This is a genomic window from Psychrobacter alimentarius (assembly GCF_001606025.1).
Classification (GTDB): domain Bacteria; phylum Pseudomonadota; class Gammaproteobacteria; order Pseudomonadales; family Moraxellaceae; genus Psychrobacter; species Psychrobacter alimentarius.
This window is the reverse complement of sequence record NZ_CP014945.1, coordinates 461,371-519,041: the sequence shown is the minus strand read 5'-3', so window position 1 is coordinate 519,041 and position 57,671 is coordinate 461,371. Positions and strand designations below refer to the sequence as shown.

45 protein-coding genes, 1 tRNA gene and 1 other RNA gene (1 of these 47 running past the window's edge) are annotated in these 57,671 nt (G+C 44.2%); 11 read left to right on the top strand and 36 right to left on the bottom strand.

Annotation, left to right across the window (positions count from 1 at the left end; genetic code table 11):
• Positions 1-1,274, bottom strand: the 5' portion of a protein-coding gene (locus A3K91_RS02190; protein ID WP_062843817.1) for an OmpA family protein. Its footprint begins 4 nt before the window's first position; only the first 1,274 of its 1,278 coding nucleotides appear in the window; it begins with the start codon at positions 1,272-1,274; its stop codon lies beyond the left edge, outside the window.
• A 497-nt stretch (positions 1,275-1,771) separates the two neighbouring features.
• Between A3K91_RS02190 and A3K91_RS02185 the strand changes: the two genes are divergently transcribed.
• Positions 1,772-2,491, top strand: coding sequence for a pilus assembly FimT family protein (locus tag A3K91_RS02185; protein ID WP_228139891.1), 720 nt, complete (start codon positions 1,772-1,774; stop codon positions 2,489-2,491).
• 18 nt (positions 2,492-2,509) lie between these two features.
• Here A3K91_RS02185 and pdxJ read toward each other — a convergent pair whose 3' ends face one another.
• The 19 genes from pdxJ to coaD all read right to left on the bottom strand — a co-directional run bounded on the left by pdxJ (position 2,510) and on the right by coaD (position 22,402).
• A complete protein-coding gene (pdxJ, locus tag A3K91_RS02180) occupies positions 2,510-3,289 on the bottom strand; it encodes a pyridoxine 5'-phosphate synthase (protein WP_062843816.1) in 780 nt (259 codons plus the stop codon).
• A gap of 155 nt (positions 3,290-3,444) precedes the next feature.
• Positions 3,445-4,215, bottom strand: coding sequence for a DNA repair protein RecO (gene recO / locus A3K91_RS02175; RefSeq protein ID WP_062843815.1), 771 nt, complete (start codon positions 4,213-4,215; stop codon positions 3,445-3,447).
• 70 nt (positions 4,216-4,285) lie between these two features.
• The gene (era, locus tag A3K91_RS02170) at positions 4,286-5,320 is read right to left on the bottom strand and encodes a GTPase Era (protein ID WP_099046717.1); all 1,035 of its coding nucleotides are present in this window, start codon (positions 5,318-5,320) and stop codon (positions 4,286-4,288) included.
• A gap of 264 nt (positions 5,321-5,584) precedes the next feature.
• Positions 5,585-6,382, bottom strand: a complete 798-nt coding sequence (gene rnc / locus A3K91_RS02165) for a ribonuclease III (RefSeq protein WP_062843814.1) — start codon at positions 6,380-6,382, stop codon at positions 5,585-5,587.
• A 113-nt stretch (positions 6,383-6,495) separates the two neighbouring features.
• Positions 6,496-6,888: a DUF4845 domain-containing protein gene (locus tag A3K91_RS02160; RefSeq protein WP_062843813.1), complete on the bottom strand. Its 393-nt coding sequence runs from the start codon at positions 6,886-6,888 to the stop codon at positions 6,496-6,498.
• Between the two features lie 146 nt (positions 6,889-7,034).
• Entirely contained in the window at positions 7,035-7,937 is a 903-nt protein-coding gene (lepB, locus tag A3K91_RS02155) for a signal peptidase I (protein ID WP_062843812.1), read from the bottom strand.
• A gap of 143 nt (positions 7,938-8,080) precedes the next feature.
• On the bottom strand, positions 8,081-9,880 hold the full coding sequence (gene lepA / locus A3K91_RS02150; protein ID WP_062843811.1) for a translation elongation factor 4: 1,800 nt from the start codon (positions 9,878-9,880) through the stop codon (positions 8,081-8,083).
• 212 nt (positions 9,881-10,092) lie between these two features.
• Positions 10,093-11,331 (bottom strand): capsule biosynthesis protein, encoded by a 1,239-nt coding sequence (locus tag A3K91_RS02145; protein WP_062843810.1) that lies wholly within the window; start codon positions 11,329-11,331, stop codon positions 10,093-10,095.
• 140 nt (positions 11,332-11,471) lie between these two features.
• On the bottom strand, positions 11,472-13,946 hold the full coding sequence (locus A3K91_RS02140) for a capsular polysaccharide biosynthesis protein (protein ID WP_062843809.1): 2,475 nt from the start codon (positions 13,944-13,946) through the stop codon (positions 11,472-11,474).
• A gap of 58 nt (positions 13,947-14,004) precedes the next feature.
• Positions 14,005-15,777: a polysaccharide biosynthesis/export family protein gene (locus tag A3K91_RS02135; RefSeq protein WP_062843808.1), complete on the bottom strand. Its 1,773-nt coding sequence runs from the start codon at positions 15,775-15,777 to the stop codon at positions 14,005-14,007.
• Positions 15,778-15,832: 55 nt separating this feature from the next.
• Positions 15,833-16,948, bottom strand: a complete 1,116-nt coding sequence (locus A3K91_RS02130; RefSeq protein ID WP_062843807.1) for a KpsE/RkpR family capsule polysaccharide export protein — start codon at positions 16,946-16,948, stop codon at positions 15,833-15,835.
• Positions 16,917-17,588, bottom strand: a complete 672-nt coding sequence (locus A3K91_RS02125) for an ABC transporter ATP-binding protein (RefSeq protein ID WP_062843806.1) — start codon at positions 17,586-17,588, stop codon at positions 16,917-16,919. Before A3K91_RS02125 ends, A3K91_RS02130 begins: the two co-directional genes overlap by 32 nt.
• 40 nt (positions 17,589-17,628) lie before the next feature.
• On the bottom strand, positions 17,629-18,441 hold the full coding sequence (locus A3K91_RS02120; protein ID WP_062843805.1) for an ABC transporter permease: 813 nt from the start codon (positions 18,439-18,441) through the stop codon (positions 17,629-17,631).
• A 228-nt stretch (positions 18,442-18,669) separates the two neighbouring features.
• Positions 18,670-18,746, bottom strand: a tRNA-Met gene (locus A3K91_RS02115).
• A gap of 122 nt (positions 18,747-18,868) precedes the next feature.
• Positions 18,869-19,235, bottom strand: an RNA gene (gene rnpB, locus A3K91_RS02110) — RNase P RNA component class A.
• Between the two features lie 74 nt (positions 19,236-19,309).
• Complete coding sequence (gene bioD, locus A3K91_RS02105; protein WP_084387224.1) at positions 19,310-20,062, bottom strand: dethiobiotin synthase; 753 nt, start codon at positions 20,060-20,062, stop codon at positions 19,310-19,312.
• Positions 20,059-21,369: an adenosylmethionine--8-amino-7-oxononanoate transaminase gene (gene bioA / locus A3K91_RS02100; RefSeq protein WP_062843804.1), complete on the bottom strand. Its 1,311-nt coding sequence runs from the start codon at positions 21,367-21,369 to the stop codon at positions 20,059-20,061. The genes bioD and bioA overlap by 4 nt, the downstream gene beginning before the upstream one ends.
• 54 nt (positions 21,370-21,423) lie before the next feature.
• A complete protein-coding gene (locus tag A3K91_RS02095) occupies positions 21,424-21,672 on the bottom strand; it encodes a YfhL family 4Fe-4S dicluster ferredoxin (protein ID WP_062843803.1) in 249 nt (82 codons plus the stop codon).
• Positions 21,673-21,880: 208 nt separating this feature from the next.
• Entirely contained in the window at positions 21,881-22,402 is a 522-nt protein-coding gene (gene coaD / locus A3K91_RS02090) for a pantetheine-phosphate adenylyltransferase (protein WP_062843802.1), read from the bottom strand.
• A gap of 251 nt (positions 22,403-22,653) precedes the next feature.
• On the opposite strand from coaD, the gene smpB reads away from it, so the two are divergent.
• A complete protein-coding gene (smpB, locus tag A3K91_RS02085) occupies positions 22,654-23,130 on the top strand; it encodes an SsrA-binding protein SmpB (protein WP_062843801.1) in 477 nt (158 codons plus the stop codon).
• Positions 23,131-23,393: 263 nt separating this feature from the next.
• Here smpB and rarD read toward each other — a convergent pair whose 3' ends face one another.
• Positions 23,394-24,416 (bottom strand): EamA family transporter RarD, encoded by a 1,023-nt coding sequence (gene rarD / locus A3K91_RS02080; protein ID WP_062845815.1) that lies wholly within the window; start codon positions 24,414-24,416, stop codon positions 23,394-23,396.
• Between the two features lie 381 nt (positions 24,417-24,797).
• Here rarD and A3K91_RS02075 point away from each other — a divergent pair, with 381 nt between their 5' ends.
• Both A3K91_RS02075 and A3K91_RS02070 read left to right on the top strand, forming a co-directional pair.
• Positions 24,798-25,265 carry an Lrp/AsnC family transcriptional regulator gene (locus tag A3K91_RS02075; RefSeq protein ID WP_062843800.1) on the top strand — a complete coding sequence of 156 codons (468 nt, stop codon included), beginning with the start codon at positions 24,798-24,800 and terminating at the stop codon, positions 25,263-25,265.
• Between the two features lie 314 nt (positions 25,266-25,579).
• Complete coding sequence (locus A3K91_RS02070; RefSeq protein ID WP_228139889.1) at positions 25,580-26,359, top strand: YidX family protein; 780 nt, start codon at positions 25,580-25,582, stop codon at positions 26,357-26,359.
• Positions 26,360-26,449: 90 nt separating this feature from the next.
• Here the strand turns inward: A3K91_RS02070 and A3K91_RS02065 are convergent, their stop codons facing one another.
• Both A3K91_RS02065 and A3K91_RS02060 read right to left on the bottom strand, forming a co-directional pair.
• Positions 26,450-27,067 (bottom strand): hypothetical protein, encoded by a 618-nt coding sequence (locus tag A3K91_RS02065; RefSeq protein ID WP_062843799.1) that lies wholly within the window; start codon positions 27,065-27,067, stop codon positions 26,450-26,452.
• Positions 27,068-27,077: 10 nt separating this feature from the next.
• Entirely contained in the window at positions 27,078-28,487 is a 1,410-nt protein-coding gene (locus tag A3K91_RS02060; protein WP_228139888.1) for an ammonium transporter, read from the bottom strand.
• Between the two features lie 379 nt (positions 28,488-28,866).
• On the opposite strand from A3K91_RS02060, the gene A3K91_RS02055 reads away from it, so the two are divergent.
• The 5 genes from A3K91_RS02055 to A3K91_RS02035 all read left to right on the top strand — a co-directional run bounded on the left by A3K91_RS02055 (position 28,867) and on the right by A3K91_RS02035 (position 34,512).
• Positions 28,867-31,314 (top strand): YgiQ family radical SAM protein, encoded by a 2,448-nt coding sequence (locus A3K91_RS02055; protein ID WP_062843798.1) that lies wholly within the window; start codon positions 28,867-28,869, stop codon positions 31,312-31,314.
• Between the two features lie 280 nt (positions 31,315-31,594).
• On the top strand, positions 31,595-32,008 hold the full coding sequence (locus tag A3K91_RS02050) for a hypothetical protein (RefSeq protein WP_062843797.1): 414 nt from the start codon (positions 31,595-31,597) through the stop codon (positions 32,006-32,008).
• 259 nt (positions 32,009-32,267) lie between these two features.
• Positions 32,268-32,804 carry a lipase chaperone gene (locus tag A3K91_RS02045; protein ID WP_062843796.1) on the top strand — a complete coding sequence of 179 codons (537 nt, stop codon included), beginning with the start codon at positions 32,268-32,270 and terminating at the stop codon, positions 32,802-32,804.
• 41 nt (positions 32,805-32,845) lie between these two features.
• Positions 32,846-33,547, top strand: a complete 702-nt coding sequence (locus A3K91_RS02040; RefSeq protein ID WP_062843795.1) for a hypothetical protein — start codon at positions 32,846-32,848, stop codon at positions 33,545-33,547.
• Between the two features lie 119 nt (positions 33,548-33,666).
• Complete coding sequence (locus A3K91_RS02035) at positions 33,667-34,512, top strand: hypothetical protein (protein WP_136139166.1); 846 nt, start codon at positions 33,667-33,669, stop codon at positions 34,510-34,512.
• Positions 34,513-34,619: 107 nt separating this feature from the next.
• Here the strand turns inward: A3K91_RS02035 and ligA are convergent, their stop codons facing one another.
• The 4 genes from ligA to A3K91_RS02015 form a co-directional block, all read right to left on the bottom strand.
• Positions 34,620-36,743: an NAD-dependent DNA ligase LigA gene (gene ligA, locus A3K91_RS02030; protein WP_062843793.1), complete on the bottom strand. Its 2,124-nt coding sequence runs from the start codon at positions 36,741-36,743 to the stop codon at positions 34,620-34,622.
• 161 nt (positions 36,744-36,904) lie between these two features.
• Positions 36,905-37,918 carry a cell division protein ZipA gene (locus A3K91_RS02025; protein WP_062843792.1) on the bottom strand — a complete coding sequence of 338 codons (1,014 nt, stop codon included), beginning with the start codon at positions 37,916-37,918 and terminating at the stop codon, positions 36,905-36,907.
• A 295-nt stretch (positions 37,919-38,213) separates the two neighbouring features.
• Positions 38,214-42,179 (bottom strand): AAA family ATPase, encoded by a 3,966-nt coding sequence (locus tag A3K91_RS02020; RefSeq protein ID WP_062843791.1) that lies wholly within the window; start codon positions 42,177-42,179, stop codon positions 38,214-38,216.
• Positions 42,180-42,245: 66 nt separating this feature from the next.
• Positions 42,246-43,187 carry a hypothetical protein gene (locus A3K91_RS02015; protein WP_136139167.1) on the bottom strand — a complete coding sequence of 314 codons (942 nt, stop codon included), beginning with the start codon at positions 43,185-43,187 and terminating at the stop codon, positions 42,246-42,248.
• 207 nt (positions 43,188-43,394) lie between these two features.
• On the opposite strand from A3K91_RS02015, the gene A3K91_RS02010 reads away from it, so the two are divergent.
• Both A3K91_RS02010 and A3K91_RS02005 read left to right on the top strand, forming a co-directional pair.
• Positions 43,395-44,393 carry a biotin--[acetyl-CoA-carboxylase] ligase gene (locus A3K91_RS02010; protein ID WP_062843789.1) on the top strand — a complete coding sequence of 333 codons (999 nt, stop codon included), beginning with the start codon at positions 43,395-43,397 and terminating at the stop codon, positions 44,391-44,393.
• Positions 44,394-44,466: 73 nt separating this feature from the next.
• A complete protein-coding gene (locus tag A3K91_RS02005; protein WP_062843788.1) occupies positions 44,467-45,195 on the top strand; it encodes a pantothenate kinase in 729 nt (242 codons plus the stop codon).
• An 80-nt stretch (positions 45,196-45,275) separates the two neighbouring features.
• On the opposite strand, the gene A3K91_RS02000 is transcribed toward A3K91_RS02005, so the two are convergent.
• From A3K91_RS02000 to A3K91_RS01960, 9 genes are all read right to left on the bottom strand, one after another.
• Positions 45,276-45,743, bottom strand: coding sequence for an energy transducer TonB (locus A3K91_RS02000; RefSeq protein WP_062843787.1), 468 nt, complete (start codon positions 45,741-45,743; stop codon positions 45,276-45,278).
• Positions 45,744-45,927: 184 nt separating this feature from the next.
• Positions 45,928-47,115 carry an isovaleryl-CoA dehydrogenase gene (locus A3K91_RS01995; protein WP_062843786.1) on the bottom strand — a complete coding sequence of 396 codons (1,188 nt, stop codon included), beginning with the start codon at positions 47,113-47,115 and terminating at the stop codon, positions 45,928-45,930.
• A gap of 208 nt (positions 47,116-47,323) precedes the next feature.
• Positions 47,324-48,244 (bottom strand): hydroxymethylglutaryl-CoA lyase, encoded by a 921-nt coding sequence (locus A3K91_RS01990; protein WP_062843785.1) that lies wholly within the window; start codon positions 48,242-48,244, stop codon positions 47,324-47,326.
• Positions 48,245-48,257: 13 nt separating this feature from the next.
• Positions 48,258-50,393: an acetyl/propionyl/methylcrotonyl-CoA carboxylase subunit alpha gene (locus tag A3K91_RS01985; protein WP_062843784.1), complete on the bottom strand. Its 2,136-nt coding sequence runs from the start codon at positions 50,391-50,393 to the stop codon at positions 48,258-48,260.
• A 99-nt stretch (positions 50,394-50,492) separates the two neighbouring features.
• Complete coding sequence (locus tag A3K91_RS01980; protein WP_062843783.1) at positions 50,493-51,302, bottom strand: enoyl-CoA hydratase/isomerase family protein; 810 nt, start codon at positions 51,300-51,302, stop codon at positions 50,493-50,495.
• A gap of 182 nt (positions 51,303-51,484) precedes the next feature.
• Positions 51,485-53,095: a carboxyl transferase domain-containing protein gene (locus A3K91_RS01975; RefSeq protein ID WP_062843782.1), complete on the bottom strand. Its 1,611-nt coding sequence runs from the start codon at positions 53,093-53,095 to the stop codon at positions 51,485-51,487.
• Positions 53,096-53,221: 126 nt separating this feature from the next.
• Complete coding sequence (locus tag A3K91_RS01970; protein ID WP_062843781.1) at positions 53,222-54,979, bottom strand: AMP-binding protein; 1,758 nt, start codon at positions 54,977-54,979, stop codon at positions 53,222-53,224.
• A gap of 314 nt (positions 54,980-55,293) precedes the next feature.
• Positions 55,294-56,532, bottom strand: coding sequence for an FAD-dependent oxidoreductase (locus tag A3K91_RS01965; RefSeq protein WP_062843780.1), 1,239 nt, complete (start codon positions 56,530-56,532; stop codon positions 55,294-55,296).
• Positions 56,533-56,862: 330 nt separating this feature from the next.
• Positions 56,863-57,582, bottom strand: a complete 720-nt coding sequence (locus A3K91_RS01960; protein ID WP_062845812.1) for an amino acid ABC transporter ATP-binding protein — start codon at positions 57,580-57,582, stop codon at positions 56,863-56,865.
• Between the last annotated feature and the right edge of the window lie 89 nt (positions 57,583-57,671).

Genomic DNA, 57,671 nt, shown 5'->3' with positions numbered 1-57,671 from the left:
TGAACAACCATATCTTTAGTTTGCTCAACAGTCATTGTTTTGTCACCAGTGATGATGGCATAAACACGACGGTTCATAGCGCGACCTTCTTCAGTATCGTTTGGTGCGATTGGGTTGTCATAACCATAGCCAACAGTTGATAGACGGTTTGGAGCAACACCGAATTCGTTAGTTAGCATAGATTTAACAGCAACGGCACGAGCTTCAGATAGACGTTGGTTATAACGTGCTGAAGGACCTGTTTTAGAAGCATGACCTTCAATACGTGCTGTAGAGTTAGGATACTCGCGCATCTTCTCTGCTACTTTAGCGATTTCTGGCTTGTACTGATTTTTGATAGCTGATTTGTCGTTATCAAAGAATACACGTAGTTCCATTTTCAGTTCATCAGTAATATCTACTGGTACTGGGCACCCAACTTCATCAACAACTACGTTCATTGGAGTACCTGGGCACTGATCGATACTATCAGCTACACCATCACCATCAGAATCAAGATCAGATTCAACAACAACTACTGGAGTGTTGTCAACTACTGGCTCTTCCATTGGTGGTACAGCTACTGTAGGCGCTAAGTGACCGCCAAGTACTACTTCTAGGCCAGCCAAAGCCATGCCTTCCCACCAGTTGTTGTCAAAGTTGTGAATCGCACGAGCTTCACCACGTAGGCTTAGTGCATCGTTGATACGATACATAGCACCTAGACCTAGGTTACCAATAGTGTCTTTAGAACTTGTTACTTCAGTACCAGCACTAACTGTTTCACCAGTAAGATCAGAAACATAAGTCTCTTGGTTTTCTACTTTGATTTTAGATTGACCAGCACCTACCAATACGTATGGCTTAAGTGCGCTGTCGGTGTAACCAGTAAATTCTTCAGTACCAATCAAGAAGTTACCAGAAAGCATGGTTTGCTCTACGTCAAAACGGTTAGCACCAGACTTTGCTGAATCTTCAGACGCTTCACCATTTGCGTTTGAAACACCGTACTCTACTTGGAACTGAGTAGAAGGAGTCAATTCGATACCTAGTGCAGCACCAGTGTATAAGCTACTTTCTTTAGCTACGCCACCGTTAGGATTACCAGCTAAATCAGTATTATTCTGCAGGTTTTTGCCTGTAGTAAGAACTTCACGTTGCTTATCAGACGTATCACTAAACTCTTCAGTCATGTGATAACCAAGTAACAATGGGCTAATCGTTACGCCAGCGTTAGCTGCTAGAGGTGCAGCTGTTACGGCAACCAGAGCTAGAGCAATTTTATTCAATTTCATGGACTTCCTCCAAAGGATAATTTTAGTGATGCGTTAAGCAAAACCGATTTTCAAGACGCTCTAAAGTAGACATCTTTCACGCATTTAAAGTTACAAAGCACAACCAATTAAGGAGTAGCTTAGCGATTATCAATTCAGTTTACAACTTTTTTCGTTAACCAGCTACACATTATTACACGATAATGTTGTAACTAAAACACAATAACCAGCTGAAGTTACCTAGAACTAACACACCTTACGCTTTTTATCTTTTGTATGTCAGTTCACAATAGATTGTAAAGGTAACAGCATCTATTGTCTGAGCGTATTTTAATACAGTTGATAATTTTTCTCTATTATTAAAAACCTTCATTCACTAATTGAAACATTTTTTGACAGTAGACATATATTCTGTTTATAATTAAAAAGCCAACATTATTCCATTAAAATACAATATCTACCCAATAAGCCAAACTGGGCTGTGAAATCGAATGATTTATTACAGATAACGCTATTTTATGAAACCACTTTATAAGAGACGTTTACCTTATAGAAAACTGACTGTCATTATCTCACTTCTCTTTAATAAGCTGATCTGCTCTATGATTTACTTTGTTCTGTCTCGAAAAAATCCTGTTTTTACTAAAACAACGAGACATAAGACGGAAGTCATCGTAAGTAAGAACATTGCGAACCATATTGCAAAGCAAGGTTTTACCCTTGTTGAACTCATGATTACCGTGGCTATATTAGCAATTTTAGTGACTGTGGCAGCACCTGCGGTACAAACAAAACTAGCAAGTATGGAAGCCAAGCGTATTCAAAGTCAGGTAAAGCGCTCACTCGCATTAGCCAAAGCGGAAAGTTATATCAGGAAAGAGGATGTGCTTGTGTGTCTATCTACTGAAGAAGGACACTGCCAAAGAGATGGTGGCACAATGCTTTTGGTATTTATAGATAAAAGTAACAGTAAAAATTATGATGCTCAAGTAGATGTGTTAATAAATCAGCAATCGTTAAACCTTAAATACAGTACGCTAAGCTTACGAGTAGGCAATAGGCGCCACTACACCAAATTCTGGGGCGATAGTGGCACTCCTAGAGGTCATTTTGGTCACATTAAGTATTGTCCAACGGTTGCTTATAATAAAGCAATGTATCTTATATCATTCAACCAATCAGGCATTGTCAAACAAAAACTTAATGAAAACCATCCTACTCACTGCGATGATACCTAAAACCGATCAACCCTATCATTAGTTGTCTTCGTGCATGGCGTTTTTCATCAAAACAATGGCTTGTTCAATGCCTACGAATATAGCATCAGCGATAAGCGCATGCCCGATGTTCAGCTCGTAAATACCTTCAATTTGCGCGATTGCTTTAACATTATCACGTGTCAGACCATGACCTGCATTCACCAGAAGTTTATGATCCATACTTTGAGCAAAGGCAACGGCTTGCTTGATCCGCTTTAGCTCAGCATTTTGAGCGCCCGTATCCTCTGTCAAACATACTTCAGCATAAGCGCCAGTATGTAGCTCAACAGCATCTGCCCCGCAGCTGATGGCGGCAGAGATTTGTGTGTCATCTGGATCAATGAACAAGGAAACTTTCGTACCTACGGTCTGTAAGGTACGAATATATTCTGTCAATCCAGCAACCTGCCCTGCAACATCGAGCCCCCCTTCTGTTGTCAGCTCTGCGCGTTTTTCTGGCACCAGACAGACCCAAAATGGTTTAACCTGACAAGCAATCGCTAGCATTTCAGTCGTTGCCGCCATTTCTAAATTCATTCTAGTCGTTAATTGCTCTGCTATCTCATAGACGTCTGAATCTTGAATATGACGGCGATCTTCACGCAGGTGTATGGTAATGCCGTCTGCTCCTGCTTTTTCACACAATAGAGCGGCATCCAAAGGACTTGGGTAACTCACACCTCGCGCTTGACGTAATGTAGCAACATGGTCAATGTTGACGCCCAACAAAGGTTTTTTTTGCGTGCTGTTCGATGACTCTAATGATGTATTGGTCATAAGAAATCCTTTTGATAATGATGCCCAGTTGACTTATAAGTAATTTTTACTGGTATAAATTTTTCAGCAAGCTTTATATTTAGGAGAAATTAAAAACTGCCCCACTACACTGTTCTTATTTTGAGGCATAAGCTAGGTTAGTAATGATAAAATTCTTATTGATAACGCTGCTGCTGTTGCCATAGTAAACGGCTTTGCAGCGGCTGATAGTCTAGCAAATGATCAATCAGATAACGATGTAGTTTTGACCATTGATTAAGCGTGGTTTCAGTAATGCCCAATTGCGCCATCGCTATAATATCACTGCCCATAAAAATGCTTTGGCTTGTCGAGCTCTCTAAATTTTCAGATTGCGCCGGATTTTGTAAAACAGGCATTAAACCCACATCAGGCAAAAACCGATAAGAACTATCGGCGTCAATAGGGTTTTGGACGCTATCATGAGTCAACGCCAAGGTAAAACCCAATTCATTAAATAAGCGCTGTTCGAACTGGCGCAGACACAAACGCAGCTCATTGGCACTCAAGGGCTGTCTGAGTTGCTGTAAGCTATTTTGATAATGCTGCCACAATATTGGCATTGGGTCTTCACTCGGCAACAGTCGCCATAGTATTTCATTTAAATACAATGCCGAATATTGATGTTGACCAGTGATGTTTTCGTAAGGCAATGAGCTTATAACAGTCTCTTCTTCTGTCGTTGTTTTGACCTGAGAAGGATTATTCGATGCAATACCGATTTGACTGAATGTTTTCAGATCACGTTTGCCTGTCGCAAAAAGCTGCAAAGGCATAAATAGTGGCGCGCCTTTTTTTCCCACTCCGTGGATCACACCATGTTGCTGAGAAAACAAATAATATAAGGCACGCTTTTCTTGATAAGGGCGCTGATGTAATAAATAACCGACTAACGCTTCATTACGCATTTTTGATTACCTCAGCATTGAGCCTTGCATATATTAAATTGACTGACGCAAGGCTATTATAATCGTCCTATCAGTAACCAAGACTTGTTAACGCACGCTCGTCATCAGACCAGCCACGCTTCACTTTTACCCAAAGCGTCAGCATGATTTTTTTATCAAAAAGTTGTTCCATGTCTTTACGAGCATCCATACCAACTTGCTTGATACGCTGACCTTTGTCGCCAATAATAATGGCTTTTTGACCACCACGTTCTACATAGATAGTGGCATCGATAAAAGTACAAGCCTTGCGCGGGCGACCAGTCTTTGGATCAACATGGGCCGGTTCATCTTTAAAAGCATCAATCTGTACGGTCAAATCGTAAGGCACTTCATCACCGGCACTGCGCATGATCTTTTCGCGAATAATTTCACTGGCCAAAAATCGTTCTGAGCGGTCAGTAATTTGCTCTGTGTCGTAAATAGGATCAGCGACTGGCAAATGAGACACAATCACTTCTTGCAGACGATCTAAGTTTTGATTTTTCAGCGCTGAGACTGGTACGATATCAGCGAAATCAAAGCTGTCATTAAAGGTCTCAATAAGCGGCAACACACTGCCTTTGTCTTTTAACGTATCTGATTTATTGATCACCAGTACCACGGTCAAGTCTGTATCACCAAGCTTTTGCAACGTCAATAGATCATCGTCACGCCATTGGTCCGAGTCAACCACAAATAGCACCAAATCAACGTCTACTAACGCAGAGACAGCCGCTTTATTCATGCGTTCATTGATAGCACGCACTTCATTACGATGAATACCTGGTGTATCAACAAACACGGCTTGCATCTCATGATTGGATAAGATGCCATGAATACGGTGACGGGTGGTTTGCGGTTTACGTGAAGTAATAGACAATTTCTGACCCAACAAATGATTCATCAGGGTCGATTTACCAACGTTTGGACGTCCAACGATGGCAACATAACCAGCCTTAAAATTGTCAGCGATGCGCGTATGACTGCTTGGTGCAAAGAACTCTTCAATCGCCAAATCATTCTCTGATGCGAAATCTTCGTTCAAGGTATCAGCACTGTCTTGGTCTACTTGCTTTGGCGTCATATGTGTATCTTCGGTCATATCGTTGGCACTATCTTCATTGTTCGGTGGCAAATCAGTATGATTGTGCATAGTTAATCCTATAGGGTTTATAACCAGCAGAAAGCAGTATGGTTAGGTCAGCTCTAAAAAGCGAAACCAGTATCAGCTGGAAAATAGATAAGGTTTTAGAACAAGCAATCTCTAAGATATGCAGAGTAAGTACTTGTTAAAATAATTTTTAAAAAAGGTATCATAATTTTAGATTTATAGTAAATCTCATAAAAATTACGAACGCTTCTTGGCTGAATTTGGTAATTTATGTAACTGATTGATCATAAGCTCTGCCGCTTTTTGTTCAGCGATACGGCGGCTTTCACCAGACTCTGTAATATCAGTACAATTTTGGATATTGACATGACAACGCACGACAAAAATTTGGTTTGGCGCGTTACCTCGAGTTTCCATCAGCTCATAAGTTGGCAAATCAAACTGCTTAGACTGTAGCCATTCTTGCAGCCGACTCTTGGCATCTTTTAACGCCTTTTGATCGTTCACACTATCAATCAAATCACCATACCAAGAAAGAACACAATTACGCGTGATGTCCATATCTTGACTGTCTAAATAAATAGCACCAATCAAAGATTCTACTGCATCAGCCAGTATCGAAGCACGGTTACGACCACCACCCTTACGCTCACCGACACCCAATATCAGATGATTAGAAAGCTCTAAATTTTGGGCAATAATCACCAATGACTCTTGACGTACCAAAGTCGCACGCATACGTGTCAGACGCCCTTCATTCTGACCAGGATAACGGTGATATAAAGCTTCTCCTACGATCATTCCTAAAAGTGCATCGCCCAAAAACTCTAAACGCTCGTAGTTTTTTTTGCTATCAAACGATCGATGCGTCAATGCAAGTTTGGGGAGACTCAAATCGTTAAAGACATAACCCAACTTACGCGTTAATACCGCTAACCGTTGAATAAATTCTGAGCTAACAACAAGCGTATCGACAGACGTGCTATTTTTTTGGGGAATAGGAACCGCTTGGGAATGTTGCGAAGTTGGTTTCATGCGTGGCTTATGGTTATCCCTTCTGTGTTACTGATTGAGTAAATAATGGTATGTAGTGATTGATTCTATAAAGGAAATTTAAGTCTTATTGAGAAAGTTAAAAAATGATTAAGCTATTTGGTAGTTGCCATATCAATATCGCCTTCGAAGCGATTGAGGATATCAACATTACCGAAAAAATTATTGGTCACGGCATACTGCTTACGAATAGCCAGTTGCCCTACTTTCTTATCAGTAAAGATGATGACATCTTCAGCCTTGGTGTCATAATCAGCATTGATAGATAGCTGTTTATCAACACGTTCAATGAACTGCTTGGTGGTCTCGTTGTTATTGTTTGCTTCTCTAAGCTGGGAGCTTAATGTTTTTGTCAATTGATAATCACCAATTTGAGCGGGTATGATTGCAACCATCAGTTTGATCGCAACGCCTAAAAGGATAATAGTCAAAACAATGCTTGTCACACTTGCACCGCGCTGCGTCGCCAATCCAGATAACTGTTGCATTACCCTAGCCCTCTACTGGTCAATAACAATTGATACTAGCGTTTGTTTAAAAAATCTGAATACTAAAAGTAGCTATTCATTAAATAGTCATAATATTAGCATAAAACTATTATTGGTAAATCAAACAATAGAGACTCTTGCACTCATTAATTGATAGAACCATTGCGTTCAAAGGTAGGTAAGTTTAACCCTGGTGGCTTATGCATCCAGATATAAACAGCTTTACCAGCCAGATTCTCGTCAGGTACAAAGCCCCAGAACCTGCCATCAGCGCTTCGATCACGGTTATCACCCATAACAAAATAGTGGCCTTCTGGCACACTGATACGCCATTCAGTGCCTTCTGAATTAATGACTTCTGGTGATTGCTGTTGTAAAAAAGGTGCGTACTGAGCGCTATTCATACCATTCAGATAACGTACCAGATGTGTATTTTCGCCCTGTGTTTCTTGAAAGTACTGCGCCACATCTTCTTCCTGTTGACCCATGGTAGCTGCACTCTCTTCTGTCAGCACTTGTCCTGGACCTGCTTGCCCTGGCAAATACAGCTGTGACGTCAACTCAGCATTTGCCGCAAAATCTATGGGTTTGGTTTCAACGGGTACATCATTAATAGATAAAGTGCCTTGGTTATAGCTGACTGTATCGCCCGGTAAGCCAATAACGCGCTTGATATAATAAATACTAGGATTTTCAGGATAGCGAAATACAGCCACATCACCATGTTCGGGTTCACCCGTATCTAACACTTTATTATAAGTTAGCGGCAGCCGCACGCCGTAAGCATACTTATTGACAGCAATGAAATCACCTGTATATAACGTTGGTACCATAGAAGACGAAGGAATATTAAAAGGCTCAATCAAAAACGAGCGTACTATCAATACCACTGCCAATACAGGAAAGAAATCATAAGCCCAGCGTACCAATAAGCTTTCTTTGCCATGCCCACGCGTCTTACGCTGTTTCAGCGCCAATTTGTCCAACAGCCAAATAATACCTAAGCCTATCGTCAACGGCACTAAAATTAAATTAAAATCAAAATCCATACCAAATTGCCTATTAATGAACAGCTTGCTCTGCTGCTTTAACGATAAGACCCACTATATTTAACATACTACTATGCAAAAAACCCATATGTAAAAAAACCGAATAATAGGAATTTTTGCGATTAGCTACCGGCTGTTAATCCTTAACTGTCTGCTTTCAATACGGCTAAGAACGCTTCTTGTGGGATTTCTACATTACCCACTTGCTTCATACGTTTCTTACCTGCTTTTTGCTTAGACAACAGTTTTTTCTTACGTGAGACATCACCACCATAACACTTGGCCAGTACGTCTTTACGCATCGCTTTTACCGTACTGCGACCAATGATCTGACTACCAATCGCCGCTTGAATCGCCACATCAAACATCTGACGTGGAATCAACTCTTTCATCTTAATGACTAACTGGTTGCCACGAAAACGTGCTTGATCCTGATGAACAATCATTGCCAATGCATCAACCTTATCACCATTGATGAGTACATCGACTTTGACCAATCTATCAACTTGATAACGCTCAAAGTTATAATCCAATGAGGCAAAACCACGCGAAACAGATTTTAGACGGTCAAAGAAATCCATGACTACTTCACCCATCGGAATATCAAAAACCAGCTGAACCTGCTTGCCCATAAAACGCATATCAACTTGTACACCGCGGCGCTCGATACACAACGTCATGACATTACCCAAGTAATCTTGTGGCACTAAAATCTGACAACGCGCAATTGGTTCACGGAATTCTTCGATGTTGTTCGGCTCAGGCAATCTTGACGGGTTATCAATATGAATTACCTCGCCGTTTTTCTTTTCAATCTCATAGATAACTGACGGTGCAGTAGTAATCAAATCCAAATCATACTCGCGCTCTAGGCGCTCTTGGATAATTTCCATGTGCAGCATGCCTAAGAAGCCACAGCGGAAACCAAAACCCAATGCATCAGATGTATCAGGTTCAAAAAATAGTGACGCATCGTTGATCTGTAGTTTTTGTAACGCTTCACGGAATTTTTCAAAGTCATTGGAATCTACTGGGAACATGCCAGCATATACTTGCGGGGTAATCTGTTTGAAACCTGGAATACGCTCAACATCAGGCGTTTTAGAATGCGTAATCGTATCCCCAACTGGTGCCCCAGCAATGTCTTTGATACCCGCGATAATAAAACCAACTTCACCCGCTTCTAAAACCCCTGTATCTAAAGGCTTTGGTGTAAAGACACCGATAGAGCTAACTGGATGCGCCTCTTTGGTCGATTTGATATAAATTTTATCGCCTTTTCTGACGGTTCCTTGACGTACACGCACTAAAGAGACCACACCCAAATAGCTGTCAAACCAAGAATCAATGATCAGTGCTTGCAGCGGTGCTTCGCGGTCACCTGTTGGTGCTGGAATAAATTCAACCAAGGCTTCTAATAACTTATCTACGCCCAAACCAGATTTGGCCGATACTCGTGGGGCATCCACAGCATCAATACCAATGATGTCTTCAATCTCTTGAATGACGCGCTCAGGTTCAACTTGCGGCAAATCAATTTTATTGAGCACTGCCATGACTTCTAAGCCCTGATCAACTGCCGTATAGCAGTTGGCCACAGACTGCGCTTCCACCCCTTGTGCGGCATCAACCACCAGCAAGGCACCTTCGCAAGCCGCTAGTGAGCGTGATACTTCATAAGAAAAGTCGACGTGTCCTGGCGTATCAATGAAGTTGAGCTGATAACGCTCACCATTTGGATGATCATAGAACAAAGTGACCGACTGCGCTTTGATAGTGATGCCGCGCTCACGCTCAATATCCATGGAGTCGAGCACCTGCGCCTGCATCTCGCGATCTTGCAAGGCACCGCACATTTGAATAAAACGATCGGCAAGCGTCGACTTACCATGATCAATGTGGGCAATGATTGAGAAGTTACGAATATTGGCTAATGCAGTCACAAAGCGCCTACTAAATTAAGGGTGATAGAAAAATAAAACCAACGGGTATTCTAGCAGTTTTCCACTGCAAAGTAAGGCGATTTTATTATGAGAGATGCGATTAACAGGTGAAGTGACAAGCGAGAAACAGTAAAGACAGAAAGTACGACACTTATCAAAGCTTGATTCATTACTCATGCAATGATTGCTAGCCACAATTGATGATAAATCAACTAGTGGGGTGTCTTCGTTTCAGAGAGCTCTATAGCGTTATTTTCAGCTTGCTGTAAGTATTTATACATCCATGGCGATCGACCATAAAAGGCACCATTAAGTTGTGTTTGCTCGATCAAATACTCACGAAATCGCAGATAAAACTCATTATCCGGACTCTCAGGTCGTTTCCAGAAATCTTTGAGCGCCTTTTGATCTATGAGCTTGGGCGTATCATAAATTGCGCGGCCCATAACCTTAGTCGGTTTTTTGTGATATACCGATTGTAGGCCTGTCGTACTATTAATAGTCACCATGCCAATACTATGCTTCATGAGCGTTGGCAAGTGCATGTCACACCCGTAAAAAACACGATTGGCTACTTGATAGCGCTCTGATAAGCTAGACACCAACTCACGATAGTCGCGATGCCCACGATCTAGTGGATGATGCTTGAAGACCAGCAGCTGTTGTTGATCAGCATGCTTTGCAAAACTCGCAATAGATTCATCGATAAATTGCACCACATCACGATAATCACTGTGATGAGTAATCTGAGAGTCATTGTGCACTTGTAAACTGATGAGAAAATAATTGTCGCTCTCTTGCGTGGTCAGCATACTTTGCAGTTTTTTATCTGGGAAATACCCTCTCAATTTACGCCAAGGAGCCTTTAGCCAAGCGATTGCCTCTTGCCAGGCGGTCATACCACGATAATGTGAATAATGCGGATAACGGCTTTTGTATATCCAAGCAACGATGTAGTAAACAATCGCAGCAATGCTCAAACGATAAAAACGATTGTGAGTATAAAGAGGATGGTCATTGGCTTTTTTGAGTGCCTTGATGTCAGCGGTATTCAAACGCGAGTAACCATTAATCCCGTATTCTTGCAAGGTAATGTAATCAGGACGCAAGTACCCTTCTTCAAATACAAAAAACGAGATACCTAATTGCTCACTTACACAGCCTGCTTGCGTATGGTGCGGACGACAATCCCCAAAACACACCACGGCATCAATGTCATGCTTTTCAATAAAAGCTTGTAGCCAAGCAGAAAATTGCGCCAACGTATCTGTATATTCATACGTATTGGGATGATGATAAAAGAACGCGTCACCAGCATTAAAGTTAATTTTGCTGACTTTAATATCTTGAGTCTGTAAAAATGTCGAAAAACGGTTAAAAAACCCGCCCATCTTTCCCTGTAACAGCAAGACATGTCGATGAGTAAGTAAGTGAGACATCGAAGCTGCCATAGGAATCAATTACCATTAACTGAAGGATAAAAAAGGGTGTGGCTCTGCATTGCGAGCACGCACAAAAGTGCCAAGTGGTTGATTATACCGAAAAAACCCCTGCTTGTCGCAATGGATTTCTAGGACACAGATAGATAAGATTAACGAGACATTTTACGTAGGCGCTGCTGCCAGCGATGACGTTGCTGCATAAAACGTGTGGTGGCGAGACGTTTGATCTCTGTATGATTAACAGCAGCAGATAAAGTTGATATCATCGATGTCGATGAAGACACTGAACGTATTCTTTTACTGGTTTTTTCAACTTGCAAGGTTTCATTAGAAGTGTCTGCAAGCGGATACAAATAATCAATCACTTGTTCTACTTGCGCAAGACCATAGCCATTGGGCAGACGGTATAATGGATAGCGAATCAAAGCACAATACAGTAACTGCTCAAGCGTCAACATAGTGTCTCGTGTGCGTCTTTGTAGGTACATGTCTTTTGGCGTTAGATGCGCATCAATATCTGTTGTTAGTCCCCACCCTGCATAAAAAGGCAAGCCATAGCAGGTCACGTTTAGACCGCGCAGCAAGGCTTCAAAACCAGTCAATGAGCTGATAGTATGAATCTCATCGACGCATTCCAAACAATCAGGCATGGCAGTATCATACGCAACTGCTTGCACCTGACGCAAACAAGATTCTGTGACCTTACCTACTCGTAGTCCTGCTTCCACATCAGGATGCGGTTTATAAATTAAGTATGCATCAGGATTATCCCTGCAAACCCGCTCAATCAAGCCACTATTGGTCTTTATAGCTGACCCACAATACTGCACTGACAAATCATCTTCTACTTGACCAATAATCAAAATACGGCTTTTTCCAGATAGCTTGGCTTCTTGCATCCAAGAACTGGATAAATTATTGGTACTAGCCCCAACATTGTATTTACTCACTCGCTGAGTCAATAATTTGTTTTGTAGTGTTTGGACGCGTGTTTTTTGCTTAGGGCTTAATGCTTTACATTGGCGCAGTAAGGTTTCTAAATCTGATGGCTGGGTCGCATCATAATAGATGCCTTGTTTATCAATCACCACTGATAAGGGTGCCAACAACGTCGCGCCCAAGCCATTTGAGCGGATAAATCCGTCTTCCATGCAGTAAATAGTAGGCGGACTGGTAAGCTTATTTTGTAGTTTTTCTTGTAATTGCTGACGTTTGGCTAAGCCCCAAACAAGCAGCGGCTGGTCATAGTTGACCCGAAGATGATCTGGATGCAATATATTTTTCAGACGTGGTTTGGGTTTAACAAACAATGTTGTACGCGGTAAGCCAACAAAAGCTTTGACAAAAGGAAGCTTCCAACGACTAAACTCATATATGGTTAAATGACTGTCAAGACACGCTTGCCAGTGACGATTGGTGACCAGCCACTCAATCGCGATCTCGATGTCACAAGCCTGTCTCGTCGCTGGATCAACGTATCGACTATAATCTATATAAGCGCTATAAAATAAGGTTTCTAATGTCGCATCAACTTTATTAGCAGATAGTAAAGGGAGTAAAGCTGAGTATGGTAGTTTTTTCTTACCTAGTAACGTCTTTGCAATACCCTGACGACGCTGCTGGACGGTTTTTAGCAGACGTTTTGGTGCGCCCTTATCATCAGTCAGACCCCAACCGCTATACCAATTGACGCCAAAACAATGCACTGTTTTGCCAAGCATCAATGCTTCAAAGCCCATATGAGAGCTGACCGTATAGACGTGATCTACCTGCGCTAATAATGACATTGGATTGAGTGCTTGACTTAAGACTCGAACGTTTTTGGGCAGCTTTAAATTGGTCAGATAGCCAGTTTTTGCGGCAGGATGGGCTTTTATCCAAATATGTGCATGCGGATGATTGCGACAAGCAGATTTTAACATGCGCCTAAACTGGCCTTTATTTGCACCAGCCCCTTGAACAGAAGCATCGCCTGCCACTTGATCAATGAGTAAGACATGGGATTTGGAAGCACTTTTTACCGTAGTGGGATTTTGTTCATCAATCAACTCATCTAATGATGGACAGTCCATGACTGCATTGTATTTACTCAGTCTCTCATTACATATACGAGACATCAACTGTTGAGAATGGTTATCATCTTGTACACGTTGCTCAGATTTGACATCGCTTTTAATACGAGTAATGATAAGTTGCTCTAGATGTGAGGTTTTCGTCAAATCAAAATAAATACCCACATCATCGACAACCACACTCAATCCATGACGACTGCTGATACCTGAATCTAACGAGCGCAAAAAACCATCTTCAATACTCAAAGTAGCCAGATTGTGCTTAACAGCAGTCTTATTGGCTCGTTGATAGCTTTTTTTATGACCCCAACCGATAAAAGCATTGGGTTGTCTCATTGGAGCATACAGTATTTTTTGCTGTAAACTTGACCACGGATACCATCGCTGGATATCCGCTTGCAGTACTTGAGATAGCAATTGATTATTACGACTCATGCCCTTGCCAATGACTGCTAGGCGCTTAGGTATCAAATGCTTAGGCGATGACAAAAACTGTGCATTATCAGAGGTAGCTACCTCTACTTTACTTTCATCTGCTACCATTTTTGTCATTATTAGTCCCTGTCTTACTTACTAATACTGCGTCAATCTACATTATCGCTAGTAATTGTTATAGATCTAACACCACTTTAGCTGCAATAGCCAATTGATAGACAATCTGTGATAGACCACGAGTGATTTCTACGCGCTTGGTTTTGACTTTTGGCAATACCATAATCTCATCACCCTGCTGGATACGGTAAGCAGTATTGACCACTTCACTAGCACCGTTTTGATGAATAATTAAGATCTCTTTGGTATCAGCATTATCAGAGAAACCACCAGAATTGGCAATGTAGTCCCCAACGGTATAATCTGGGTTAAAGGTAAGCGCGCCCTGTGCTCGCACTTGTCCATTCACCGTAATGATTGATGTTTGCGCTGGTATCTCGATGATATCGCCTTGTTGCAGGATAATATCCTGCCATGAATTTGGCACGACCACAATGCGACCATCAGTTTCTACATTGCGAGCTTTGGCCACAAATTGTTTGACCAAGTTAGCATCATCCTGACGAAGCGCTGCTTCTTCACGGGTTGTAGACTGCGTAGCAAGCGTTAGCTCTTCTAAACGATCAAGCGACTCATTAATCATACGTTTTTGTTGCTCAGCAACAGATTGACGATAAATGGTCAATTGTGTCAGCTTGGCGAGCGGGCTCGGCTGTAATTGTGGAATGATATCTTTGAGGCGAGCACCATATGGCACCACCATTGCGCCATTACCTGTATGAGCACCTTGCACCTGTACAGCGATTGTGCCAGCGTAACGATCTGAGGTCACAACCATTTGATCGCCATTATAAACAGGAACGTTTTGTGCATCGGCAAGAGAATAATATTCTGCGGTTTGCGCACGCCCTGCACTACGAGTAATACTGACATTGGTTGCATTGGCTGCTGGGTTAGCAACTTGTAGCACATCACCGATGGTCAAATCGTTCACGTCAAACTCAAACGTATACTCATTTTGAACTTGTCCACTTACTGCAAACGTTTTCTTCTGCGGCGCTACTGTAATCACATCGCCATCACGGAATGAAAAGGCCTGCAATTTACCTGCAAGTAGGAAATCATATAGGTTGACTTGTTGTAGCATCTGACCATTGCGTTTGATTTGAATATCAATATAACTACCGCGCGTTGGGTCAACACCGCCAGCTCTATCCAAATAAGATAAGACTGAATCTGCTGCAAGCCCACCATAATAGCCTGGCTGTTTGACAAATCCTGTGACAAACACTTTTACAGGTTGCGCTTGCTCAAGAGAAGCATAAACGCCTACGTTTGAACGATAAACACGGCTGACAGCGTTTTTGACCACATTTTGCAAGCTACCATTCTGTACACCAGAGATACGCACGGGTCCAACGTTTGGTAAGAAAATATTACCTTGTGGATCAACGGTCATGGTCGCTGCATATTGATAAGCGCCCCACATGCGCACTTGCACATTATCACCAGGGTTAATCACATAGCTATCGTTGAACGTGGAGCCTGACGTGGTTGAGAATGCACCGCGAAATAGCTGCTCACCAAACATCATATCTTGCGTATTAATATCTTGGTAAGGACGTGTGGTATTGATGACTGACTGACTTGGTAAGCTTGCTGCATTAACTGCTTCTTGTGTGGTCGCTTGACCGGGTACACCGCCTGCAAATGCTTGTGTTGAAACATTAATATTGTTGCGATTTTGGTCCTGACTCATATTATTGTTGCTAGTACCAAAGCCAGAGCCTGATATCTGATCAGCATAACTGGTGGCTGCCATGACTGGCATACTCATCGCTGCCATTGCCAAACTTATCATTGTCACGATAGCACGTGGTTTCATATTCATGCGTCATATTCCTTTGCTGATCTCTCGATCATTACTGATATCTATTTTATCCAAACTAGCTGCGATGATCACGAACAACTGCCATCACTAAGCGCACAAATCCATAAAGCATCAAGAGTAAAGCGAGCGATGTCCAAATTATATAAGCACGACGTGGATAGGTTGCTTCTTCAGCTTCATACGGCGTTGAGATAACAATCAAGTTTTTCATTTTCTTAAATGCTTCTAAGCGCGCTTTTTCAAGTGATGACAACGATAACTTATATAACTCAGTTGCAAAATTAACATCGGCTTTGATGGTCTCGAACTGTATTGCCTGACGGTTCAATTTAGTCGTATTCGGCGATGTCAGTTTGGTTTGTTCTTGAGCAATTTGTTCTTCAACTGCTTTGATTTGACTTCTCAATGACACAACTTGCGGTGCATCTGGATTCAAATAGCTCAATAGCTGTCGCTCTTCCGTACGTAACGAGCTAAGCTGCGCTTGCAAGCTGCCTATTAGTTGATTAACAATCTGAGCATTCGATTCTGGATCATAAATCTCATTTTCGTTCTGATACTTTAATAATTGCTCTTTGGCATCATTAAGTCGCTCTTGCGATTCATCCAACTGAGTTTCTGCAAACACCAGCTGATCACGCGCAACTTCCTGAGAGATACGGTTTACGAACTGTTCAGACTCATTTAAAATCGTTTTGTTAAGCTCAAAAGCATACCTTGAATCAAAGGCTTCTGTTGACACTGAAAGCACGTAACTTTTTTCATCAAGATTGATATGTACGCGCTTTTTGAAATACGCAAGTAACTCCTCTTGCGTGGCATCAGGAGCAATCTCATAGATTGGATCTGAACCATCTACATAATAAGCCTCGCGAAACTTGAACTTACTATCAAGTTGCTTCACCATGTCATTGGACAGAATGTACTCTGTCAAATAAGTCGCATCTTCTTTACTGGTACTGTTTACACCCAGTAAAGCCGACAGCCCCCCACCAGATGGCACACTGGTATCGCTTACCTGCTTTACCACCACATCAGCGGTAGAAATAAAACGTGGGTGTGCCAGCGTCATGACATAAAATATCACAAGTACCCAAGGTAGGATTACCAAGCCGATAAACAGCGAGAAGTTGATTATCTTATTTTTTTGCTTTGTGGATATGCTTTTCATAAACTTCAATCGCTTCTGTTGTATCGTCAAAGACATGTGCTGTTTGATCCATTAATACAATACCAATGTCACAGTTACGCTTAATATCACCAATGTTGTGCGACACGATTAAAAACCCTGCTTGCGTCCGACGCGCAGCTAAAATCTCTTCACTGCGCTTACGAAAAGCAGCATCTCCAACAGCGCCTGCTTCATCGAGCATATAATAATCAAAATCAAAGGCCAAACTTAAACCAAAAGTTAGGCGTGCTCTCATTCCTGACGAATAACTTTTGACGGGCATATCAAAGTAATTACCAATATCTGCAAACTCTTGGACAAATCGAATTTTTTCTTCGATATATGGCCCGCTTGAATATAAACGGCAAACAAAACGGACATTTTGGCGACCTGTTAAACTACCCTGAAAACCACCGGCCACGCCAACCGGCCATGAGATGGTTGAGTTAGTAATAATCTCGCCATGATCGGGCTTATCTAGTCCACAAATAATACGCAGTAAAGTAGATTTACCTGCACCATTTCTTCCCAATAATCCAACACTTTGCTTGTCACCGATTGTTAGATTTAGGTTTTTGAATAGATAGTGTCGACCTTGTTTGGTCATAAAAGACTTAGAAACATTTTTAACTTCAATCATAGGCTTGCCCTAAGTTAAAACTGGTACCACGTTTGATGATTTATTTAGAACGTATTAGATCTCTTTCTACTGCTTTATACATAAGTAATCCTAAAAAGTTTACAGCCACCGTCCATTTCAGAAAATATCCTATATCAATATTATGAATAGGATAAGTGGGTGATAGTGCATTTCGCATTAGCTCAATATTATGAATATAAGGAATATACAATAGATAACTTATGTAAGGTTCAGGAATAATATGAATAGAATAAACTACTCCAGAAGCAAAATATAAAATAGTAAAAATTAAACTAATAATTTTACTGATTTCACCACCATAGTAGCCTACAACCATCATGATCATTGAAAGGCCAAAACCAAATAAAAATAGTGTAATCCAACAAAATATCACGACATGTAGTTGCGCAAAACTGATAGGAATACCAATGAAAGCAAGTACAGTTAGTAAGAATATAAAAGTAAAAAAGTAGATTACTAATTCTAAAAATGAGCGAGCAATAATGACATCAATATGACGTACAGCACGATACATCAAGAGACCTTGATTTGCCTCTACTGCTCCTAACGCCCTCGTTGCAATGGTGCTCATCATTCGAAATGATACTAAGCCTGCTACTAAGAATAACTTATAGTCCATTCCTGGTAGAACTCGAGCCATTATAGTACCGAAAATTATTAAATAAATACCGACTTGGAATAAAATTTCTAGCGGCGCCCATAAATAACCCAATCGATAACCGCCAAAGCGCGTTTGCAGCTCGCGCATGAGCAAAGCGTGGAATGCTGCACCCATGACTTTTAAGCCACTGCGATGCTTGATAGGACGATATGGGGGTAGTTGAACAGACATGACGTTACAGGACTTTACCGAAAACAGTCCCTATGATAAGTAAGCGGGACATAAGTTACAACAATTAATCTGTTTCTAAACAGATAAACCTATGATTTAGCAAGAAAGCAGTAGGGAACTCGTATCAATTTTATTGAGTTTACGCCTATTATTCCTGTCTTCTGTATATTTATTTAAGCCAAAAAAAAACCAATCACAAAGGATTGGTTTTTTTAATACTACTAAATATGGTGGCGATGAAGAGACTTGAACTCTTGACCTCACGATTATGAGTCATGCGCTCTAACCAGCTGAGCTACATCGCCGTTTTAGGCTGCACATTATGCCCAAGCTATTGACTCTCGTCAACCCCTAAAGAGCATTTTTTGCAAAAAATTGAATTTTCATTCAAGTTAACTGCAATGGTTACTACCACAAACAATAAAAAAGGTTTGGTAAACCGATAAGCCGGGTTCTGTCGTGGACAATCATTCCTCTAGGCGTATCATCGCTGATACGCTCAAGCAACCTACCCGCATCGAACGCGGGCCGCGCCATGCCGATGCCTATTTGGTCTTGCTACGCGTGGAGTTTACCATGCCGTGAAATGTTGCCACCCACGCGGTGCGCTCTTACCGCACCCTTTCACCCTTACCGATGATATCTAGGATACCAAAGGCGGTCTACTCTCTGCTGCACTGGTCGTCAAGTTACCCTGCCCAGCCGTTAGCTGGCACGCTGCCCTATGTAGCCCGGACTTTCCTCCCCTGCGCCATCTGTTGCCAGTGTGCAGCGGCGATTGCCTAGTCTACCAAGCGCGCTAGTATAGCAAACTTATGACCATCTGCGAGCGTCTTTTGGATTTATTTTCAGTGGCAGCACAAATGGGTCAAATAAAACCTTCTGGTAAAGATAAACACGCCTTTTCCGGCAGTTCTTTTGGCAATGTTTCGATATTACCACTTATAGTATCCTTTAGACACGGTATCTGTAGCCAATGCGCTTGGGGATGATGCTTGGCTAAATGTTTTTGCAGAAAATCAATCGTGCTATTGGCAATCTCAAAATCCGTTTGCTCAGCATCATCATGGATATGATTATAAATCACACTATTTACAGACAAACCGCGTGCTGTGATGGCCTCTAAACTGAGTAATGTATGATTGATACTGCCCAAACGACCCGACGTAACCAACACGATAGGATAGCCTTGCTCAGCAATATAATCCAAAGTGAGTAGGCGATCTGTAATCGGCACAAGCAAACCACCTGCGCCTTCGAGCAATACCACATCGTAATCAGCTTGCAATGCTTTGGTGGCTTCAGTAATCACCTCAATATTGAGTGGCTGGCTAGCTAATGCTGCGGACAGGTGCGGTGATGCAGGTTTTTCGTAGCGATAAGGACAAGTGGTAAAATCCAAATCACATGGCTGTAACGGCATACTCATTAATCGGCGATGCATGACAATATCATCGGCGATGCTCATCTCACCGCTGCATTCATCGACTGCGACGCCCGTTTGTACCAGTTTTTGGGTGATGACATTTACCCTTTGTTGCATGAGCGCCTTAGCAAGCAGGCCTGTGACGTAGGTTTTGCCAATGTCGGTATCGATACCGGAGACAAATAACACACTCATGGTTGACCTCGGTTTTCTAAATACGTACGGACCACTTTTAATAGTGCCTGACACAAGGTGATAAGCTCTTCATCAGTGATAATATAAGGCGGCATGATGTATACCAGCTTGCCAAAGGGTCTGACCCAAATATCATGCTCAATCAGCAGCGATTGAAAAATGGGCATATCAACGGCTTCATGCAGCTCAATCACAGCGACTGCACCCAAACAACGTACCTCGGCCACACCCGCTAGCTGCTCGGCTGGGGATAATTGCTGCTCCATGATGGCTTGCATATTTGCCGTGCGTGCTTCGATGTCATAGGACAATATCAAGTCAATCGACGCACACGCAACGGTACAAGCGAGCGGATTGCCCATAAAGGTTGGGCCATGCATCAGCGCTGGATAATCACTATGGTGAATGGTATCTGCAACCTTGCGCGTGCATAAAGTCGCTGCAAAGGTCATATAACCGCCCGTCAGTGCCTTACCAAGCGTCATAATATCAGGAGTGATATCAGCATGCTCACAAGCAAACAGCTTACCGCTACGACCAAACCCAGTGGCGATTTCGTCCGCAATCAGCAATACGTCATGTTCATCACATAACTCACGCAGTAGCTGTAAATACTCAGGACTATAAAAACGCATGCCGCCTGCGCCCTGAATAATCGGCTCAATGATAAAACCCGCCAGCTGCGCGCCGTGCTCGACAAAGAACTGAGATAAGGCCGTACGATCCTCCGTCGTTAGAGCACGCTCAAATCCGAGTGGCGGCGCTGGAACAAAGTGCTGCATTGGCAACTGTTTGCCATACAAGCTGTGCATACCATTCACGGGGTCGCAAACGCTCATGGCATGCCACGTATCACCGTAATAGCCCGAATGGGTTGAGGCAAACTGCTGCTTGGTTGGGCGCTTGGCCGCCACTTGATACTGCAACGCCATTTTTAGGGCGACCTCAACCGCGATACTGCCACTATCGGCATAAAATATCGCGTCAAGTCCCGCAGGAACGATATCGAGCAATTTTTTACCCAAGTCGATGGCGGGCTGATGGGTCAAACCGCCAAACATCACATGCGCCATTTTACCTAACTGTTGCACAATCGCCTCATTGAGCGCGGGATGATTGTACCCGTGCACACTCGCCCACCACGATGACATACCGTCTATCAGGCGCGTCCCATCTTGGGTGACAATATAAATCCCATCGGCATGGTCAATCACAATATTGCGGTAAGTCGGTGGCAGGCTGGCGTATGGATGCCAAAGGTGCTTTTGATCAAAATCGCTTGTTGACTGAAATACATCTGTCGTCATGGTTTTGTCCCTAAAACGTGTTACGTCTACTCTTACCTATGCTTGTTCCATCATTTACTGACCTGTAATACGTTTGTATTTGGCCAACAAATCATTTTCGGTTTCGACATGGTTTGGGTCATGAGGAATACAGTCAACAGGGCAAATCACCACGCATTGCGGCTCATCAAAATGACCCACACATTCGGTACACAAATCAGGGTTAATGACATAAATATCTTCCCCTTCTGAAATCGCCTCATTCGGGCAGGCAGGCTCGCAGACATCACAATTGATGCATTCATCAGTGATTAATAGCGCCATAAACTGCTCCTTTTTAATTTGCTCAAATCGTTTGTCATATAGTTGATGCTAAATACAGTCGGTACAAGAGAGGATAACGCGTGACTGGTATGAATTTTTCGTCACCTCTGTCTTAGCAGCACGCGAGGAAAATGTATACCAGTCGCACTGTCTCGATTTTAAAGTAAATCGACTATACCTACTTAGTAATCCAATTTAGTAATCCAATCTATCTAAGATTCAATTTTTCAATAAAGGCTTGCGAGACACAGGGTGGGACAAATTTATTCACATCACCGCCAAGCTTGGCAATTTCACGAATCATGGTCGATGAGATAAAGGAGTAATTTTGAGAGGGCGTCAAAAAAACGGCTTCAAAGTTTTCATCAAGCTCGCGGTTCATATTGGCCAGCTGAAACTCATACTCAAAATCTGACATGGCACGCAAACCCCGTAAGACGGCGGTGGCGTTTTTTTCGCGCATGAAATCGACAAGCAGTCCTTCAAAGCCAATCACCGACACCTGCGGCAAGTCCGTAAATACGGTTTTGACCAAAGATACCCGCTCCTCAAAATTAAACAGCGGTTTTTTATGATGACCTGAGGCGACAGCAATCACCACCTCATCGAACAGTTTGGTGGCGCGCGTGACCAAGTCCACATGACCGTTGGTAATGGGGTCAAAAGTACCCGGATACAAGATTTTGGTGTGTAGCTTTGATGAATTGGCAGAAGACGTAGGAATGCTCATAGCGTGACTAATAAGTTCGGTAATATTAGGGCATATGCTAGCAAATTTTGCTCAAACTTAATACTTATCTGCTACATTTGTCCTAACAGCTGACTTACCTTTTCATCAGCGGCTTTGCTACAATACTTGGTTCGACTCATCTGTCTTATCTATCAAACAAAAGACAAGCTTGATGATAGGATTAGCATGAGGAATTAGTAGGATTAGTTATATAAGAGCGCTGTATTTTTACCTGCTCTTATGGAGAAATTATGTCAAAAAAATCAAAAAAACCGGACAATCAGATTTGTGCCAATAAAAAGGCGCGTCATGAGTACTTTATTGAAGAGGCCTTTGAAGCTGGTCTGGCGCTACAAGGCTGGGAAGTAAAAGCGATTCGCGCGGGGAAAATGACCATCACGGAAGCTTATGTGATCTTTCGCAACAACGAAGCTTTCTTATTTGGTGCGCATATTCAGCCGTTGTTATCCAGCTCAACGCACGTCAGCCCTGACAGTATGCGTACCCGTAAACTGCTGCTCAATCGCCGTGAAATTGAAAAGTTATTTGGTGCGGTCAATCAAAAAGGCTATGCCTGCGTACCCTTGTCTTGCTACTGGAAAAACTCACTGGTGAAATGCCAAATTGGCTTAGCATTGGGTAAAAAACAGCACGACAAACGCAAAACTCTTAAAGACCGTGATTGGGAACGTGATAAGCAGCGCGGCTTTAAGCAGCATCTAGGGTAAAAGGTTATTGATTACAGTTCAAAAAATTAAACCCCGCTATAATCAACATATCTCAAAAGCGATACGGTACTGCTGATATTAATTTTTGCAGCCTCTGTCTGCGCAGGCACAGCAAGCAAGAAAATTGATATTAGCAGTACATAATATATTGATATCATTTTTCACCGAAAAATAACAAAAAGAACGATTCAACTTAATAGTGAATCGTTCTTTTTTATTTGGCAAATTTGTTTTATAGCTATTCTTTAATTAATAACCATATTTTAAACTGCTTCCACCATTTTTGTTAGTTGTATGTCTCTATGAGCTTGGCGGAACTGACGCACACCGTGGACAATCAAACAAGCAATGCCAAGCCAAATCAATCCATAACTATAAATCATGGCCGATTCAAAAGGATTGCCCAATATCGTTATAGCCAAAATAAACAGCAATGCCGGCTCTAAATAGCTCATCATGCCATAAACATTGACTGGTAGCATTTGGCTGGCATCAATGTTGGTTTTCATTGCCAACACACTAAGCAGTCCCAATCCTGCCAGCATCGCAATAAAAAAACCTGAACCTGTCACCAACGTCAAACTACTTGGCTCAAAGAAAAATAAATACGCCAAAGCAAAGGGAGCAAAAATGGTCAAATCAACCAACAATCCAGTGATCGCACCGATACCTTGCATACGGCGCAAGATATAATAAATAGGATACGTACCGCACACCCACAGCGTTGCCCAAGACACACTTTGTGTACGCACAATCTCACTGCCCACGCCCAATACCGCCAGTGCCACTGCCAGCCATTGTAGACGGCTCAACTTTTCGCCAAACAAAATACAGCCAAATATCACCATCATTAATGGGAATAAAAAATACCCCATCGCTGTTTGGACGCCTTGACCATTCACGGGTGCCCATACAAACAACCAAAGCTGACTGAGAAATATCGGCGTTGGTAACAGTAGCCAAGCCCATTGCTTTACGGTGCGTAATGCTTTTAGCTTATTGATGTGTAGACCAAAGCTGCCACTCACCCATAAATACCCAATCAACACCGCCCACATCGCAAGCATTCGCCAGATGAATACTTGCGTGCCTGATAACGGCGCTAGAAAGCTGCTATAAGCATAAAGTACGCCAAACAATACATTGGATAGCACGGCCAATATCACACCCATTATCAAGATACGTTGTTGAATGCTACCTGCTGTCCAAATGGTCGGCAAAGGCACACGCGAAACAGCGGTTGCTACTGTATTGGCAAATACATTCGATAGCATTGAGGTAGACATATAAACACCATAAATTTGAGTATAGTCATTTTCGCATAAAAGAGATGCGTTCAAAGCAGCGTCATTTTGGGATACATTTTTCTTGCTTGCTGTGTTCTTCATACTTCAGAGGCTTTGCAATATTTATCCCAGAAGTACTGTCTTCTTTTAGCAAAAATCAACCATAGAGGTAAAAAAGCTGACTGCTATTTTTATAGAGCAGCATCGGTTGTTAACGTCTATTGTACTGATGCTCTAGGATAAAATTTCTCTATCTATCATCATTAATGAGCAAAATTATTGTATTTTTGCTGATATCTGAATTATTTATCACTTTTTGATTTATAGTGACAACTTATAATGACATGAAACCGATAACAATACAGTACTGAGAGAAATAGGATGAGCGAAAATTTGGACGCGATCGACAAAGCGATTTTGAATTTGCTACAAGATGATGCGACGCTACCCTTAAAAACAGTGGCAGAACGGGTTCACGTGTCTATTGCCACAGCCCAACGCCGCATCCAATTACTGATCAGCAATGGTGTCATTACCAAGCAAGTCGCTATTGTCGATCCTAACAAGGTAGGCTACGGGCTGACGGCCGTTGTGATGATAGAGATGGCGCGCTCCAATAACTCTATGCAGCATCGGTTTGAGCGCTTGATGCATGCACAGTCGCAAGTCATGAGCTGCTATGAAGTGTCTGGTGATGCCGATTTTATGCTGATGGTAAACGCCAAAAACATGAACGACTACCATCAATTTACGCGCGGCCTACTAACCTATGAAAATAACGTGCGTCATTTTACCAGTCAGTTTGTGATGAATTTTACTAAGAGTGGTACAAAAATTTTGCTCGATTAAAAAGACGCCTGTGATCATCAAAGATAATCGCTCAATGTGGTCAATGATGAGTGGATAAACCTTAATCAAACAGAGTAAGATGTAAACGAAAGTTTGATCATAAATAAAACGACATACAATCGATTCACTGTAAAAACAAGACAGCGCGACTGAGATACATTTTTTGTAGCCTCTGTATTCGCAGCACTCAAGGAAAATGTGTCGCAGTCGCCTCTAGCCTGCAGTGTATCGATATTATGTCGAACGAGTTATAAATTCATCATCAATCAGCATCATTCACCAGATAGCATCGGTATCGATAAGGAAATCCTACTATGAGCCAGTACAAAGACCCTGCCTTTAATGAGCCGCAAAAAGCAGATAGCCACAAACATAAAAAGACGTTGCAAGTACAGTTGAATGTAAAAACAGTCGTTATAGGCGCAGCGCTCACTACATTACTCGCCAGCTCAGGCTGTGCCACCAGCTCATTGCTAGAGAGCAATAGCCGAGTTAGTACTCAAACGACAAAAACCATTTTGTCTGAAGATCAGATTGTGGCTTTTGGTCGCCCTGCTCAAGCCCTACCAAAAACGCCCAATGCAACCATGGTCATCGTTGGTGAAAAAAACAGCTATGTGTTGACCCAAGGCGGTACGGAGATGGTCAGCTTATTGAGCAATTTGACACCAAAGAACATTCAAGTTGATAACGACATGAGTTTTTATGTTCCCAATAATAATGGCTACTTTCAAGGAGAAATGAAGCTGTCTTACGCCAAATTAAAAGATGAGTTCAAGCGTTCAGATTATCAATTCTTTTTACAAAATAATGGCCGTGATTGTACCTCTGCCAGTGATCAACGTATTGATGCACAGCGCTTTTGTTTTAGCATTCCTGTCAAAGGGGCTATTTATCCGCAGGTCAGTAATTTAAGCATGATTCAGTCAAATTATCGCGCTTTGAGCAAACCTTATACGGTCAGCTTTTATACACAAATGCAGCAAGACCAAATCAACCGCAGTGGCACCAATGCTGCGCAGAAACTGATCTTACTGCCTTTTGCGCTTGCCTTTGACGTAGTGACTTTCCCCTTTCAATTGTTAGACAATTAACAGTATTTTTGTCCGATTCAGGGATTGTTTGAATGTGTGGCACGTTATGAATACGCTTTATACGTGATCGTAACGTGCACAATTAACATATCAAAACAGCTTTTCGACGACGGCTTTTGGATAGCTTTGTTTGGCCGTCTCAGCGGCTCGAAACAAAATGTCATCTGCTTCGACGGGGCCTGCAATGTCACACAGACACACATAGACAAGCTGCACCACATTATTCAACAAGTATTCATCATCAGGCACAAGTGGGCGACTACCCTCTAAAAACTGACTCATATTGATAACATGCCCCTTAAAGGTGCGTTCTTGCGAGACAGCTTGGTGCACATCTTGAAACAGACTGCGACTTTCTGATGCGGTCAATTGCTTGCTCAGCGTTTCCATCACGGTATAAAACACCTCCACCACTTCAGACGTAGGTATTTTTTCAGTTACGTCCTTGCTATGGCTGTCCGCTGTTTGCAGATTGTCTGCCTGCATCGTATCCCAAAAACCTTTACGAATATCAGACTTGTACACTTGTAACTCAGGATAGCGCCTCGTCGCGTCCAATACGCATTGCTGCATCATTTTTACAGAGACTGTCGAATACTGTTGCCACTGACGAGTGAGCAGACGCACTTCTTCAGGGTTCAGGTATTCTGCCAATACATCTGCCATCGCGGACACGGTTTGGTCTACTGATTGAGTATCCATATTCATCCGTTTGCTCCTATAAATGCCGCTCGGTTAGATTTTTGGTATCAAACATTTGCTTTTGAAATTCAGGATAACCCAGCTCAGCATGCTCAGTATAATCAAGGCCGCGCTGCTCATGTAAACGGCTTGCCTTTAGTCCAAAGCTTAAATCAATCAGCTTATACATCACGAGACCCAATCCCAATCCCCAAGCGAGCGCCACACCAACGCCCAACGCTTGTACGCCCAATCGTGATAGGTTGAATAAATCTCCTGTATAAAACAATCCCGCCGCCAACGTTCCCCATGCACCGCCAAAGCCATGCACGGCAACCGCCGAAACCACATCATCTATTTTGAGCTTCAATAGGGCTTGCGTTGATAAGACATAGACGACGGAGGCCACCGCCCCAATGATAATGGCAAAGATAGGCGAGGTTGTGGCACAGCCTGCGGTAATCGACACCAAACCAATCAAGCTTGCGTTGACACTGTCACTGAGCAAAATCGCTTTATTGAGCGTTCTTGATATCAACATATAACTTACGACCGCGCTCACTGCCGCGATGAAGGTATTGACTGCGATCAGACCAATATTGCCTGTGATAGACAACGTCGAGCCCGCATTAAACCCAAACCAACCAAACCATAAGATAAAACCGCCAAGCGCCAACAAAGTCATGTTGTGGCCTGCAATCAATCTGGGCGATCCATCCGGTGCGAAGCGGCCAAGCCTTGGGCCAATGATCAAGATACCCGCCAATGCTAGCCAGCCACCGACAGAGTGCACCACGGTAGATCCAGCAAAATCAATAAACCCAAGCTCAGCCAACCAACCTGACCCGCCAAAATAGCCGCCCCATACCCAACTGGCAAATACTGGATAAATAAATAAGCAGATAAGACACGCAGCGACCGCATAACCAATAAACGATACTCGCTCTGCCATCGCGCCACTCGCAATCGTCACCGCTGTCGCTGCAAACATCATCTGAAAAAACATTACCGCCCAGTCCATATTGGACAAATCGACTGGCATGAAATGATCAGTACCAACAAACCCTGAATGATTGTTGCCCATCATTAATCCAAAACCCACCAAATAAAATGCTAGCCCACCGATACACATATCGGTGTAGTTTTTCATCATGACGTTGACCGCATTCTTTGCGCGTACTGATCCGCTCTCAAGCAAGGCAAAACCTGCCTGCATGAAGAACACCAATACCCCGCCCCAAATAATCCAAGCAATGTTTTGGTACTCAAGCAGCTGTGCCACTGTCAAGGTCTCTGTTGCCGCAGCATGGGCACGACTTATCGTTCCCAACAGCAGTACACTGAACAGTGGCAAAAGGCGCGACCATGATTTTGGTAAAATCTTGGCTTTATTTAGCCCAACAGGATTTAGTGCAACAGCATCTAGCCCAGCAAATGATGGTTTCATCTTCTCTCCAAACATTTATCTATCCCAAAAAATTTTATTGATGCACTGTTTTTATGCATGAATGCACACCAATAAGCCCTACTATTGCTGGAGCAAAACCTATGCCAAATCCTATTTGCTTATATTCAAAAATACGCTTGCTTTTATGAAAACAGACAGTTGTTAGTCAATTTACTAACCTGACTTTATTATTACGTGCATTGGCTAATAACTTGCTTTATGTATGCAGTTTCTCTCACGCTATCAATAACTTATCCCTACCTGAGTCGAATTCATGTTAAAATGAGCGTTTTTAAATTAGCCATCCATTCCAGCATTAACATATTCGTTAATAGCGGCTATATTTTTAGTACATTTTTTCTAATCAACAGGTCCGCCCATGTCTGCCGATACCATTGCCCGCACCGCCTTTAAACAAGGCACCAAACCACTTTATGATTACGACAAACATTGGGCGAGCTGCTACGAGCCTGCGCCTTATCTGCCCATGAGCCGAAAAGAGATGGACGATTTGGGCTGGGATGCCTGTGATGTCATTATCATCTCAGGGGACGCTTATGTTGATCATCCAAGCTTCGGTATGGCGATCATCGGTCGCCTGCTAGAATCGCAAGGCTTTCGCGTTGGCATCATTGCTCAGCCCGATTGGAAAAGTAAAGACGCCTTTATGGAACTTGGCAAACCTGTCTATGCTTATGGCGTGACCGCAGGCAACATGGACAGCATGATCAACCGCTATACCGCTGATCGCAAGATTCGTAGCGATGACGCGTACTCTCCAGGTAATGTGGCCAACAAACGCCCTGATCGTGCGGCGATCGTCTATAGTCAACGCTGCCGTGAAGCCTATCCTGATGTGCCGATCATTTTAGGCGGCATTGAGGGCAGTTTGCGCCGTATCGCGCATTATGATTATTGGTCGGATAAAGTCCGCCGCAGTATTTTGATGGATGCGCGTGCCGATGTTTTGCTTTATGGTAATGCTGAGCGTGCCATCGTCGATGTGGTGCACGGTCTCTCAAAAGGGTATAGCTTTGAGCAAATGAGTAAGTTGCGTGGTACGTCTTATCTATTGACCCCAACGCGTCGTCATTGGCAAGCAGGCATGACCGAAGTTGCCAGTAACGATGTCGATACTGTTGGCCGTGTTGATCCGATTATCAACCCGTATGTGATGACCGAAGACGTTGATAGCTGTTCAATTGAGCAAAACAAGCCATCTGACTCTCCTGTTGGACAAGCGATGCCGTCGTCCATGTCCTCGCAATATCAGGGCTTTGTCGCAGAACCTGTCAGCAATAAGATTATCAACGCTGAGCAAGTAGACGAAGAGACACAAGTGGTGCAACTGCGCGGTTTTGATAAGCCTATGACGGCGCGTAAGCATAAGCTCAAAATGCCACCACGCGAGCAAACGGTCATTCGCCTGCCTGATTATGAGCATGTCAAATCTGACCCTGTTCTCTATGCGCATGCCAACCGCATCCTACATCTTGAGACCAATCCGGGTAACGCGCGTGCGCTGGTGCAGCGTCATAGCAGCGGCGCAGGTAACTCTCACACCTCTATCGATGTCTGGCTCAATCCGCCGCCGATTCCGCTCTCAACCGAAGAGATGGATTACGTGTTTGATTTGCCATATGCGCGCTTGCCGCACCCAAGCTATGGCGATGCACGCATCCCTGCTTATGACATGATTAAGTTCTCGGTCAATATCATGCGCGGCTGTTTCGGTGGTTGTACCTTCTGCTCGATCACTGAGCACGAAGGGCGTATTATTCAGAATCGCTCAGAAGAATCGATCTTGCGCGAAGTAGAAGCCATTCGCGATACCGCACCTAACTATACTGGCGTGATATCTGACCTTGGCGGGCCAACAGCCAATATGTATCGTCTGAGCTGTAAAGACGAGACCATTGAAAAGAACTGCCGTAAGCCTTCTTGCGTCTATCCTGATGTCTGCGAAAACTTGCTGACCGATCACAGTAATTTGACTAAGCTATATCGCAAAGCACGTGATATCAAAGGCGTGAAAAAAATCCTTATCGCATCTGGTCTGCGTTATGACTTGGCGGTTAAAGACCCTGAGTATGTCAAAGAGCTGGTCAGTCATCACGTTGGCGGCTATCTCAAGATTGCGCCTGAGCATTCTGAAGAAGGCGTGCTGTCAAAAATGATGAAGCCGGGCATGGGCAGTTATGACCAATTTAAAGCCATGTTTGAGCAGTACAGCCAAGAAGCTGGCAAAGAACAATATCTGATTCCTTACTTCATCGCCGCCCATCCGGGCACCCGTGATGAAGACATGATGAACCTTGCCCTTTGGCTAAAAAGTCATGGCTACCGCGCTGACCAAGTACAGGCGTTTTATCCCAGTCCAATGGCGACAGCGACTACCATGTACCACACCCACAAAGACCCATTACGTAAAATCAGTCGTGATGAAGGCGACATGGATATCGTCAAGTCTGGCAAACAACGCAAATTGCACAAAGCGTTCTTGCGTTATCATGATCCAAAAAACTGGGTAATGCTGCGTAAGGCATTGCAAGACATGGGTCGTAGTGATTTGATTGGTAAAAACCGTGGCTGCTTGATTCCGCCATTCAATGCAAGCTTAGAAGGTCGCGATGCGGCGCAAGACAGCTACCAGTCTGCGCGCAAAAAGAACAGTCGTCTTGGCAATGACTCAGTGAAGCGTAGTCATACTTCTTCAAACAACCCAAATGCTGGCAAAAACACTACCAGCAAGAACACCAAAAAACGGGTGAGTAAAGGCAACTTCCAAACCCAGCATACGGGTTTACCACCACGCAAAACCAAATAGTTCAATTGGCTTTATAAAAAGCGCGTATCGACCATAAAGTTGATACGCGCTTTTTTATGCCAGTAAATTTTTCTTCTAAAGATTGATAACTCACCTGTGGCGTTATTCCAAATTTATCCGAAAGAAGTGTTACATTAGTCAATGATCGAGTAACGAAGCAAACATGTAACAAACAATTTCTAACATTCTCCAAGAACGCTTTTGGTTACCATAAGCGCTATATGCTTAACGCATTGTTAAATAGAAATGTACGATAATTCTGATATTTTTGGAGAACCCGATGAATACTTTAACTAAAATTGTAACTGCCTTACCTGCCCTTGCCTTACTAAGTGCATGTGCCACCACGGCTCCAACGACGCCGAATGCATCAGACACACCTGTGAAAGACAGCATGCCGGATGCCGCTTACGACCGTATGGCAGCAGCCCCTTATACCTGTACTGATAACAGCAAAATCATGGCAAAACAGTCTATTAATAAAAACCAAGCCATGGTCAATGCCACCTTGCCAAAAGTAAAATGGACAGAGCAAAAGATCGTCTTAAACGGCGGTGTACAAGGCGATACAGCAAGCTATGTGAATGACTCAAACCCAGAAGCAACCTATGCATGGCACATGAAAGGCGACAAAGGCATCTTCGCTATTAAATGGGCTAACGGCAAAGAGTATCAAGTAAACTGCCAAATCTAATAATATAGAATATTTGAAAATTGGCTTTTAAAAAGCAGTCACCAAAAACAGTCATCATTGGATGGCTGTTTTTTTATACGCGTTTGTTAAGGTCATCATGACAAAAATCATGATAGGACATCCGCAGCCTCATAAATAGTTTCATTAAAGTGAATCGTTTGGCGCTTTTATCTAGAGAAGCGCTGGGAAACCTGTCAAAATAGCGATTATAGACCCCACCACTACTGTGGTTGTCATCAATAATAAAGAGGATACGTCGATGGCTAAGCGCCTCACAAGTATGATCATCATCGCAGCGGCCAGTATGTGGATGCTGACAGGCTGCGACCAAGGTGCTGAAACCGCCAGTCAATCCTCCGAGGCCTCAGGAACCACCGCAGAGACGTCAGCGTCTACTGCCCATACTATCGATTGGTCGCTAATCGCCAGTGGCGAAACGCCTGCCAATCTCGCAAGCTATCAGTATCCGTTTGCGCTCGATAGCCAAAACGTTCTTGATTATGCCGATTACTTCAATGTAGATGCAGGTACCGCTCAGCATAATCTGACCATCAGTATGGCAAGCAATGAGGCACTGTCTAAAGTGTTGGATCAGTTGAGTGAACAGTATGTCTCACATGAGCTGACCGATGATGACGAGATGAAGCTGATCATTCATACCACGCCCGATGTCGCTGCCAGTAGCTATGATTATGTATTGTCAGACAAATTCGCTAAAGGGCTGGTATTACCGATCGAAATCAAACCTGACGGCAAGAAAGGTGATGTGAAGGCGCATGGAGAGGTGGCGGAGTAAAACTGAGTATACTCAACTCTTTTATGAAAATGAGATAAAAAATGATATTTGGAAATCCAGGAATTACGTGTGATGGCACATATAGCAATTTTGCTATTGTCATTGAGCATCTAACAGCTGACTTTTATAGTCTTAATCTATGTATCGATATACAGATGATTCCACCACATCTAGCTTACAACATGAAAAGCATGTTTGCAGCTCCTCTTACTGATAGAGATATTTTTGAGATCCAGTCACCTGCATTATTTCATCTAAGTGATAAAGAATTGATGATTGCCTTAGCAAAACAATACTTTTCTGAGTGGAAAGTGGAAGAGCGAATAAGATTAGGTCTTCAACCGATGTTGTACACACCAGCTAAGATCGAAGAATACGAAGAGAGCGTATACGATGATAGCTATTTTGATTTTGAAAATTTTGTTGATTATCTCTGGGATATAGAGCCCCATGAATATGGAGACAAGGGGTGGTATCCGTTTATTATAAATCATAAAAACGAAACCAAACTGGTCATCCTTCACATAAGTCGCAATCCTAAAAATTTAGACGATTATCCTGAAGATTTAAAAGAGTATGAAAGGTTTTTCAATGCCGATAAGTCACCTAAACAACCCAAATATTTTGATGAACACTATTGGTCAGTAAAAGTAATAAAGATGAAGACAGCAGAAATGCTTTCGGTCGTAGATGAAGCCTATGATTATTTATTTAGTACAGTTAAAACTTCTGGTTTGGATTAGACACTTACAAATATACAATTAAGAGTAGCTTTGATAATATTTTAATGAGATCCAATGAGGCGAGAAAAATGCCTCTAATATTTTTTATGTTGACTTTATTTATTACAATAGGAATACATATGGAAAGTAATAATGAGAAAATAGCTCTTATATCTGAGTTTAAGGAAGAATCTTTAGAGTTATTAGATATTAGATTCCTACCTCCTAAAATATTAGTTCCTAGAGATTTAGATAACTATAAGTTTCTTTCACGAGATGTAGAAGAAGTAAATATTAAAGATTCAAAAATACAATTTTTGACTCCAAGTATGGTTGCCATGCAGGTTAATATCGCTAACGAATCAATTAGGAATATTAAAAAACTGAAAGATAGAATAAAGATAATACCTTCCGAACAGAAAAAAGAAGATAGAGATCATGGTGAAAAAATTATAGGTCACACTTTGGAAGTATATGAATTTATCGAGCAAGCTCAAAAATCTATTATATTCAGCTTTACTGCTTTAGAGACTTTTATAAACTTATCTATACCAAAAGATTTTGTTTGGGAAAAAATCACTACAAGAAAAAAAGAGATTTATAATAAAGAACAAATTGAAAGATATATTTCATGGAAAGAAAAAATAAATCTAGTTGTTAATGACATATATAAAATGCCAGAAATCAAGCAAACAAAATTTTGGTCGAGCCTGATGGAGCTACTAGAAATAAGAAACAGGTTGATTCATATCAAAAGCTCAGACGATACTGAGGTTTTGAGTGATATTTTAAATAAAGATATAATTAGAATATGTTTTTCCTGTCAAGAATATATAAACTATATATCTGAAAATGTCACTGAGAATGAACATATAAAAACTTTAGATATTGAAAAATTTCCTATTATTTCAGATAGTAGAAAAGTTCGTTTAATTCAGAAGGCAGGCGATGTACGGCCTGTCTATATTCCAGAAGATTTTAGGTAATAGACTTAAAAAAGGTAGTTACAGTTATTAATATCTATAACTACCTCAAAAGAAACACCTTTAAAACCCATATTTTTATATTATAACTAAGATTCTTTCTTTAAACCCTACTCCGCAACCATCGCCAAAAACTCATCTTCACCCACCACTTTGACACCCAGCTTTTCCGCTTTTGCCATTTTCGAACCAGCCTTCTCCCCTGCCAGCAGTGCCGTGGTTTTTGCGGATATGCTGCCCGAGACTTTTGCGCCCAGCGCTTGCAGTTTGGCCTTGGCTTCATCACGTGCCATGCTACTAAGCGCACCTGTGATGACCCACGTTTGCCCATCGAATGGCAAACCCGTCGTCGCCTTTTGCTCGACCTTATCCCAATGCACACCTGCTTCTCGTAAGGCGGTGATGACTTCGATATTGTGCGGCGCGCGGAAGAATTTATACGTCAGCTCAGCGGTGATTTCGCCCACATCGGGGGTTTTTACTAAAGTTTCAATATCGGCGGCCATCAGGCTATCTAAGTCCCCAAATTGCTGAGCAAAGTTCTGTGCGGTGCCTTCACCAACGCCGCGAATGCCAAGCGCATAGATAAAGCGAGCCAGTGTCGTATGCTTGCTGGCTTCGATGGCATTGATGATGTTTTGAACCGATTTTTCACCCAGTTTTTCAAAGGTGACCATCTCATCCTGATGCTCATGGAGCTCATAAATATCAGCGACCGTCTTGACCAAGCCATGCTCAAAAAAGCTAATGAGCCAGCTTGCGCCCAAGCCATCGATATCCATCGCTCGCCGCGAGACAAAGTGAATCAGCGCCTCGGTCTGCTGCGCGGGACAAAACAGACCGCCGGTACAACGTGCCAGCGCTTCGTCTTCAGGCAAGACGACAGGCGAGTCGCAGACCGGACAAGTCGATGGCAAAGTGACAGGTTCGGAGTTTTCTGGGCGCTGATCGATCCAAACGCGGGTGACTTTGGGGATGACGTCGCCTGCACGGTGGACGCTGACCATATCGCCTGCGCGTACGTCAAGGCGCTGAATCTCACCAAAATTATGCAAGGTGACATTGCTGACGGTGACGCCGCCGACTTTGACAGGCTCGAGCTTACCGACGGGGGTGATTTGTCCTGTCCGTCCAACTTGCCATTCGATGGCATGCAAGCGTGTCATCACCGTTTCGGCAGGGAATTTATAAGCCGTTGCCCAGCGCGGCTCACGCGATAAAAACCCAAGTTGCTGCTGTAATGCAAGGCTGTTAACCTTGATCACCATGCCATCGATCTCAAACGGCAAATCACTACGCCCTTCTATCACCGACTCATAATAGGCTTGCGCTTCTCTTGGATTTTTTATTACCTCCACCGCACTGACGCTAAAGCCAAGGGTTTTTAGCCATGCAAGCGCGTCTGATTGGGTCTCGATATTTTCAGGCAAGCCTTGATTGACCGAATACACATAAAACGCCAATGGACGACTGGCTGCTACGCTTGAGTCTAGCTGACGTAAGCTTCCAGCGGCCGCATTGCGTGGATTGGCAAAGGTTTTGCCTTCGCTCTCTTCGGCAAGTCGATTGAGACGCTCAAAGCCTGCCTTTGGCATCAGCACTTCACCGCGTACTTCTAACAATTCAATGTCGGCAGCATCAGCCAACCAAAGCGGCAGATTGCGAATGGTCTTGGCATTTTGGGTGATGTCTTCACCCGTTTGCCCATCACCGCGCGTGACCGCTTGGACAAACTTGCCGTGTTCATATTTCAATGAGACTGCCAGACCATCTAGCTTTAGCTCCATCTCATACTCAGGGTTTTGCTGTGAGACGCTAAGACGGTCGTTGACGCGGCGCATGAAATCGCGCAAATCATCGTATTCAAAGACGTTGCCCAGCGATAGCATCGGAATATCATGCGTCACTTGAGTAAAGGCGGATAAAGGTACATCGCCAACTTGATTGATCGGACTGTCAGGTTGCACCAAATCTGGATACTCTTCTTCTAATTCGAGCAACGTGCGGCGCACTTGATCGTATTCGCTGTCTTCTAAGGTAGGATTGTCGAGCACGTAATACGCGTAATTATTCGTCATAATAGTCTCGATCAGCGTGCGCATCCGCGAGACAATTTCTGTGCTATTAACCACACTGCCATCGGTCGAACTGGCTATATCAGATGTTGCAGGTGCTTTTCTTTCCACTTGAGCAGATAGGTTTTTAGAATTATTTGGTAAGGTAGAGTCGGTCATAGTCGGCGTCTTTTTTGCGATTCAAGATGTCGATATGATAACAAGTTTGCAGGATGCTCGGATAATATTTTAAAGAAATGAAAACCCATTAAAAAAGGCAAATAACGTCAGTCGCTATTTGCCTTTTTAAAACTTATAACCACTTTTAGATGCTGGTTCGCTTAACCCTCATAGTCACGAACTTGGTTACGTAGCTGCTGCTTATATTCTGGCGTGATTGGTTCGTTTTCTTCATCTAGCATGATGGCATCCAAATCGCTTGCCATCATATAAGCAATGCTCATCATACTATCAAAGCTACGCAGAGCTTGCGGATGTGGCAACGATAAAAACACCACCACACCGTTATAGTTGTTGGTCGCAACACTATGCGGATCAAAAGGCGCAATACCATCATCCGTGATACCCATCATACTGAACCACAACATGCCAGTACCGTCTTTTTGCTCATAACGATGGAACATGTTCATCGCGCCATAGCGTAGACCGTATTTATCAATCAAGGCCAATAGATCACGACCACGAATGAAAGAAACAGGACGATCACGATACTGATGCGGCAAAATCGTGATATTGATGTTGTCTTTGGCATTAATCAAGGGGCCGTTTTGTGCTTCATCGACTGGCTCTGACAGATGCTGATCAAGGATAGGACTGTTGTTATCGAAGCTTGGCTCGTCTGCTGTATCAATCGCTGGCATCAGACTGTCAGTCGCCGACATCAAGCTTGAAAACGCATCAGGCTCTTGTTCGATATTCATTTGCTCAGCTGTTTCTGCAAACTCTGCATTGTCGGTACGCTGCTCTTCATCTTGCCAGCGAGCATAATCGGTATTTTCTACCATATCGTTATCATGACTCACGTCACCGCGTCCAGCTGTTAGCTGCGCATCAACGTTGGTATGTGAATGAGTCAACGGCTCTTCTTCGACCACTGCATTTAAATAACTGCGGTCAGGGCCAATGCTCGTCTCGCCAGCGACCGCATCATCCAAATCTGGCTGGTCGATAAGATTGCGCTCATGACGCGGTATGATAGGAATACCGTTTTTATCATAATCGACCGCTGCAACTTCAGCTTCTTTGCGACGCTTGAAGCTACGAATGACCATAAATAGCCCTGCAAGCACGATAAATGCAGCAATGGCAATCAATATAAACTGAATAGCGGTCATGAGAAATACATCCTAATATATGACAAAAGGGAATACATAAGAGGGGATAAATGGCAATAGTCTAGCATGGCTAATTCATATCGTCACCATATAGTCATCGTTTATCGTCAGCCCGATACACTTGTGTGACGTTGTTATCCGAGCTTTAATATATCGTTGGCAGCACTGTATAGTGAGTTCAGTATAAAATTGATACAGCGGGACTGGAATGAGTTTTTTGCAGACTCTGTCTGCGTAGGCAAAGCAAGCAAGAAAAATTCATACCAGTTCCGCGTCGAACTATAATGGTTCTGTTCTATTCAGAAATATAGCGTTCGGCCTCATCAAGCGACACGCTGACCAAAGTTGAAATACCCGCACTTGGCATGGTGACGCCTTTTAATTCATGGGCAATCTGCATCGTCAGCTTATTGTGACTGATAAAGATAAATTGCAAATCATCGGCCAGCTCATGAATCAAACTGGTAAAGCGGGCGACGTTGGCATCATCAAGTGGCGCATCGACTTCATCGAGCACGCAGAATGGTGCAGGATGCTGCTTAAAAATCGCAAAAATCAAACTCAGGGCTGTCAGGGTTTTTTCACCGCCCGATAGCACCGCCAAAAGACTGTTGCGCTTGCCTTTTGGCTGAGCCATGAGTGTCAGCCCTGCTCGCCACTGCTCTGCTTTGTGTTTGTCAGCAGGGATGTTGGCTGGCATGTCGTCGGTATTTAACGTCAAGCTGGCTTGCCCGCCGCCGAAAACTTTGGCAAACAAATTGGCCAGCTCTTGATTGACCGCATCGAGCGTTTGCATAAACAGCGTCTTAGTCGTCTCATCAATCGAGGCAATCGCTTGCGTCAAAGTCTCCATACTTGATGCAATATCTGTGGTCTGTTGCTCAAGTGGTTCTAAGCGCTCGTTGACCTCTGCCAGCTCTGCCACAGCCGCCAGATTGACTGCGCCAATTTTACCTAATTGCTGTTCAAGCTTGGTTCGTTCTTTTTCAAGCTCCGTAATCTTATCTGGACGTACACGGCGATCATGCGCGATGAAATCTGCCAGTAAATTTGAAACACTCATTCGTTGTTGCGGCTGCAAGTTTGACGCCGCTTTATACTGATGACTTACCTCATAAAATGCTGTGAGAGCGTCCTGCGTTTGGTGACTGATATCTTCTAAACGCGCTGCACTCAACGCCAATTCGGTGGCGTGCTGTGCAAGTGCGCTTTGCTGATTTTGCAGTGTATCTTGCGCCGTCTCTAACTGCGTTTGTTGCTGAGCATACTCTGTCTTAAGCGCTGCCAGTGCCGTTTCGCGCTCTACCAATATGGCTTGCTGCTCATCACGCGCAGTCTGTGTGGTTTGCAATGCCGCTTGTAAGGCGGGCAATTTATGTTGCTGCTGCTCATAACTTGATTTTAGCGCGTGTTCACTTTGTAGCGACTTATCATATTGCTCGGTCGCCCGCACCAGACTGCTGGCGCTATGCTCCAAACGCATCTCGCTTTGCTGAATACGTAGCTGCAACGCTTGCCACGCATCATCATCTGCTTGCCGCGCGCGCGCAAGCTCACTGCGCTCAGCTTGTAATTGCTGACTGGTTACTCGTGCCTCTGCTATCTTGGGCGTCAGCGCTGCAATCTCACCTTCAATATGCTGCTGCTCATGATTGAGTGTTTGCTGCTCTTGCACCAACTCTTGCTGCTCTTGTTCGAGAGCCACTTTGTCGCTAATGAGACGCTTGCTGTCCGCTTGTAGGCGCTCAAGACTGGCTTGCTGAGTGGTGAGCTGCTGCTGATATTGATGTTTATCACGGGTTAGCTCAGCTGATTGTGCACGCGCTTCTTCTACATGGATGCTCAAAGCATCTTGATCACGCTGGTTTTTGGCAATGGCTTTTGTTTGATCTTCTATCGTTACTTCAAGCTCATTAAGCAATTCTTCTAACGCTTGCAAACGGGTACGCTGCTGCAAACGCTGGGTTAAGAACTGACTATTACTTCCCTCTTGCGTGCCAGCAAATTTGCTAAGATTGATGGTTCCTTGACGGCTGACTATCCATCTATCAGCAGTGAGCAAAATAGCGGACGCTGGCAGCGCTTTTAAAACGTCAGCAAGTGCGTCAGAAGCTTGATCATCATCTGACTCAATCGATGCGGTATACAAATAACAGTGCTGAAACAGCGCCAAGGTGGGCTGCACAATCAATTGAGATAAAGTCCATACCTTGTCAGACAGTGCTTCTGGTAATGTCTTGGACAAGGGACTGCTCAACGTGTCTACTTGACGTGCGCTATCTTCACTTTGCTTAGCAGTCTCTAGCCATAAGCTATGACCCGTTTCCAATGCTGACTTACTTTTTGTAGCAGCATTCTGGTTTTGTGCCACTTGATACGTCAGCAAGTCGGTCGCATGAGGCTTGAGCGCCTGCCATAAACTATCCGCTTGTTGAGAATCATCGTTATCATGATTAACACTTGAGTGATGAGTCTTATGAGTGATAAGCACATGACTGTCTAACCACAGTGCCAAGACATCATCAAGCAGCGATGCATACACTTGCCCTGTGGCGCTCAGCTCAATTTGCTCACGTACTGTGGTTATGCCTAGTTCGGCATAACGACTAGCAACACAATTAGCAACCTTGGTCATTGAATCCGTCGTTGCAACAGCCTTTTGCTGAGCGCTTGGCACTGGTTTTGGATGCAGTATCTGATGCAGCGTATCGTACTCACCTGCCAACAATGCATGACGTTTTTCATGCTCACTCAATTCACGCTGCTGTGCGATTAGGCGTTGTTGTATGTTGTGCGCTTGTGGCTGCAATTCAGACAGACGCTCATCCACGCTGTCTTGCTGCCGCTCGATCTGCTGCAATCGTTTATTGAGCTCACTAACTTGCGTCTCTAACGCCTGACTTAAGACTTGGGTATCTGACGGCTTTTGGGCATTTGCATTATCGGACGGCGAGACAGACTGTTGCAGTTGTTGCCATAACTGCTGCCAATTTGACTGGCGACGTTGCCATTTATCATAACTTTGCTGATAGCGTTTTTGTGATTGGGCGTTAATCGCTTGCTGCTGCTCAAGCGCACGCGCATTGTCTTGCAAGCGATTTAATTGGTTTTGCGCTTCATGCCAGGCGCGCTGCAATGGTTGCTCATTGCGCTTATGCGTGTCGCGGTTTTCTGTCAGTTGGCTAAGCTGAGGACGCAAAGCTGCTACTGTCGTTTGCTGCTTAGTTTGCTCAGCGTTTAATCTGTCCATCTCACTCAACGCCTGCTCGCGCTGCTGATCCAAGCTGGTCAACTGCTGCTTGATAGCTGTCAGCTGTGAGGTTGCATCGCTTAGTTGATGCTCGGCCTTTTGATGAGCGAGCTGCTGCTCATAGTGTGCACTTTGTGCATCGTCCTTTAGCCATTGTTCTTGGTTGATGTGCGCAGTAAGCTTGTCTTGTTTGGCTTTTAGCGCCTCATAGCTGGCTTGTAAGGTGGCAACGTCGGCAGCGCTACGCTCATGAGCGATTTTTTGCTGCTGCTGGTTATGTTTGGCTTGATAGAGCTGCTGAATGGAGAGCTGCTGCTTAATATCGGCAAGCGTCAACGCAATCTCTTCATAGCGCTGAGCATTGGCGGCTTGCTTAGACAGTGTTTTTTGTTGGCGTACCAGCTCGCTTTGCATATCGTGCAGTCGGGCTAAGTTTTCTTGCGTTCTCTCTAACTTTTTTTGTGTCTCTTCGCGGCGTGCTTGATAGCGCGACACCCCTGCCGCCTCTTCAATAAACTCGCGTAGCTGCATGGGACTGGACTCAACAATACGCCCAATCATGCCTTGCTCAATGACCGCATAACTGCGCGCGCCAAGTCCAGTACCCAAGAACACATCAACCACGTCACGGCGGCGACAGCGCGTCCCGTTGATGAAATAATCTGAGCGTCCCTCCAAGTTTACCTGACGACGGACGGACAGCTCTTGATAGAGATTGAACTCATGACGAATACCATTTTGCTCATCTTGCGTGTGTTCAAAGGTCAGCTCAACGCTGGCCACACTTTTGGCGGCTTTGTCTTGCGTACCTGCAAAGATGACATCACTCATCGCGCCGCCACGTAGCTGCTTGGCAGAGGTTTCACCCAGCACCCAGCGAATGGCATCAATCACGTTGGATTTGCCGCAGCCGTTTGGCCCGACAATGGCGGTGATACCATGACGGAAAGTGAAAGTCGTTGGGTTGGCAAAAGACTTAAAGCCTGCCAGTTTTAGGGATTTTAAACGCATGAAGGATCAATAAACTTAGCGAAAACAGGCGGCTATTCTACCTGAAATTGTCATGAGTTTTTAGGGTTAACGTGATAAGTGCATAAACGATTTTGATTGCAGGCTTTGATTGAATCCTTGCAGCAGTTTTTGTTCGACTTGGCAGAGACTGTTTTCTGCTAAATAGCGATTGTTAAACTCAATCAACGACTGCCACGTGATACTGGCCACTTCTAAACAATCAACGATATCTAGCAGCTCTTGTCTTAATAAATACTGATACTTTTTGGGTCTTTTGTGGCATAGCGCAAGCTCTCGGTCTACCAAGCGTTGCTTATTGCTCTCTAACGCACTACCACCAATAAATAACAATAAAAACTTGGCGCCTTTATCGATAAAACCTTTTTCGAGCAAGTGTTCGTACATCAAGCAATACTTTAAGAGTTGATCGGGATTTTTTCTGCCATTGAATTTTAATTCATTGGCGACCAGCATATTCGATTGATGATTGTAGGCCAAATTATCCATATACATGGCTTTTAGCTCGGTACTCGCTTCAAAAATCCCGCTGTTACCATGTATTGACCACGAACCACCTTGATCAAAGCGCATAAATTGTCCGTAAAACTGATCGAAATAGTTGTCGCTACACAGACTTAAAAAAATATCGAGCTCTTTATTCAGATACTCTTCAGAAAAAAACGTGATTCGGCGTACGGCTTCGCGAGCACTGCAAATACCCATCGTTTGCTTTGAATACGTCTCTAATTGCTCAGACTCACTCATTTTATGATTCAGTTTTTTACTGACGATGCTCTCTATTTCTTCCACCTCTTTATCTTTTAGCTCTGGGGCGGTCGCCCATTCAATGATTTGGCGTACATATTGTTTTTTGCTCACACCAAGAATCCGCTGCGGCTCCCACACCAAAAACTCTACCATGTTAGATAGCCCTATCGTCCACGGCATCGACTCTTTTAAATGGCTCATTGAACCAAAAACACGGCGATATTTTTCTGTCGCTTTCATACCAATAATGATTCCAGTTTAATTTTGAAGTTTTTTACCAAGATTTTTTTACCACAACCACTGGCGCGCACTCAAGATGATTTATATTTGCCAAATGGTAACCTGACCTTTATGCTATCTACTTTATACTGTTCACTCATGACAATTTGACAACCGCTCAGTATACCAAAGTTTCCTCATACTACCGCCATCACATCGACCAAATTTATGCCATTATCTGCCCCTCAATCTGACTGTTTATCTGATTCCACATCACTCACGCTTGACCATTTGCCAGAGCTTAACCACCGACATCTCGTAACCAGCGGCTCGACCAACAGCGAGCTTATCGATGCCCTGCAAACTGGTGCATTAGACACGACCAAAATGCACTTATTGACCGCAGAAACGCAAAGCTCAGGTCGTGGTCAGCACGGACGCTCATGGCAATCACCGCATGGCAATGTCTATCTGTCTTTATATCATCCGATGCCCATGCCAATCAGTGGTTTGCTGTCCTTAATTATTGGGGTTGAGTTGGCAAAAATGCCCGTTATTCAGGCACTAAATGAGCAATTGCGCGCACAAGGCATGGCAACCATTGGCGTAAAATGGGCCAATGATTTGGGCTTTTATCAACTTTCTGACAAATCTCAGAACCAATCTCGACAGCAAGGTCAATCCACTCTGGATGATTCTAAACCCACCGGACAAACACTCCCTTTTAATAAGCTAGCAGGTATTTTAATAGAGCCAGTCACGCAATCTGGCAAATTGGTGGGCGTCGTGATGGGTATCGGTCTAAATGTAAAAACTGCGCCCAAACTGACAGTACAAACCAGCGAAGGTATGAGTTATCAGGCCATTAGCTTGCAAGATATCTGCAAGCGCTTACCACTAGACGCGATGACGCTACCGAGTTTGCGTGTGCTTTATCAGCAGATGAGCAAGGCATTGATGGCAGCGATGACACGCTTTGAACATTTGGCATTAGAGAAACCCACTGGGCACACCTATTATTTAGACAGTTTTTTGGAGCAATTTAGTTCGATGGATGCGCTGGCTGGTCTGCGCTTACGCGTTACTCAAGACCATAATAATGAAGCACAAACAATGACTGGCTCCGCTTGCGGTATCGATACACATGGGTGTTTGCAATTGCGTCAAGATGACGGTAAGATTTCTGCGCTTTTTACCGGACGCATCGACGTTATTCATCAGGTTTAAACCACCTATTTAATGAGCACTCACGTGAGTCACGTATCTATTGATCATGGCGTCACTATATAAAGGGATTTTTATGCTCTGGCTTGATCTTGGGAACACTCGTCTTAAATATTGGCTCACTGACGATATCGGGCAGATAGTGGCGCATGATGCCAAACAGCATCTGCAAGCTCCTGCCGAATTATTGATGGGTCTGACCGATCGCTTTGAGCGCTATGCCCCTGATTTTATTGGCATCTCCTCTGTGCTGGGTGACGATCTGAATATGAAGGTGTCAGATACGTTAGGCCGTCTCAATACGCCGTTTGAATTTGTCCACGTCGATGCAGCACACCCACTGATGAAAAGTGCCTATAACGATAAGCAGCTGGGCTGTGATCGCTGGCTACAAATGCTGGGCGCCGTCGATAAGAAAAAACGCCAATGTATCATCGGTTGTGGCACCGCAGTGACGATTGATTTGATTGATCATGCGGAGCATTTGGGCGGTTATATCTTCCCCAGTATTTACCTACAACGTGAGTCGTTGTTTTCAGGCACCAAGCAAATCACCATCTCTAATGGGACGTTTGATAGCGTCGGTCAAGGGATAACCACACAGGATGCCGTTCATCGCGGAATACTCTTATCCATTGTTGGTGCCATCAATGAGATCAGCCATCGTCATCCAAACTTTGAGCTGATTATGACCGGCGGTGATGCATCTATCATTGCCCAGCACATCAATCGGCCAGTACGATTGCGTGATGACTTGTTGTTAAATGGGTTGGCGCGTTATTTTGATCATACCAAGCAGTCTTAGTATTCAATAGACACTTTTAGATTGAAAATAAAAAAAGCAGTACGTGTGAGGCGTACTGCTTTTTTATTATTGTTTAAGCTTTAGTAATACTCAAAAATTATCGGAACAGCGACGCTACCTGCTACTGTTTTGCTATCTTTTCTAAATGGTTTTAAAAGACTGCGGCGTAATTCTCTCATAAACTCACTATCAATTTTATCGGAGCCACTACTCTTCAATACGGTAATGTTTTCGATTTTGCCTTCTTTGTTTACCTTTAATAAGAACTCCATTTCAACACGTTTGCTTTTGCAAGGTTCCTCTGGATTACAATGACCTCCTAAGTTGCGAATGTGACGACTATCAAACCTTGGTTGATGTACCCACTTCGCATCAGAAGTTGCAAACTGAATGACGGGTTGCGATGGTGACATGTCTTCTAACTCAGCATTTGCGCTGTGTGTCGCAAATATACTCAGTACAAGCAGTACCCTTGTCAGCGTAGAAATAGTAGTTAATCGAAGGTTAGTTTTTAAGGGTGTTTTGAGCGAGGTAGTAGTCGGCATCATAAGCAGTGTCTTATAAACATGGCAGATAAAAAAGGCTAAGAGGCAGTTTTATTAATCGATTATTGTTAATCAAAAAATAAAACCGCACCTTAGCACAATTGTTTATTATTAACCAGCCATTACCTTAAAGTAGTATGGTTAGCCAAATTTAGAAAGTCACCTATTAGAATCTTATATCTTTATACTACTTGGTCTCATTAAACAGCTCACGACCGACCAGCATACGGCGAATTTCGCTGGTACCCGCGCCAATCTCGTACAGCTTGGCATCACGCCAAAAACGTCCAAGCGGATACTCGTTGGTATAGCCATTACCGCCAAATATCTGAATGCCCTCGCCCGCCATCCATGTGGCTTTTTCGGCGCACCATAAGATCACGCTAGCACAATCTTTGCGCACTTCTCGACTGTGACCAGCACCACGCGCATCCAGCATATCAAGGTTTTTACCTACCGTATATAAGAAGCTGCGACCTGCTTGCAGGATGGTATACATGTCAGCGACTTTGCCTTGGATAAGTTGGAACTCTCCAATCGCTTGACCAAATTGCTTACGGTCGTGGATATAAGGAACGACATTATCCATCACCGCTTGCATGATGCCGATAGGACCTGCGGCCAATACGGCACGCTCATAATCTAGCCCGCTCATGAGTACCTTGACGCCTTCATTGAGCCCACCCAAAACGTTTTCACTTGGGACTTCAACGTTGTTAAAGGTCATCTCACCTGTATGGCTACCGCGCATGCCGAGCTTGTCTAGCTTTTGCGCGGTACCAAAGCCTTCCATGCCTTTTTCGACGATTAAAGCGGTCATGCCTTTGGCACCAAGCTCAGGATTGGTCTTGGCATAGACCACCATCACATCGGCATCAGGGCCGTTGGTGATCCACATTTTGCTGCCGTTCAATATGTAGCTGCCGTCTTTTTCTTCGGCTTTGAGCTTCATACTGACGACATCGGAGCCTGCGCCCGTTTCACTCATCGCCAGCGCCCCGATGAACTCACCACTGATGAGCTTTGGTAAATATTTTTGTTTTTGTGACTCAGAGCCATTACGTTTGATCTGATTGATACACAAGTTAGAATGCGCGCCATAGCTTAAGGCGACAGAGGCGGACGCACGGCTGATTTCTTCCATTGCTACCATGTGGGCGACATAACCCATATTAGAGCCGCCATACTCTTCAGGAACGGTGATGCCATGTAGACCTAAATCGCCCATTTTTTGCCACAGATCCATTGGAAACTCATCACTACTATCAATCTCACTGGCACGCGGCGCAATTTCATTGGCGGCAAACTGCTGGACGACGTCACGTAATGCATCAATATCTTCGCCAAGCTGAAAATTCAATCCGGGTAAACTCATAACCATTCCTTGTTTTTTGATATTTTATTTTTGATAAAGTTGATTCTGTTCAAGATGAAAATTGCATCTATTTCAAGCAAACGTTATTAGTAAGGCTGGGATGAATTTTTCGACGCCTCTGTCTGCAACGGCTCAGCAAGCGAGAAGAATTCATCCCAGCTACCAAAAAAATGATAGCGTTTGCCTTTTATTTAGTGTCACTTATTTGCTAAGACTGACGCTTATTGATTAAAGCATGGGCGACGTTTGAGCCATTGGCGCGACCTAAGAACGCACTGATACGCTCGCCCGCGATCACCAATTTTTCCAAATCAATTCCCGTACTGATACCCATACCATGCAGCATATACACCACATCTTCGGTCGCAACGTTACCTGTGGCACCTTTGGCATATGGACAGCCGCCCAGTCCAGCGACGGAGGTATCAAACTCACTGACGCCCATTTGTAACGCTGCTAAGGTATTACTGAGTGCCTGACCGTAAGTATCATGAAAGTGCCCAGACAACATCGCAATATCAGCATACTCTAACGCTGCTTGTAACACTCGCTGCACCTTGAGCGGTGTACCAACACCAATCGTATCAGCAATACCGATTTGCTCTGAACCAATCTCCACTAAGCGTTTAGTCACATACGCCACTTGGCTCGGATCAATCTCGCCTTCATAAGGACAACCGACCGTACAAGAGATGACGCCGCGTACTTTGATACCTTGAGCTTTTGCCGCCGCAGCAACGGGCGCAAAACGTTCAATGCTTTCATCGATACTACAGTTGATGTTTTTTTGGCTAAAGGTTTCACTGGCGGAGCCAAAAATAACGATTTCATCAGGACGATGTACGATGGCATTGTCAAAACCGCGCATGTTAGGCACCAGTACTGAATAACATATATCTGACTGTCTGCTAGGCGCCAGCGCTTCTAACAGCGCGCCATTGTCGCCCATTTGTGGCACCCACTTTGGCGACACAAAACTGGTCGCTTCAAGCTTTTTGATACCAGCGTCAATTAAGTCAGTAATCAATGCTTGTTTGACGGCTGTCGGTACGATCATGGATTCGTTTTGTAAGCCATCACGTGGGCTGACATCGACGATTGAAACATGATCTGGGTACGAGATATTCATTTTTTCATCCTTTTTACTGACTGTCGCTACTATCACTACCACTGTCGATGCGCAACAACTCATCACCATCGGCGACCAAATCGCCCGCTACAAATAACAGCTCTGCCACCACGCCATCTGTCGGTGCAGTGATTGTATGTTCGATTTTCATGGCTTCGATGACGGCAAGCGGTTCGCCTTTTTTAACCGCATCTCCAACCGCGACTTTAAAAGCCACCACTTGTCCCGGCATCGGTGATTTTAAGCTGCCAACGGCTGCCGTCTCCTCACCCACATGCGCCATGATATCAATCAGTGTGATCTCATCACGGCCACCATCTGTAAATACATAGACCGTCTCATTATTCACCCAGCTCTGCGCACTGATACGAGCACCCTCTAACCACAAGGTATGAGTGTGAACATCATGACTGTCATAGCTCACTTGCCCTTTGTAGATAGGGTTTTCTGACACCCCTGTACTTATGGTTTGAGTATCTATATTGCTGTCGATATTGGTTTTCTCAATGGTAAGATCGAAACTACTGAGCGCTTTTGTGCCTTTTTTGCTATCTGCGCAGTCCGCATTATGCCAGTTGCTGATACGAGCAAGGTATGACTGTTCATCGTAGATTAGGCTAAATGAGCGGCTATAATCGCTATAAGCACGAAAGCCTGTCGCTTTACTAAATGGATCGTTGTTTGTCTTTTGCATTGCAGCTTCACTGGCAAGCTGCTGCGCAATCGCCGTCACCACCAACGTCGATAAACTTATAGGATGCTGGTTAAAAAGCTTATCCTGCTCACGCTCAATCAGTGCGGTATCCAGATTGGCTTTGCTGAACGAATCAGTATTTAAAATATGGCGTAAAAATGCCACGTTGTTTGGCAGGCCAACGATACGCGTCTGCGCCAATGCGCGATCAAGCTTAGCCAGCGCTTGCGCACGTGTGGGTGCATGAACAATCAGCTTGGCAATCATAGAGTCGTAGAACGGACTGATAACATCACCCTCGCGTACCCCATCATCGATACGCACGTCAGCGCCGCTTTTATTAAAGGCAAAGGTGCTGTGATCAGGTTTTTGATACGTAAACAAGGTACCCGTCGCTGGCAAAAAGTTATTGTCAGGGTTTTCAGCGCAAATACGTGCTTCAATCGCATGACCGTTGATCGCCAGCTCGTCTTGTTTTTTGGGTAAAGGCTGACCTGATGCGACCAATAATTGCCACTCAACCAAATCGACCCCCGTAATGGCTTCGCTGACAGGATGCTCCACTTGCAAGCGCGTATTCATCTCCATAAAGTAAAAATTCATAGCACCCGCGCGCTGCTCAACAATGAATTCAACCGTGCCTGCGCCCACATAGTCAACCGCACGTGCCGCTTCAATTGCCGCTGTCCCCATCGCTTCACGCATTGCCGCATCAACCCCAGGGGCTGGCGCTTCTTCTAGCACTTTTTGATGGCGACGCTGCACGGAGCAATCACGCTCAAACAGATGCACATAATTGCCATGCGTATCACCAAACACTTGGATTTCGATATGACGTGGTTTTAGGGCATACTTTTCGATCAATACTTGATCATTACCAAAGCTGGTAATGGCTTCACGGCGACAAGAATCTAGCAAATCAATAAAATCATGGCTTTGCTCAACGATGCGCATGCCTTTACCGCCGCCACCAGCGCTTGCTTTAATCAAGACAGGATAACCAATACTGTCCGCTTGCGCTCGCAAAAACGTGGCATCTTGATTATCACCATGATAGCCCGGTATCAAAGGCACACCAGCAGCTTCCATCAAACGCTTGGATTCAGATTTACCGCCCATCGCACGGATGGCATCGGCAGATGGCCCGATAAAGACCAAGCCAGCATTTTGGCAAGCTTGAGCAAAGTCGGCATTTTCGCTTAAAAATCCATAACCAGGATGAATGGCCTCAGCGCCCGTTTCCTTAGCAATCGCAATGATGGCATCGCCTTTAAGATAGCTGTCTTTGGGTGCTGAACCGCCTAGATAAACCGCTTCATCACACACCGCCACGTGCTTGGCTGTACGGTCCGCATCAGAATAAACAGCGACGGTTTGAATACCCAGACGTTTGGCAGTGGCAGCCACTCGGCAAGCAATTTCACCACGATTGGCGATTAGAATTTTAGAAAACATAACGATCCCTGTGTCTTGTCATTTTTATTGATTATAGGTACTAAGCGTAGCGGCGCATGGTCACATCTATCTGTTTTAAACTTTTTGTTGTCCAGTTTGTTATTCAGGTACTGTCAGCCAATCAGGCTTACGCTTTTGCAAAAACGCTTGTACGCCTTCCTTACCTTGTGTTGATGCGCGGATATCAGCAATTCCTTTGACAGTATCCGCAATCAAGTCATCCGTGATAGGGGCGCCTGCTATGTCATGCAATAGGTTTTTGCAGGTTTTGACCGCATCGGGGCTGTTTTTGACTATTTTGGCACACAGCGTCGCCACTTCATCTTTTAGCCATTCTTCACTCACACGCTCATGGATAAAACCAAGCTGACGCGCTTTTTTGGCATCGAATACTTCGGCACTTAGGAAATAACGCTGAGCGGCTCTAGCGCCCATCGCTCTGATAACATAAGGGCTGATGGTGGCAGGCGCGAGTCCCAAACGCACTTCACTGAGACAAAAATTGGCAATCTTAACCGCGATGGCGATATCACAGACGGCGACCAAGCCCATGCCACCGGCATAAACATCACCTTGAATGGCTGCAATCGTAGGTTTAGGACACTGATAAATGGTCTTGAGCATTTGCGCCAATTTGTCCGCATCTGCTAAGTTCTCTTCATGGCTATAATCTGCCATCGCCCGCATCCAATTAAGGTCGGCACCCGCACAAAACACCTTGCCAGCCGCCGCTAATACAATGACTCGCACCTCATCATTAGCACCCAAATGAGTAAACACCTCAGTCAACTCGCTAATCATGTCATCATTAAAGGCGTTACGTATTTCAGGACGATTTAACGTCACAGTAGCCACGTGCTGCTCGATAGTAACTAGTAAACTTTTATAATTATTTGTCTCTTTTTGCATAACTCTCTCTTTTTTTTACGCTGTTATTGTATTTTGATAAAATCCTAGGGCTAAGGGATTCTGTTGCTCAGCCCTATCTGTCGACCACACGCCACTATAAGCGTAAATTTTGACTTCTTGATGACGGATAAGCTTAATCACTGACATTGCCCATCATGATTTTTAAGCAAGCCTTTACACAGCTACATTCTAAAAACACCAAAAGTCGTCTCTTCTATCGGGGCGTTATACGCCGCGCTTAGTCCTAACGCCAGTACATGACGGGTGTCAGCAGGGTCAATCACGCCGTCATCCCAAAGACGCGCGGTGGCATAATAGGGATGACCTTGTTTTTCATACATCTCACGAATCGGCGCTTTAAAGGCAGCTTCGTCCTCGTCACTCCATGCCTCGCCTTTACGATCGAAGTTATCACGTTTGACCGTTGCCAACACCGACGCTGCTTGCTCGCCGCCCATCACAGAGATACGAGCATTTGGCCACATCCATAAGAAACGCGGACTATAAGCACGACCACACATACCATAGTTGCCAGCCCCAAACGAGCCACCGACGATAACGGTGAATTTTGGCACTTTGGCGTTGGCAACTGCCATGACCATTTTGGCACCATGACGCGCAATGCCTTCGTTTTCGTATTTGCGACCGACCATAAAGCCTGTGATATTTTGTAAAAAGATTAAAGGAATTTTGCGTTTGCAACACAGCTCAATAAAGTGCGTGCCCTTTTGGGCAGACTCACTGAATAAGATGCCGTTGTTGGCAATAATGCCGACTGGCATACCTTCAATATGGGCAAAGCCACAGACTAAGGTTGTCCCAAAGCGTGCTTTGAATTCATCAAAAGCGCTATCATCAACAATACGGGCGATGATTTCTCTGATATCAAATGGCTTGCGCTTGTCTGTGGGAATGATACCGTACAGCTCTTTGGCATCAAAACGCGGTGGACGTGGTGTGATTTGATTCGGTATGTTTTTGGCAGGACGATTCAAGTGGCTAACAATATTACGAGCAATCGATAAGGCATGCGTATCGTTTTGTGCCAAATGATCGACCACGCCCGACAGACGAGTATGGACATCACCGCCGCCTAGATCTTCTGCTGTAACCTCTTCACCTGTGGCAGCTTTGACCAGTGGCGGCCCGCCCAAAAAGATAGTTCCTTGGTCTTTGACAATAATGGACTCATCACTCATCGCTGGCACATACGCCCCGCCAGCCGTACAGCTACCCATAACCACCGCAATCTGTGGAATACCTGCGGCGCTCATATTGGCTTGATTAAAAAAAATACGGCCAAAATGTTCCTTATCAGGGAACACATCATCTTGGTTGGGCAAATTGGCACCGCCCGAATCAACCAAATACACACAAGGCAAATGATTTTCTTGCGCGATTTCTTGCGCGCGTAGATGCTTTTTGACGGTCATTGGGTAATAAGTGCCGCCTTTTACGGTGGCATCATTACAGACGATCATACACTCGACGCCATTGATACGGCCAATACCGGCAATGACGCCTGCCGCTGGGATATCTTCACCATACATGTCGTGCGCTGCCATTGGCGCAACCTCCAAAAACGGCGTACCGACGTCAAGCAGACGCTCGACACGCTCGCGAGGTAAGAGCTTGCCTCTTGCTAAATGTTTGGCGCGTGCACGCGCTGATCCGCCCTGAGCAACTTTGCGCAGGTGCACATATAAGTCGTCAACGATCGCTTGCATGGCGGCACTGTTTTGCTGAAATTCAGTAGCATTTGGACTCAGTTTACTGGTGATAATAGTGCTCATGATATCCCTTTTCTTTAATACGTAAATGCGAGTGGCTTTTTGTATGAATGACGCCAACTGCTATTTTTTAAGTATTACTCACATAGTTCATCTTTGGTATTTTAGCGTTGATAAGTAAGCGTAAGCTTATGACAACCCCAACTCTTCTTTCATTTGCTCAATGATTTTATATTTCTGAATCTTGCCCGTGATGGTCATGGGATATTCCGTCACGAATCGATAGTAGGTAGGCACTTTATAATGGGCAATGTGCTCACGACAGAATTGACGCACTTCTTCTTCGGTCAGACTGTCCGGCTCTTTTGCAATAATCCATGCCGCCAATACTTCGCCATAACGCTTGTCCGGTACGCCAACGATTTGTACGTCACGAATTTTGGGATGACGGTATAGATAGTTTTCAATTTCTACTGGATAGATATTTTCTCCGCCGCGAATGACCATGTCTTTGCTACGACCAACGATTTTGACATAACCCTCTTCGTCCATCGTTGCCAAATCCCCTGTCAGCATCCAGCCATCTTTAATGGCTTCGCGCGTCTTAAAACGACTGCCCCAATAGCCCTTCATCACCGAATACCCTCGGGTGAGTAGCTCGCCTGTCTCGCCAAGCGGTACTATTTCACCTGTCTCGGTATCGACGACTTTTACCTCAAGCGCTGGCTGCACCAATCCAACAGTCGATACTTGCTTCTCAAGTGGCGTGTGTTCGTTAGTCTGACAAGACACTGGACTGGTCTCGGTCATGCCATAAGCGATCGTCACCTCGCTCATGTGCATCTTATCGATGACGCGGCGCATGACTTCAATCGGACAGCTAGAACCTGCCATGATGCCTGTGCGCAAGGTCGATAAATCAAAATTATCAAATTCAGGATGATCAAGTTCGGCAATAAACATCGTTGGCACACCATGCAAGCCCGTGCATTTTTCGTTTTCGACTGCTTGCAAGACAGATAACGGCTCAAAACCGTCGTTTGGATAAACGATGCAGCCACCATGTGTGAGAATGGCGAGATTACCAAGTACCATACCAAAACAATGATATAAAGGAACGGGGATGCAGAGTCTGTCTTCTTCAGTGAGATTCATAGCCTCACCGATAAAATAACCGTTATTTAAGATATTGCGATGGCTGAGCGTTGCCCCTTTTGGCGTACCTGTCGTCCCACTGGTGAACTGTACATTAATAGCGTCAGTGTTTTTAAGCTGTGCTTGACGCGCCGCCACTCTTGGATCGTTGGCATCACCTTCACGCATCCACGCCGAGAACTTTTGCATAAAGCCAAATTCTTCGTCGCTGTCTGGCTCATCAATCCAAATAATGCGCTCAATCGTTGGAATCTCAACCAAATCAAGCTGCGTATAATCTTTATGATAAATCTCAGGGCACAGCTCTCGAATCAAGCTGGCATAATCACTGCTTTTGAAATGGCGCATGAGCACAAGCGCCGAACAGCCCAGTTTATTCAGCGCGTATTGCAACTCAAAGGTACGATAGGCAGGATTGATGTTGACGAGGATAACGCCGACTTTGGCAGTCGCAAGTTGCATCAATAGCCATTCAGCATTGTTATGTGACCAAATACCGATGCGATCGCCAATCTCAAGTCCCATCTCAATCATACTACTGGCCAATTGATTGACTTTTTGTTGTAGCTCTCGATAGGTCCAACGGATATTTTGGTGGCACGATACCAGTGCTTCACGCTCAGGATATTTAAAGACAATGGCGTCAAAAAAGTCGCCGATGGTCGCTTCAATCAGCGGTACATCAGGGCCTTTATCATAACTTTGAGTAAGCGGGGCATTGGCTGAGCGCGCGCCCATATTAATACTAGGGATAGTATTGAGGATGTTTTCAAAATCAGGGGTTTGAGTCATAACGAGTCCTTTCGTTTTACTTTTATGGTACTTATCAATAGCTTAAAATAAACCACTCTTCCTTGAACAGCTCTTACATAACGTCAATTACTATACCGCCATAAACGAAAGACTGTCAATAATATCAATACAAAATGTATCATTTAATTGAGATGTTAAATTATAGCGTTTATTAAAGATACCATAAAAACATGACGAATATTTGACACAAAAAAGCCAGCCATACTATTTCAGTATGACTGGCTTAGTCGTGAGAGACAACGATCAAATAGCTGTCTCATTGAACTTCATGCTTTTGGATATGATGAATGCCTTTACGCGCTGGGTGTTGCTGGTGCTTTGATAGTCACGGTGGCGCTAACCTCATTATTATCGTCAAACAATTCCATGACTAGCTCATCATCGCTTTCGCTCTTAACTTGCCAATTGCCATTCGCCTGCGGTACACCCGTTGCCATGACAGAGATGGCCTTGTTTTTTAGGCGTATCATGGGTGGTTTATGATCATAGCCATTATGATCTAGACCTAAGATATCATCAGCAATAGTCGCCGCCTGCGCACGCAATGGTGCGACGTAGCGACAAGCAACCCCATTGATCGACATGCAATCGCCAATGGCATAAATATTGTCGGCATGGGTACGTAATGTGGGCGCGTCAACCACAATACCGGTACGGCGATCGAACTCAACGCCTGCAGCGGTTGGTAATTTATCATCAACGGTCAAACCAGTACTGGCAATCACATGGTCAACCGTCACTGTCTGAGAGTCTGATCCAGAATGACTGTCAGAAGATGAGGCTATCGGCTCATAGCTGACTTGTAGCTTACCGATACTCTCATGAGCCTCATCGCCATCATTAATACGACGAACGCCAGACACTTGATAACCACCCAAAAAGTTAATGCCCTGTGATTGCACCGCTTTGGCGATACGAGCCGTCGCTTTTGCTGGAAGCATTTGCGAGAGTGGCGCGTCATTTAGGTCAATCAAGGTTACCTGATGACCTGCCTTGAGTAAGTCTTCGGCAATCTCAGTACCGACCATGCCAGCGCCCACAATGGCCACATGCTGACTACCAGTCGCAAGCTTTTCTTGCAGCTGCCCAAAGCGCTCAATATGGTTGACGTGCCAGACCAAATCCTCTGGTAAGCTTTTTGGGAAAATGGGATGGGCACCCATTGCCAGCACCATTTTATCATAGCCAAGAGAGGTCGGTGCGCCTGTCGAATCGGTCGTATCAAGCTGTATGGTTTGCGCCACAGGATCAATATCGACAACATGAGTATTGGCCAGTAATGTGACTTGCGCCGCCTCTGCCGCATCAGTGCCAGTCGCCCGTACCAAGTCTGAGGCGCGTTTGTTTTGGCTAATTGCCATCGTAAGCATGGGTTTATGATAACGATCACCACTATCAGTCGTGACCAACGTGATTGGAATATCTTTATCTTTTGCACGAATGGCGTCGATGACATGCCAACCTGCCAAGCCTGCTCCGATAATGACGACACCATTGTCTGATGATGTTACCGATAGGGTTTCTGCGTTCATAGTAGCTCCAGTATCAATAAGGGATTATTTTAATTATCAAAAATCATGGCAGCCATTGTACCAGTAAACAGACATGCACTCACCTCAACAGTGAGAGGTACTAATTGCAAATAGTCAATCACACAAAAAAGCGCCTATAAATAGACGCTTTTATGAGTTATTTTATAAATAAGATTGAAAAAACAAGATGTATGAGTTAATAACCAGTGCCGCTGGTATAAACTTTCCTTGCTTGCTGTCAACGCAGAGGCTACGCAAAGTTCATCCCAGCAGCACTGTATTCTTTAAACGAAATCAAATGCTCTTTAACTAAAATGTTAAAACTATATTTTAATGATTGAGAATCTTCGATAAGAACATCTGCGCACGCTCACTTTTTGCACCTTCAAAGAACTCATCTTTACTACAGTTTTCGACGATATTGCCCTCATCCATAAAGATGATTCGGTTGGCTACCTGACTGGCAAAACCCATCTCGTGCGTCACACACATCATGGTCATGCCATCACGAGTCAGCTCCACCATGACATCAAGTACTTCCTGAATCATCTCAGGGTCAAGCGCCGACGTTGGTTCGTCAAACAGCATTGCCACCGGATCCATCGCAAGCGCACGAGCGATTGCCACACGTTGCTGCTGGCCACCAGACAGCTCGGCTGGATATTTGGCGGCTTGTACCGTCAGACCAACGCGATCTAGATACGCCATTGCTTTTTGCTTGGCTTCAGACTCTTTGCGTCCCAACACCTTGATCTGCGCCACTGTCAAATTATCGATAATGGTCAGATGCGGAAACAACTCAAAGTGCTGAAACACCATCCCAACGCGGCTACGCAATTGAGGCAAATTGGTTTTTGGGTCACCGACAGAGATGCCATTGACCATGATTTTACCTTTTTGAAAAGGTTCCAATCCGTTGGCTGTCTTAATCAGAGTGGATTTACCACTACCCGATGGGCCGCAAACAACCACCACATCGCCCTTATGAACGTGGGCGGTACAGTCTTTTAGTACTTGGAAATCGCCATACCATTTGCTGACTTCACTCATTTGAATGACTATCTCGTCACTCGCATGACCATTATTGGTGACCAGTCCACCAAAAGCGTTTGTATACGTATCAGCATTACTCATCACTG

What these genes read in the sequence shown, in the direction of transcription:
- A3K91_RS02125 (WP_062843806.1), bottom strand. Translation starts at nt 17,588, where the DNA reads ATGATTGAAGTTAAAAATGTTTCTAAGTCTTTTATGACCAAACAAGGT.
- ligA (WP_062843793.1), bottom strand. Translation starts at nt 36,743, where the DNA reads ATGACCGACTCTACCTTACCAAATAATTCTAAAAACCTATCTGCTCAA.
- bioA (WP_062843804.1), bottom strand. Translation starts at nt 21,369, where the DNA reads ATGACGACAGATGTATTTCAGTCAACAAGCGATTTTGATCAAAAGCAC.
- A3K91_RS02095 (WP_062843803.1), bottom strand. Translation starts at nt 21,672, where the DNA reads ATGGCGCTATTAATCACTGATGAATGCATCAATTGTGATGTCTGCGAG.
- A3K91_RS02130 (WP_062843807.1), bottom strand. Translation starts at nt 16,948, where the DNA reads ATGAAAAGCATATCCACAAAGCAAAAAAATAAGATAATCAACTTCTCG.
- A3K91_RS02065 (WP_062843799.1), bottom strand. Translation starts at nt 27,067, where the DNA reads ATGAATATGGATACTCAATCAGTAGACCAAACCGTGTCCGCGATGGCA.
- smpB (WP_062843801.1), top strand. Translation starts at nt 22,654, where the DNA reads ATGTCAAAAAAATCAAAAAAACCGGACAATCAGATTTGTGCCAATAAA.
- A3K91_RS02075 (WP_062843800.1), top strand. Translation starts at nt 24,798, where the DNA reads ATGAGCGAAAATTTGGACGCGATCGACAAAGCGATTTTGAATTTGCTA.
- A3K91_RS02140 (WP_062843809.1), bottom strand. Translation starts at nt 13,946, where the DNA reads ATGACAAAAATGGTAGCAGATGAAAGTAAAGTAGAGGTAGCTACCTCT.
- pdxJ (WP_062843816.1), bottom strand. Translation starts at nt 3,289, where the DNA reads ATGACCAATACATCATTAGAGTCATCGAACAGCACGCAAAAAAAACCT.
- A3K91_RS02000 (WP_062843787.1), bottom strand. Translation starts at nt 45,743, where the DNA reads ATGATGCCGACTACTACCTCGCTCAAAACACCCTTAAAAACTAACCTT.
- A3K91_RS02050 (WP_062843797.1), top strand. Translation starts at nt 31,595, where the DNA reads ATGAATACTTTAACTAAAATTGTAACTGCCTTACCTGCCCTTGCCTTA.
- A3K91_RS01975 (WP_062843782.1), bottom strand. Translation starts at nt 53,095, where the DNA reads ATGAGCACTATTATCACCAGTAAACTGAGTCCAAATGCTACTGAATTT.
- A3K91_RS02005 (WP_062843788.1), top strand. Translation starts at nt 44,467, where the DNA reads ATGCTCTGGCTTGATCTTGGGAACACTCGTCTTAAATATTGGCTCACT.
- A3K91_RS01985 (WP_062843784.1), bottom strand. Translation starts at nt 50,393, where the DNA reads ATGTTTTCTAAAATTCTAATCGCCAATCGTGGTGAAATTGCTTGCCGA.
- A3K91_RS01970 (WP_062843781.1), bottom strand. Translation starts at nt 54,979, where the DNA reads ATGACTCAAACCCCTGATTTTGAAAACATCCTCAATACTATCCCTAGT.
- A3K91_RS01995 (WP_062843786.1), bottom strand. Translation starts at nt 47,115, where the DNA reads ATGAGTTTACCCGGATTGAATTTTCAGCTTGGCGAAGATATTGATGCA.
- A3K91_RS02035 (WP_136139166.1), top strand. Translation starts at nt 33,667, where the DNA reads ATGGAAAGTAATAATGAGAAAATAGCTCTTATATCTGAGTTTAAGGAA.
- A3K91_RS02120 (WP_062843805.1), bottom strand. Translation starts at nt 18,441, where the DNA reads ATGTCTGTTCAACTACCCCCATATCGTCCTATCAAGCATCGCAGTGGC.
- A3K91_RS02015 (WP_136139167.1), bottom strand. Translation starts at nt 43,187, where the DNA reads ATGAAAGCGACAGAAAAATATCGCCGTGTTTTTGGTTCAATGAGCCAT.
- A3K91_RS01965 (WP_062843780.1), bottom strand. Translation starts at nt 56,532, where the DNA reads ATGAACGCAGAAACCCTATCGGTAACATCATCAGACAATGGTGTCGTC.
- A3K91_RS01980 (WP_062843783.1), bottom strand. Translation starts at nt 51,302, where the DNA reads ATGCAAAAAGAGACAAATAATTATAAAAGTTTACTAGTTACTATCGAG.
- A3K91_RS02055 (WP_062843798.1), top strand. Translation starts at nt 28,867, where the DNA reads ATGTCTGCCGATACCATTGCCCGCACCGCCTTTAAACAAGGCACCAAA.
- A3K91_RS02185 (WP_228139891.1), top strand. Translation starts at nt 1,772, where the DNA reads ATGAAACCACTTTATAAGAGACGTTTACCTTATAGAAAACTGACTGTC.
- lepB (WP_062843812.1), bottom strand. Translation starts at nt 7,937, where the DNA reads ATGGATTTTGATTTTAATTTAATTTTAGTGCCGTTGACGATAGGCTTA.
- coaD (WP_062843802.1), bottom strand. Translation starts at nt 22,402, where the DNA reads ATGAGCATTCCTACGTCTTCTGCCAATTCATCAAAGCTACACACCAAA.
- A3K91_RS02025 (WP_062843792.1), bottom strand. Translation starts at nt 37,918, where the DNA reads ATGACCGCTATTCAGTTTATATTGATTGCCATTGCTGCATTTATCGTG.
- A3K91_RS01990 (WP_062843785.1), bottom strand. Translation starts at nt 48,244, where the DNA reads ATGAATATCTCGTACCCAGATCATGTTTCAATCGTCGATGTCAGCCCA.
- rnc (WP_062843814.1), bottom strand. Translation starts at nt 6,382, where the DNA reads ATGAAACCAACTTCGCAACATTCCCAAGCGGTTCCTATTCCCCAAAAA.
- A3K91_RS02135 (WP_062843808.1), bottom strand. Translation starts at nt 15,777, where the DNA reads ATGAATATGAAACCACGTGCTATCGTGACAATGATAAGTTTGGCAATG.
- A3K91_RS02070 (WP_228139889.1), top strand. Translation starts at nt 25,580, where the DNA reads ATGAGCCAGTACAAAGACCCTGCCTTTAATGAGCCGCAAAAAGCAGAT.
- A3K91_RS02145 (WP_062843810.1), bottom strand. Translation starts at nt 11,331, where the DNA reads ATGGCAGCTTCGATGTCTCACTTACTTACTCATCGACATGTCTTGCTG.
- era (WP_099046717.1), bottom strand. Translation starts at nt 5,320, where the DNA reads ATGACGCCAAAGCAAGTAGACCAAGACAGTGCTGATACCTTGAACGAA.
- recO (WP_062843815.1), bottom strand. Translation starts at nt 4,215, where the DNA reads ATGCGTAATGAAGCGTTAGTCGGTTATTTATTACATCAGCGCCCTTAT.
- A3K91_RS02040 (WP_062843795.1), top strand. Translation starts at nt 32,846, where the DNA reads ATGATATTTGGAAATCCAGGAATTACGTGTGATGGCACATATAGCAAT.
- A3K91_RS02020 (WP_062843791.1), bottom strand. Translation starts at nt 42,179, where the DNA reads ATGCGTTTAAAATCCCTAAAACTGGCAGGCTTTAAGTCTTTTGCCAAC.
- A3K91_RS02160 (WP_062843813.1), bottom strand. Translation starts at nt 6,888, where the DNA reads ATGCAACAGTTATCTGGATTGGCGACGCAGCGCGGTGCAAGTGTGACA.
- A3K91_RS02010 (WP_062843789.1), top strand. Translation starts at nt 43,395, where the DNA reads ATGCCATTATCTGCCCCTCAATCTGACTGTTTATCTGATTCCACATCA.
- A3K91_RS01960 (WP_062845812.1), bottom strand. Translation starts at nt 57,582, where the DNA reads ATGAGTGAAGTCAGCAAATGGTATGGCGATTTCCAAGTACTAAAAGAC.
- A3K91_RS02045 (WP_062843796.1), top strand. Translation starts at nt 32,268, where the DNA reads ATGGCTAAGCGCCTCACAAGTATGATCATCATCGCAGCGGCCAGTATG.
- bioD (WP_084387224.1), bottom strand. Translation starts at nt 20,062, where the DNA reads ATGAGTGTGTTATTTGTCTCCGGTATCGATACCGACATTGGCAAAACC.
- A3K91_RS02060 (WP_228139888.1), bottom strand. Translation starts at nt 28,487, where the DNA reads ATGAAACCATCATTTGCTGGGCTAGATGCTGTTGCACTAAATCCTGTT.
- rarD (WP_062845815.1), bottom strand. Translation starts at nt 24,416, where the DNA reads ATGTCTACCTCAATGCTATCGAATGTATTTGCCAATACAGTAGCAACC.